Annotated in this window: 57 protein-coding genes (1 of these 57 cut by a window edge); 35 read left to right on the forward strand and 22 right to left on the reverse strand. The window is 63.6% G+C overall.

Annotated features, from left to right (window positions below):
* The 7 genes in view from RS897_RS26525 to RS897_RS26555 are tightly spaced (at most 43 nt apart) and all read left to right on the forward strand, a layout consistent with a single transcriptional unit that may run on beyond the window.
* Positions 1 to 819: the 3' portion of an ABC transporter substrate-binding protein gene (locus RS897_RS26525; RefSeq protein ID WP_407654569.1), read on the forward strand. 705 nt of this gene lie to the left of the window's left edge; only the last 819 of its 1,524 coding nucleotides appear in the window; its start codon lies beyond the left edge, outside the window; its stop codon occupies positions 817 to 819.
* 42 nt (positions 820 to 861) lie between these two features.
* Positions 862 to 1,809, forward strand: a complete 948-nt coding sequence (locus RS897_RS26530) for an ABC transporter permease (RefSeq protein ID WP_315831683.1) — start codon at positions 862 to 864, stop codon at positions 1,807 to 1,809.
* Complete coding sequence (locus RS897_RS26535) at positions 1,802 to 2,689, forward strand: ABC transporter permease (protein ID WP_315831684.1); 888 nt, start codon at positions 1,802 to 1,804, stop codon at positions 2,687 to 2,689. The genes RS897_RS26530 and RS897_RS26535 overlap by 8 nt, the downstream gene beginning before the upstream one ends.
* Before the next feature lies 1 nt (position 2,690).
* Entirely contained in the window at positions 2,691 to 3,680 is a 990-nt protein-coding gene (locus tag RS897_RS26540) for an ABC transporter ATP-binding protein (protein WP_315831685.1), read from the forward strand.
* Positions 3,677 to 4,636, forward strand: coding sequence for an ABC transporter ATP-binding protein (locus tag RS897_RS26545; protein ID WP_315831686.1), 960 nt, complete (start codon positions 3,677 to 3,679; stop codon positions 4,634 to 4,636). Before RS897_RS26540 ends, RS897_RS26545 begins: the two co-directional genes overlap by 4 nt.
* Before the next feature lie 33 nt (positions 4,637 to 4,669).
* Positions 4,670 to 6,064, forward strand: coding sequence for an amidase (locus tag RS897_RS26550; RefSeq protein ID WP_315831687.1), 1,395 nt, complete (start codon positions 4,670 to 4,672; stop codon positions 6,062 to 6,064).
* Positions 6,065 to 6,107: 43 nt separating this feature from the next.
* On the forward strand, positions 6,108 to 8,396 hold the full coding sequence (locus RS897_RS26555) for a penicillin acylase family protein (RefSeq protein ID WP_315831688.1): 2,289 nt from the start codon (positions 6,108 to 6,110) through the stop codon (positions 8,394 to 8,396).
* 211 nt (positions 8,397 to 8,607) lie between these two features.
* Here the strand turns inward: RS897_RS26555 and RS897_RS26560 are convergent, their stop codons facing one another.
* From RS897_RS26560 to RS897_RS26570, 3 genes are read right to left on the reverse strand one after another with little or no spacing between them, the layout of a single operon-like run.
* Positions 8,608 to 8,994 carry a carboxymuconolactone decarboxylase family protein gene (locus tag RS897_RS26560; RefSeq protein ID WP_315831689.1) on the reverse strand — a complete coding sequence of 129 codons (387 nt, stop codon included), beginning with the start codon at positions 8,992 to 8,994 and terminating at the stop codon, positions 8,608 to 8,610.
* A gap of 17 nt (positions 8,995 to 9,011) precedes the next feature.
* On the reverse strand, positions 9,012 to 9,794 hold the full coding sequence (gene pcaD / locus RS897_RS26565; protein WP_315831690.1) for a 3-oxoadipate enol-lactonase: 783 nt from the start codon (positions 9,792 to 9,794) through the stop codon (positions 9,012 to 9,014).
* 25 nt (positions 9,795 to 9,819) lie between these two features.
* Positions 9,820 to 11,172 (reverse strand): 3-carboxy-cis,cis-muconate cycloisomerase, encoded by a 1,353-nt coding sequence (locus RS897_RS26570; RefSeq protein ID WP_315831691.1) that lies wholly within the window; start codon positions 11,170 to 11,172, stop codon positions 9,820 to 9,822.
* A gap of 176 nt (positions 11,173 to 11,348) precedes the next feature.
* On the opposite strand from RS897_RS26570, the gene RS897_RS26575 reads away from it, so the two are divergent.
* The 10 genes from RS897_RS26575 to RS897_RS26620 all read left to right on the forward strand — a co-directional run bounded on the left by RS897_RS26575 (position 11,349) and on the right by RS897_RS26620 (position 19,400).
* Positions 11,349 to 11,801, forward strand: a complete 453-nt coding sequence (locus tag RS897_RS26575; RefSeq protein ID WP_315831692.1) for an SRPBCC family protein — start codon at positions 11,349 to 11,351, stop codon at positions 11,799 to 11,801.
* 246 nt (positions 11,802 to 12,047) lie between these two features.
* The gene (locus RS897_RS26580) at positions 12,048 to 12,521 is read left to right on the forward strand and encodes a (2Fe-2S)-binding protein (protein WP_315831693.1); all 474 of its coding nucleotides are present in this window, start codon (positions 12,048 to 12,050) and stop codon (positions 12,519 to 12,521) included.
* Positions 12,522 to 12,593: 72 nt separating this feature from the next.
* The gene (locus RS897_RS26585) at positions 12,594 to 13,397 is read left to right on the forward strand and encodes an FAD binding domain-containing protein (RefSeq protein ID WP_315831694.1); all 804 of its coding nucleotides are present in this window, start codon (positions 12,594 to 12,596) and stop codon (positions 13,395 to 13,397) included.
* Between the two features lie 53 nt (positions 13,398 to 13,450).
* Complete coding sequence (locus tag RS897_RS26590; RefSeq protein WP_315831695.1) at positions 13,451 to 14,368, forward strand: AAA family ATPase; 918 nt, start codon at positions 13,451 to 13,453, stop codon at positions 14,366 to 14,368.
* Between the two features lie 33 nt (positions 14,369 to 14,401).
* Complete coding sequence (locus RS897_RS26595; RefSeq protein WP_315831696.1) at positions 14,402 to 15,595, forward strand: vWA domain-containing protein; 1,194 nt, start codon at positions 14,402 to 14,404, stop codon at positions 15,593 to 15,595.
* Between the two features lie 11 nt (positions 15,596 to 15,606).
* Positions 15,607 to 15,930 carry an XdhC family protein gene (locus RS897_RS26600; protein WP_315831697.1) on the forward strand — a complete coding sequence of 108 codons (324 nt, stop codon included), beginning with the start codon at positions 15,607 to 15,609 and terminating at the stop codon, positions 15,928 to 15,930.
* A 2-nt stretch (positions 15,931 to 15,932) separates the two neighbouring features.
* Positions 15,933 to 16,640: an XdhC family protein gene (locus RS897_RS26605; RefSeq protein WP_315831698.1), complete on the forward strand. Its 708-nt coding sequence runs from the start codon at positions 15,933 to 15,935 to the stop codon at positions 16,638 to 16,640.
* On the forward strand, positions 16,637 to 18,241 hold the full coding sequence (locus RS897_RS26610; RefSeq protein ID WP_315831699.1) for an NTP transferase domain-containing protein: 1,605 nt from the start codon (positions 16,637 to 16,639) through the stop codon (positions 18,239 to 18,241). The genes RS897_RS26605 and RS897_RS26610 overlap by 4 nt, the downstream gene beginning before the upstream one ends.
* Positions 18,242 to 18,404: 163 nt before the next feature.
* Positions 18,405 to 18,740, forward strand: a complete 336-nt coding sequence (locus tag RS897_RS26615) for a DUF4189 domain-containing protein (protein ID WP_407654570.1) — start codon at positions 18,405 to 18,407, stop codon at positions 18,738 to 18,740.
* A gap of 252 nt (positions 18,741 to 18,992) precedes the next feature.
* Positions 18,993 to 19,400, forward strand: a complete 408-nt coding sequence (locus RS897_RS26620; RefSeq protein ID WP_315831701.1) for a hypothetical protein — start codon at positions 18,993 to 18,995, stop codon at positions 19,398 to 19,400.
* Positions 19,401 to 19,823: 423 nt separating this feature from the next.
* On the opposite strand, the gene RS897_RS26625 is transcribed toward RS897_RS26620, so the two are convergent.
* A complete protein-coding gene (locus RS897_RS26625; protein WP_315831702.1) occupies positions 19,824 to 20,087 on the reverse strand; it encodes a Sec-independent protein translocase family protein in 264 nt (87 codons plus the stop codon).
* Positions 20,088 to 20,279: 192 nt separating this feature from the next.
* Between RS897_RS26625 and RS897_RS26630 the strand changes: the two genes are divergently transcribed.
* From RS897_RS26630 to RS897_RS26655, 6 genes are all read left to right on the forward strand, one after another.
* On the forward strand, positions 20,280 to 20,948 hold the full coding sequence (locus tag RS897_RS26630; RefSeq protein ID WP_315831703.1) for a TetR/AcrR family transcriptional regulator: 669 nt from the start codon (positions 20,280 to 20,282) through the stop codon (positions 20,946 to 20,948).
* Complete coding sequence (locus tag RS897_RS26635) at positions 20,945 to 21,730, forward strand: HlyD family secretion protein (protein ID WP_407654306.1); 786 nt, start codon at positions 20,945 to 20,947, stop codon at positions 21,728 to 21,730. The genes RS897_RS26630 and RS897_RS26635 overlap by 4 nt, the downstream gene beginning before the upstream one ends.
* Positions 21,727 to 22,680: an ABC transporter ATP-binding protein gene (locus RS897_RS26640; RefSeq protein WP_315831704.1), complete on the forward strand. Its 954-nt coding sequence runs from the start codon at positions 21,727 to 21,729 to the stop codon at positions 22,678 to 22,680. Before RS897_RS26635 ends, RS897_RS26640 begins: the two co-directional genes overlap by 4 nt.
* Before the next feature lie 19 nt (positions 22,681 to 22,699).
* Positions 22,700 to 23,860 (forward strand): ABC transporter permease, encoded by a 1,161-nt coding sequence (locus RS897_RS26645; protein ID WP_315831705.1) that lies wholly within the window; start codon positions 22,700 to 22,702, stop codon positions 23,858 to 23,860.
* A gap of 116 nt (positions 23,861 to 23,976) precedes the next feature.
* The gene (locus RS897_RS26650; RefSeq protein ID WP_315831706.1) at positions 23,977 to 24,636 is read left to right on the forward strand and encodes an RraA family protein; all 660 of its coding nucleotides are present in this window, start codon (positions 23,977 to 23,979) and stop codon (positions 24,634 to 24,636) included.
* 50 nt (positions 24,637 to 24,686) lie between these two features.
* Positions 24,687 to 25,985, forward strand: coding sequence for an adenylate/guanylate cyclase domain-containing protein (locus RS897_RS26655; RefSeq protein ID WP_315831707.1), 1,299 nt, complete (start codon positions 24,687 to 24,689; stop codon positions 25,983 to 25,985).
* Positions 25,986 to 26,029: 44 nt separating this feature from the next.
* On the opposite strand, the gene RS897_RS26660 is transcribed toward RS897_RS26655, so the two are convergent.
* Positions 26,030 to 26,506 carry a DUF488 domain-containing protein gene (locus tag RS897_RS26660; RefSeq protein WP_315831708.1) on the reverse strand — a complete coding sequence of 159 codons (477 nt, stop codon included), beginning with the start codon at positions 26,504 to 26,506 and terminating at the stop codon, positions 26,030 to 26,032.
* A 27-nt stretch (positions 26,507 to 26,533) separates the two neighbouring features.
* Positions 26,534 to 27,358, reverse strand: coding sequence for a DUF72 domain-containing protein (locus tag RS897_RS26665; RefSeq protein WP_315831709.1), 825 nt, complete (start codon positions 27,356 to 27,358; stop codon positions 26,534 to 26,536).
* Positions 27,359 to 27,737: 379 nt separating this feature from the next.
* On the opposite strand from RS897_RS26665, the gene RS897_RS26670 reads away from it, so the two are divergent.
* Both RS897_RS26670 and RS897_RS26675 read left to right on the forward strand, forming a co-directional pair.
* A complete protein-coding gene (locus RS897_RS26670) occupies positions 27,738 to 28,931 on the forward strand; it encodes a glycosyltransferase family 2 protein (RefSeq protein ID WP_315831710.1) in 1,194 nt (397 codons plus the stop codon).
* Positions 28,928 to 30,439 (forward strand): glycosyltransferase family 39 protein, encoded by a 1,512-nt coding sequence (locus RS897_RS26675; protein ID WP_315831711.1) that lies wholly within the window; start codon positions 28,928 to 28,930, stop codon positions 30,437 to 30,439. The genes RS897_RS26670 and RS897_RS26675 overlap by 4 nt, the downstream gene beginning before the upstream one ends.
* A 21-nt stretch (positions 30,440 to 30,460) precedes the next feature.
* Here RS897_RS26675 and RS897_RS26680 read toward each other — a convergent pair whose 3' ends face one another.
* The 3 genes from RS897_RS26680 to RS897_RS26690 form a co-directional block, all read right to left on the reverse strand.
* Positions 30,461 to 30,772, reverse strand: a complete 312-nt coding sequence (locus RS897_RS26680) for a hypothetical protein (protein WP_315831712.1) — start codon at positions 30,770 to 30,772, stop codon at positions 30,461 to 30,463.
* Between the two features lie 465 nt (positions 30,773 to 31,237).
* Positions 31,238 to 32,881 carry a chaperonin GroEL gene (groL, locus tag RS897_RS26685; RefSeq protein ID WP_315831713.1) on the reverse strand — a complete coding sequence of 548 codons (1,644 nt, stop codon included), beginning with the start codon at positions 32,879 to 32,881 and terminating at the stop codon, positions 31,238 to 31,240.
* Between the two features lie 42 nt (positions 32,882 to 32,923).
* On the reverse strand, positions 32,924 to 33,241 hold the full coding sequence (locus RS897_RS26690; RefSeq protein ID WP_315831714.1) for a co-chaperone GroES: 318 nt from the start codon (positions 33,239 to 33,241) through the stop codon (positions 32,924 to 32,926).
* Between the two features lie 338 nt (positions 33,242 to 33,579).
* Here RS897_RS26690 and RS897_RS26695 point away from each other — a divergent pair, with 338 nt between their 5' ends.
* Both RS897_RS26695 and RS897_RS26700 read left to right on the forward strand, forming a co-directional pair.
* Positions 33,580 to 33,891, forward strand: a complete 312-nt coding sequence (locus RS897_RS26695; RefSeq protein WP_315831715.1) for an usg protein — start codon at positions 33,580 to 33,582, stop codon at positions 33,889 to 33,891.
* Between the two features lie 85 nt (positions 33,892 to 33,976).
* Positions 33,977 to 34,588: a cupin domain-containing protein gene (locus RS897_RS26700; RefSeq protein ID WP_315831716.1), complete on the forward strand. Its 612-nt coding sequence runs from the start codon at positions 33,977 to 33,979 to the stop codon at positions 34,586 to 34,588.
* 151 nt (positions 34,589 to 34,739) lie between these two features.
* Here RS897_RS26700 and RS897_RS26705 read toward each other — a convergent pair whose 3' ends face one another.
* From RS897_RS26705 to RS897_RS26740, 8 genes are all read right to left on the reverse strand, one after another.
* Complete coding sequence (locus RS897_RS26705) at positions 34,740 to 36,215, reverse strand: NCS1 family nucleobase:cation symporter-1 (RefSeq protein ID WP_315831717.1); 1,476 nt, start codon at positions 36,213 to 36,215, stop codon at positions 34,740 to 34,742.
* Positions 36,216 to 36,315: 100 nt separating this feature from the next.
* Positions 36,316 to 37,566, reverse strand: a complete 1,251-nt coding sequence (locus tag RS897_RS26710; RefSeq protein ID WP_315831718.1) for a NupC/NupG family nucleoside CNT transporter — start codon at positions 37,564 to 37,566, stop codon at positions 36,316 to 36,318.
* Between the two features lie 63 nt (positions 37,567 to 37,629).
* Positions 37,630 to 38,493, reverse strand: coding sequence for a hypothetical protein (locus tag RS897_RS26715; RefSeq protein ID WP_315831719.1), 864 nt, complete (start codon positions 38,491 to 38,493; stop codon positions 37,630 to 37,632).
* 204 nt (positions 38,494 to 38,697) lie between these two features.
* Positions 38,698 to 39,453, reverse strand: a complete 756-nt coding sequence (locus RS897_RS26720; RefSeq protein WP_315831720.1) for an SDR family oxidoreductase — start codon at positions 39,451 to 39,453, stop codon at positions 38,698 to 38,700.
* 4 nt (positions 39,454 to 39,457) lie between these two features.
* Positions 39,458 to 40,237, reverse strand: a complete 780-nt coding sequence (locus RS897_RS26725) for a proteasome-type protease (protein ID WP_315831721.1) — start codon at positions 40,235 to 40,237, stop codon at positions 39,458 to 39,460.
* Positions 40,238 to 40,351: 114 nt separating this feature from the next.
* Positions 40,352 to 41,176, reverse strand: coding sequence for a transglutaminase family protein (locus RS897_RS26730; RefSeq protein ID WP_315831722.1), 825 nt, complete (start codon positions 41,174 to 41,176; stop codon positions 40,352 to 40,354).
* Positions 41,177 to 41,223: 47 nt separating this feature from the next.
* Complete coding sequence (locus RS897_RS26735; protein ID WP_315831723.1) at positions 41,224 to 42,168, reverse strand: alpha-E domain-containing protein; 945 nt, start codon at positions 42,166 to 42,168, stop codon at positions 41,224 to 41,226.
* 107 nt (positions 42,169 to 42,275) lie between these two features.
* Positions 42,276 to 43,694: a circularly permuted type 2 ATP-grasp protein gene (locus RS897_RS26740; protein ID WP_315831724.1), complete on the reverse strand. Its 1,419-nt coding sequence runs from the start codon at positions 43,692 to 43,694 to the stop codon at positions 42,276 to 42,278.
* 235 nt (positions 43,695 to 43,929) lie between these two features.
* Between RS897_RS26740 and RS897_RS26745 the strand changes: the two genes are divergently transcribed.
* The 3 genes from RS897_RS26745 to RS897_RS26755 all read left to right on the forward strand — a co-directional run bounded on the left by RS897_RS26745 (position 43,930) and on the right by RS897_RS26755 (position 45,908).
* Positions 43,930 to 44,667, forward strand: coding sequence for a competence/damage-inducible protein A (locus RS897_RS26745; RefSeq protein ID WP_315831725.1), 738 nt, complete (start codon positions 43,930 to 43,932; stop codon positions 44,665 to 44,667).
* 10 nt (positions 44,668 to 44,677) lie between these two features.
* Positions 44,678 to 45,199, forward strand: coding sequence for a xanthine phosphoribosyltransferase (gene gpt, locus RS897_RS26750; RefSeq protein WP_315831726.1), 522 nt, complete (start codon positions 44,678 to 44,680; stop codon positions 45,197 to 45,199).
* A gap of 91 nt (positions 45,200 to 45,290) precedes the next feature.
* Positions 45,291 to 45,908, forward strand: coding sequence for a hypothetical protein (locus tag RS897_RS26755; RefSeq protein ID WP_315831727.1), 618 nt, complete (start codon positions 45,291 to 45,293; stop codon positions 45,906 to 45,908).
* 326 nt (positions 45,909 to 46,234) lie between these two features.
* On the opposite strand, the gene RS897_RS26760 is transcribed toward RS897_RS26755, so the two are convergent.
* On the reverse strand, positions 46,235 to 47,275 hold the full coding sequence (locus RS897_RS26760) for an IS110 family RNA-guided transposase (RefSeq protein ID WP_315831728.1): 1,041 nt from the start codon (positions 47,273 to 47,275) through the stop codon (positions 46,235 to 46,237).
* A gap of 248 nt (positions 47,276 to 47,523) precedes the next feature.
* On the reverse strand, positions 47,524 to 48,546 hold the full coding sequence (locus RS897_RS26765; RefSeq protein ID WP_315831729.1) for a methionine synthase: 1,023 nt from the start codon (positions 48,544 to 48,546) through the stop codon (positions 47,524 to 47,526).
* Between the two features lie 261 nt (positions 48,547 to 48,807).
* Here RS897_RS26765 and RS897_RS26770 point away from each other — a divergent pair, with 261 nt between their 5' ends.
* The 3 genes from RS897_RS26770 (at position 48,808) to RS897_RS26780 (ending at position 52,209) form a co-directional block, all read left to right on the forward strand.
* Positions 48,808 to 49,785 carry an NADPH:quinone oxidoreductase family protein gene (locus RS897_RS26770; RefSeq protein WP_315831730.1) on the forward strand — a complete coding sequence of 326 codons (978 nt, stop codon included), beginning with the start codon at positions 48,808 to 48,810 and terminating at the stop codon, positions 49,783 to 49,785.
* A 160-nt stretch (positions 49,786 to 49,945) separates the two neighbouring features.
* On the forward strand, positions 49,946 to 51,079 hold the full coding sequence (locus RS897_RS26775; protein WP_315831731.1) for a DUF898 family protein: 1,134 nt from the start codon (positions 49,946 to 49,948) through the stop codon (positions 51,077 to 51,079).
* 2 nt (positions 51,080 to 51,081) lie between these two features.
* Complete coding sequence (locus RS897_RS26780) at positions 51,082 to 52,209, forward strand: M48 family metallopeptidase (RefSeq protein ID WP_407654307.1); 1,128 nt, start codon at positions 51,082 to 51,084, stop codon at positions 52,207 to 52,209.
* 183 nt (positions 52,210 to 52,392) lie between these two features.
* Here the strand turns inward: RS897_RS26780 and RS897_RS26785 are convergent, their stop codons facing one another.
* The 3 genes from RS897_RS26785 to RS897_RS26795 form a co-directional block, all read right to left on the reverse strand.
* Positions 52,393 to 53,289 (reverse strand): crotonase/enoyl-CoA hydratase family protein, encoded by an 897-nt coding sequence (locus RS897_RS26785; RefSeq protein ID WP_315831732.1) that lies wholly within the window; start codon positions 53,287 to 53,289, stop codon positions 52,393 to 52,395.
* A 203-nt stretch (positions 53,290 to 53,492) separates the two neighbouring features.
* Positions 53,493 to 53,786, reverse strand: a complete 294-nt coding sequence (locus RS897_RS26790; protein WP_315831733.1) for a BrnA antitoxin family protein — start codon at positions 53,784 to 53,786, stop codon at positions 53,493 to 53,495.
* Positions 53,767 to 54,036 carry a BrnT family toxin gene (locus RS897_RS26795; RefSeq protein WP_315831734.1) on the reverse strand — a complete coding sequence of 90 codons (270 nt, stop codon included), beginning with the start codon at positions 54,034 to 54,036 and terminating at the stop codon, positions 53,767 to 53,769. The genes RS897_RS26790 and RS897_RS26795 overlap by 20 nt, the downstream gene beginning before the upstream one ends.
* 632 nt (positions 54,037 to 54,668) lie before the next feature.
* On the opposite strand from RS897_RS26795, the gene RS897_RS26800 reads away from it, so the two are divergent.
* Both RS897_RS26800 and RS897_RS26805 read left to right on the forward strand, forming a co-directional pair.
* Positions 54,669 to 54,869, forward strand: coding sequence for a hypothetical protein (locus RS897_RS26800; RefSeq protein WP_315831735.1), 201 nt, complete (start codon positions 54,669 to 54,671; stop codon positions 54,867 to 54,869).
* 5 nt (positions 54,870 to 54,874) lie between these two features.
* Positions 54,875 to 55,450 carry a Fic/DOC family protein gene (locus RS897_RS26805; RefSeq protein WP_315831736.1) on the forward strand — a complete coding sequence of 192 codons (576 nt, stop codon included), beginning with the start codon at positions 54,875 to 54,877 and terminating at the stop codon, positions 55,448 to 55,450.
* The last annotated feature ends 97 nt before the right edge of the window (positions 55,451 to 55,547 follow it).

Below are 55,547 nucleotides of genomic sequence, written 5' to 3' on the forward strand. Positions count from 1 at the left end.
GCCGCGCTGCAGACCGGCAATGCTGATGTGGTCGGTGATGTGCCCCGCGATCTCGCCAAGCGGTTCGACGGCCAGCCGAACATCACCACGCAAAAGATCTTTCCTTACTGCATGCAGGTGTTCGTGGTGAACAGCCAGGCGCCGCTGACCAACAATCCGCTGATCCGCCAGGCCATCGAAGCGGTGGTCAATGTCGAGGACATCCGCGGCGCCATGGGGCAGATCTCGCAGCCCGGCCACTCGCTGGTCTATGCGTCGAGCCCCTATTACCAAGGCGACGCCATGAAGCCGTATTACGACCAGCGCAATCCGGCCAAGGCCAAGGCCCTGCTGAAGCAGGCCGGCTACAATGGCGAGAAGATCGTGCTGCAGACCAACTCCAACTATCCGAACTTCCGCGACGCCATCCTGGTGCTGTCCGAACAGATGAAAGAAGCCGGCATGAACGTGGCCGTCGACATTGTCGACTGGACCACCAATGCCAGCAACATGCAGCGCGGCACCGGCGTCTGGAACGTCTCCACCACCGGCTACTGCTCCAATCCGCTGCTGGGGCCGCAGCAATGGAAGGTGATGTTCTACACGTTTCCGCAGGTGAAGAACGACCATGTGCTCGATGCGGCCTATGACGCGTTCTACACCTCGCTCGATCCCAAAAAGCGCGTTGCGGCCTGGGCTGACATCGAGAAGCGCGTGCTGGAGCAGGCCTACATGATCAAGATCGCCGACATGGGTACCATGCGCAGCTTCAATGCCGCCAAGGTGGAGAACTTTGAGCCCTATTATCTGGTCCATTTCTGGAATGTCTGGATGAAATAACGCCGCCGCCGGGATCTTTCCAAGCTTCGTATCAGGTCGCTCATGCTTCGCACGATCTCCGTCCGTCTTGTCCAGTCCATACCGGTGTTGCTGCTGGTCGCGGTGCTGTCCTTCATCCTGATGCATCTCTTGCCGGGCGATCCGGCGGTGGTGATCGCCGGCGCCGAGGCCACGCCCGCGGCGGTGGAGCGGATCCGCCACGAGCTCGGTCTCGATCTGCCGATCTGGCGGCAGTTGCTGTCGTGGTTCTTCAACCTTGCGCAGGGCAAGTTCGGCAGCTCGCTGGTGCTGAACCAGACCGTGCTGTCCGCGGTCGGGGAACGACTGCCGGTGACGCTGTCGCTGGCCGCGCTGTCGCTCGCTATCACCTTGCCGATTGGTGTCGCGCTCGGTGTGGTGGCGGCGTATTTCCGCGGCAGCTGGATCGATGCCGCCGTCATGATGGTCGCCCTGGTCGGGGTCTCGGTGCCGAGCTTCTGGATTGCCATCCTGTCGGTCATCCTGTTCAGCGTCACGCTGGGATGGGTGCCTTCCGCAGGTTATGCGCCATTGCTGGCCGCGGGGCCCGGCCCGTGGTTCGGTTCGCTGATCCAGCCGGCGATGGTGCTGAGCCTGTTCCAGATCGGCTTCCTGGCGCGGATGACGCGCTCGGCGATGCTCGACGTGCTGGACCAGGATTTCATCCGTACCGCGCGGGCCAAGGGCGTCAGCGAATGGCGCACGGTCGGCAAGCACGGCTTCCGCAATGCGCTGGTCGCGGTGGTGACCGTGAGCGGCATCATCCTGAGCCTGCTGATCGGTGGCTCGGTGATTGTCGAGCAGGTGTTTGCGCTGCCCGGTATCGGGCGGCTGGTGGTGCAGGGGATTCTCGCCCGCGACTATCCGCTGATCCAGGGCACCATGCTGCTGTTCGGCTTCGCCTTCGTGCTGATCAATGTCGGCGTCGATATCATCTACACCCTGGTCGATCCGCGGGTGCGTTATGACTGACGCGGCGCTCGCAGCACCCGCAGTTCAGGTCCTGGCGGAGCGCCGCCGTTTTCGCGTGCTGCGCAAACTCGCGGCGCATCGCTCCTTCAAGATCGGGCTGGTGCTCGTCACGGTCCTGGTGCTGTGCGCCATCATCGGCCCCTGGCTCACCGGCATCGATCCCACGGCGATGAGCATTCGTTTCCGCTTCAAGCCGCCGTCGATGCGGTTTCCGTTCGGCACCGATCAGTATGGGCGTGACATCCTCACCCGTGTGCTCCATGGCGGGCGGCTGTCGCTGTCGATCGGGTTTTCGGTGGCGCTGATCTCCGGCGTGTTCGGCGCCCTGATCGGTGTCACGGCCGGATATTTCCGCGCACTCGATTCCTACGTGATGCGCCTGATGGATGCGCTGATGGCGTTCCCGGCGATCCTGCTCGCCATCGGCATTGGGGCCGCGCTGGGCGCCCAGGCCAGCAGCATCGTGGTGGCGCTGGCGGTGGCCTATGTGCCGCGCACCGCGCGCATCGTGCGCGCTTCGGTGCTGGTCATTCGCGAGATGGAATACCTGCAGGCGGCGCGGGTCAGCGGCGCCGGCGACCTGCACATCATCGTCAAGCACGTGCTGCCCAATTGCCTGGGTCCGCTGATCGTGCAGCTCACCTTCATTTTCGCCTACGCCATTCTTGCGGAGGCGGCGCTGAGTTTCCTCGGCATCGGTCCGCCGCCGCCGGCGCCGAGCTGGGGCAATATCATCGCGGAGGGGCGTGACTATTCGGTCGAGGCCTGGTGGGTGATGCTGTTTCCGGGGCTCGCGGTCAGCATTGCCGCGCTCGGCATGAACCTGCTCGGCGACGGCCTGCGCGACGTGCTCGACCCGCGCCTGAAGATCGAGAGCTGACATGACGCAGCAACCCCTTCTCAGTGTCGAGAACCTCACGGTCCAGTTCCGCGGCGACGCCGGCTGGGTGACCGCGATCGAAGGCGTGGACTTTGCGATCGGCGCGGGTGAATGCCTCGGCGTCGTCGGCGAATCCGGCAGCGGCAAGAGCGTCAGTGCGCTATCGATCCTGAAGCTGCATGGCCGTGCTAACACCCGTTACGCTTCTGGAGCGGTGCGTTTTGGCGGGCGCGATCTGCTGCGGCTGCCGAACCGCGATCTGCGCCGGGTGCGGGGCGGGGAGATCGCCATGATTTTCCAGGACCCGATGTCCTCGCTCAATCCGGTCTTGACCATCGCCGACCAGATCATGGAACCGCTGCGCCAGCACCAGGGGCTCTCGGCGCGTGACGCCCGCCGCAAGGCGATTGAGCTACTGGACATGGTGCGGATCTCCGATGCCGCCCGCCGTGTCGACGATTATCCGCATCGTCTGTCCGGCGGCATGCGCCAGCGGGTCATGATCGCCATTGCGGTGGCGTGCCGGCCCAAGCTGTTGATCGCCGACGAGCCGACCACCGCACTCGACGTCACCATCCAGTCCCAGATCCTCCAGCTGTTGCGCGAGCTGCAGCGCGAGATCGGCATGTCGGTGATCCTGATCACCCACGATCTCGGCGTGGTCGCCGAATTTGCCCAGCGGGTGGTCGTGATGTATGCGGGCCGCGTGGTCGAAACCGCGCCGGTCGGCGCGCTGTTCGAGCGCCCGATGCATCCCTACACCGATGGCCTGATCAAGGCCGTGCCCAGCCTCGATGAAGACGTGCACCGGCTGGCCACCATTCCCGGCAATATTCCCGATCCGTCGGCGGAGATCGCCGGATGCCGGTTCAACCCGCGTTGCAGCGAAGCGCAGATGTCCTGTCGCGTCGAGGCGCCGGCGCTGATCGATGCCGGTGCCGGGCATTTCGCCCGCTGTCCGCCACGCATAACCGCCGGAGGGATCGCATGAGTCGGCCTCCGATTGTCGCGGTGCGTGACCTGGTGAAGACCTTCAGCAGCCGCGGTGCCCAGTTGCGTGCGGTCGACGGCGTCAGCTTCGATGTGCGGGCGGGCGAGACGCTTGGCCTTGTCGGCGAATCCGGGTCAGGAAAATCCACCACCGGGCGGATCCTGGTGGGGCTGGAAACGGCGACCAGCGGGTCGATCAATCTGTTCGGCCAGGACGTCGTGGCAACCGGTGCCAAGGCCGCGCTCGGCGCGGTACGCCGGCGTCTGCAGTTCGTGTTCCAGGACCCGCAGAATTCGCTCAATCCGCGCATGCGCGCGCAGGATGCGATCGCCGAACCGCTTGACGTCGCCGGCGGATTCTCGCGCACCGCGCGCAACGATCGGGTGCGTGAACTCCTGGAGATGGTCGGCCTGCCGCGCTCCTGCGGCGATCGTTTTCCCCACGAGTTTTCAGGCGGCCAGCGCCAGCGCATCGGCATCGCGCGTGCGCTGGCGATGCGGCCGGAGTTCGTGATCTGCGACGAACCGGTGTCCTCCCTCGACGTGTCGATGCAGGCGCAGATCGTCAACCTCTTGCTCGACCTGCAGGAGCGGCTTGGGCTGAGTTACCTGTTCATCGCCCATGATCTCGCCGTGGTGCGCAGCATCTCAGCACGGGTAGCGGTGATGTATGCGGGCGGCCTGGTCGAGATCGCGCCCAAGCGTGAGCTCTATACCGCGCCCAGACATCCTTATACCCAGGCGCTGCTCGCGGCGGTGCCGCGCGTGGTCCCGAATAAAGCCCGCGCGGCCGTCGTCAGCGGCGAGTTGCCGAGCCTGATCGACACCGTGCCGGGCTGTGTGTTTCATCCGCGCTGTCCGCTGGCGTTCGATCGTTGCCGCATCGAGAAGCCGAAGTTGCGCGAGATCGCGCCCGGGCATCGCGCCGCCTGCCATCTTCACGATACCCCCGCCTGACCCCCGCTTTGCTCATTTGATGGAGTTTCTGAGATGACCGATCGCGACCTTCTGTTCATGCCGGCCACCACAGCCGCCGACCTCATCCGCAAGCGCGCGCTGTCGCCGGTCGAATATGTCGACGCGGTGCTCGGCGCCATCGAACGGACCCAGCCGACGCTGAATGCGTTTTCGGTGGTGACGGCGGAGGATGCACGCAACAAGGCGCGCGCCGCCGAGCAGGCGGTGATGGCGGGCAAGGAGTTGGGACCGCTGCACGGCATTCCCATGAACATCAAGGACCTGTTCGTCACCAAGGGCGTTCGCACCTCCTTTGGATCGGCTGTCTACGCCGACAATATTCCCACCACCGATGACGATGTGCTGGTGACGCGGCTCAACGCGGCCGGCGGCATCATGGTGGGCAAGTCCACCACGCCGGAGTTTGGTCACAAGGGCCACACTGATGGTCCGAGTTTCGGCATCACTCGCAACCCGTGGAACACGGAACGCACCGCGGGCGGATCGAGTGGCGGGGCCGCGGCCGCGGCCGCCGCCGGGCTCGGGCCGCTGGGCCTCGGCACCGACGGCGCCGGATCGATCCGCATTCCCGCCAGCGCCTGCGGCGTGGTCGGTCTGAAGCCGACCACAGGCTTGGTGCCCTACGAGCAGGCGCCGGACATTTTCTACAATTACGCCGCCGCCGGTCCGCTGACCCGCACTGTCGCCGATTGCGCGCTGATGATGGACGCACTGGTGGGGCCGTCGGTGCTCGATCCATGGTCGCTCAAGGCGCCGGCGGTGTTGCCGCCGAGCACGATCACCGAAAATTTGTCGGGGATACGGATCGGATATCTGCCTGCGCTCACCGCCTGCAGCCCGGATGTCACCGCCAACACCCAGGCGTCGCTCGCCGTGCTGGCATCGCTTGGCGCCGAGGTCGACGAGGTGGGGGCCGGTATGGAGTGGAATGCGCAGTCCGCCCGGCTGATTTACCTGACCAACCTCCACGTCAACTTCAGCGGCTATGTCGAAAAATGGCGCAGCCGCATGGATCCGGTGCTGCTGCAGTGGATGGAGGCCGGCAGCCGCACCACGGTCGACGATTATCGCAAGGCGCAGATCGCCCGTACGCAGTTGTATCGCGGGGTGCAGAAGCTTTTGGAGCGCTATGACTTCCTGGTGTCGCCCACCTTGCCCACCACCGCGATCCCGGCGGAGGCCGGCCGCACCGTCGATGCGCTGTTCAATCGGGGATGGAATGCGTTCGTCTATCCCTTCAACCACACCGGCAATCCCGCGCTCTCGGTGCCGTCCGGTTTCGGCGCCGACGGTTTGCCGACCGGCCTGCAGATCGTCGGCCGCTGGTGGGGGGACAATGACGTGATGGGCCTCGGTGCCGTGTTCGAGCAGGCGCGGCCCTGGGCCGATCGACATCCGCCGGTGTGAGATAGTGTGAGCGTTCAAAGATAACAACAACGGGAGACCAACCGTGGCCACAGAAGCTCGATCCTGCCTGCCTCAAACAAGCGGCACCGTGACGCTGCGCGGTCTTGTAGACCGCGTCGACGTTCATCGCGACGCCTGGGGCATTCCGCATGTCCGCGCGAAGGGAACTGCTGACGTCTTCTTCGCCCAGGGCTTTGTCCATGCCCAGGATCGTCTCTGGCAGATGGATGCCGCGCGCCGGCGCATGCTCGGTCGCTGGGCGGAGTGGGAAGGGCCCGCGGGCGTGGGGGCAGACAAGCTTGCACGGCAGCTCGATGTCGCCGGCGCTTCACGGCGTGACTTTGCAGGTCTCGGCGCTGAGGCGCGCGCGATGCTTGAAGCCTATGCCGCGGGCGTCAACGCCTATCTCGCGCAGGGTACGCCGCTGCCGGTCGAGTACGGCCTGGTCGGCGGGGCGCCCGAGCTCTGGGAGCCCTGGCACTGCATCGCGGTGATGCGTCAGCGCGGTTATCTGATGGGTTCGGTCTGGTTCAAGCTGTGGCGTGCGGCGGCGCTGCGCACCATTGGTCCCGAGCAGGTCGCGAAGCTGCGCTACGACGACGGCGGCGAGGATCTGCTCGGTGCGTCTCCCAGCGCCGAGGCCAAACGATGGATCGCCACGCTGCAAGACCTTGCGCCTGCGATTGATGCGCTGACGGCGCTGGCCGGGCCTGAGGCGACCGACGGCGGAAGCAACAACTGGGCGGTGGCGCCGTCGCGCACCGCGACCGGGCGTCCCTTGCTTGCGGGTGACCCGCATCGCGCCTTCGAACTGCCGAGCATGTATTCGCAGTGCCACCTGGCCTGTGACGCGTTCGATGCCATCGGTTTCTCTGTGCCGGGCGTGCCGGCATTTCCGCACTTCGCCCACAACGGCCATGTGGCGTTCTGTGTCACCCATGCCTTCGTCGACATCCATGATGTGTTTGTCGACAAGTTCAGCCCGGATGCGTCGCAATACCTGTTCAAGGGAAAATGGCAGGACACCGCCATCCGGCGCGAGCGGATCAAGGTGCGCGATGCAGCGGACGTCGATCTCGACGTCGTCACCACCCACCATGGCCCGGTGATCACAGGCGATCCGCGCAAGGGCGCAGCGCTGACCCTGCGCTCGGTACAGTTCGCCGAGCTCGATCGCTCCTTCGATTGCCTGCAGCCGATGCTGCGCGCCAAAGGCGTCGATGCGCTCTATGAAGCCACGCGGGGCTGGGGCTTGATCGATCACAATCTGGTTTCCGCCGACACCAGCGGACGCATCGGCAATCTGGTGCGCGCCATCGTGCCGCGGCGTCCGCGTCTCAATGGCTGGCTGCCGGTGCCGGGCTGGACCGGCGACTATGAGTGGCAGGGCGACATTCCCTGGGAGGACATGCCGCGTGCGTTCGATCCGCCCAGCGGTTTCCTGGTCACCGCCAACAACCGCGTGGCCGCCGACGATCCGGAAAACTATCTCTGCACCGACTGCCATCCGCCTTATCGCGCGCGGCGCATCGCCGAGCGGTTGGCCGGGCTTCCGGCCGCGACCGTGGAGGACATGGCCGGCATCCATGCCGACACCGTCAGCCTGACGGCGCGCGAATTCATCGCGCGGCTGGGGCGGCTGTTAACGGTCGAGGGACCCGCTGCGGCGTTGCGCGACCTCATCATCGGCTGGGACGCGCAGATGTCGGCGGATTCAAAGCCGGCCGCGGCGTACGCCCGCACGCGGCTGGAACTCGCCCGCATCGTGCTCAAGCGCTCCGGCCTTGGCGATGTCAGCCGCGATCCTGTCGCGCAGGTCGCGCCCGGCATCGTGCCGCTCAATCAGGTCTGGTGGGCGCTGCCGTCGCTGCTGCGCAACGACGATACCTCCTTGCTCGGCGGCTGGGACTGGGACCGCGCCCTGGCGACCGCGCTGGAGCGTGCCGCCAAGCTCGATCACGGCGAGACGTGGTCGCAACTGCATCATGCGCGGATGGTGCATCCGCTGGCGGCGTCGTTTCCGCAGGCGGCCGCTCAACTGGAGCCCGCGGGCCTTGCTGTCGGCGGCGACAACGACACCGTGATGGCCAATGGCTGTTATTGGACCACGGGACTGTCAGCGACCTACGGCGCGGTCGGTCGTTATGTGTTCGATGTCGGCCGCTGGGAGAATTCAAGGTGGGCGGTGTTCCACGGCGCATCGGGACATCCCGCAAGCCCGCATTATGCGGATCAGCATCCGCTGTGGGCATCGGCGAAGATGGTGCCGATGCTCTATGACTGGAGTGTGATTGCCAAAGAGGGCGACAGGTTGGTGCTGCAGCCTGCGTGATTTGAGAGCTGAGTTTCGGAAGGAGCGAGAGGCTAACTCAGACTGTCATCGCCCGGCCGGGCGATCCAGTACGCCGCAGCATAAATGATCCGGATGACGCTCATTCATTGCACCATGCCCACCCCGGATACTGGATCGTCCGGTCAAGCCGGACGATGACACTGTGGGTGTGTCTGAGGCCGAGCATCGCATATGCTCCGACACGGCCCGGTCAGAGCAGCCCCAGTTCCTTCATCACCCCTGCGGCTTCCTTGGTCGCGTGATTGACCGCGGGGACGCCGCAATAGATCGCCTGCTGCAGCAGGATTTCCTTGATGTCATCAGGCGTAAAGCCGCCCTCGGTCAGCGCCGCGCGCACGTGCAGGCGGAATTCGTCCCACTGGGCGAGTGCGATCATGGTGCCGATCACCAGCACGCGGCGGGTGCGTTCGTCGAATTGCGGTCGGGTCCAGATCTCGCCCCAGGCATAGCGGGTGATCAGGTCGAGGAAGTCGGCGTTGAACGCATTGCGTCCGGCGGCCGATTTGTCGACCCAGGCATTGCCCAGCACCTTGCGGCGCTGCGCGTCGCCATCGGCTCGGCGTTGATTGTCATCCATACAAATTCTCCGAAAGCTCAGCGTTGAGTGAGAAAGCCGACCACCGCTTCAGTGAAGGCATGCTGCTGCTCCACACTCGAGATGTGGGCGGCGTCGAGAATGGTGAGGCTCGCGCCCGGAATCTGGCTGCGGATGAATTCACCGGCGGCGAGCGGCGTGGCCGGATCATGACGGCCGGCGATCACCAGAGTCGGGTTGGAAATCGTCGGCAGCATCGCGCGCAGGTCGAGGGTGCGCAGGGCCTGGCAGCAGGCGAGATAACCCTCTCGCGGCGTTGCTGACAGCATGGCCTTCATGGCCTCGACCGTCTGCGGCTCGCGTTCGCGGAAGTCGGCGGTGAACCACGCGTTCATCACGCCATCGGCGATGGCGGGGAACCCGCCTTCGGTGAGCGACTTGATGCGGGTGTCCCAGTTGGTCGGGTCCGGATAATAACTCGCGGTGTTGGCGAGGATCAGCTTCTCGAAGCGATCCGGCGCATTGGCGCCCAGCCATTGCCCGACCATGCCGCCCATCGACAGGCCGCACCAGTGCGTCTTCTGGATGTTGAGGTCGTCCAGGATCGCCAGCACGTCGTGCCCGAACCGCTCCATGGAATAGGGTGTGGTGCCGATATCGGACTTGCCATGGCCGCGGCGGTCGTAGCGCACCACGCGGAACAGCTTTGTCAGCGCCGGCATTTGCGCGTCCCACATGTGCAGCGTGGTGCCCAGCGAGTTCGACAGCATCAAGGTGGGGCCGCTGTCGCGCCCTTCGACCGTGACATTGAGCCGGCAACCGTCGGCATCGACCATGGGCATGGGAGTCTCCGTTTATTGTTGTTGGTCAGTTGTCGAGTGCGGCGAGCAGCCGATCGATCAGGGTTTGCGATGCGCCCTGGTAGGCGAGGGGATCGAACAGTTGCGCCAGCCGTGCCGCATCCAGATGTGCGGTGACACGGGCATCCGCGGCCAGCACGTCGCGCAGGTGCGTGTTGCCGGCGATCGACGCGCGGCTTGCCGCCTCGATGATGTGATGCGCCTCGCTCTTGCCGATACTGTCGGCCAGCGCCATCGACACGGCTTCCGCCATGATCAGGCCATGGGTGGTGTCGAGGTTGCTGCGCATCCGCGCCACATCCACATCGAGCCCTTCGGCGATGTCAACAATCGCGGCGAGCGCGCCCGATGTCACCAGCTCCAGGGTCGGCAATGTCGGCCATTCCGCATGCCAGGGGCCGGCGCTGCGTTCATGGTCTTGAACCTGGGCCGCGAAAATCGTGGCGGCGAGATTGGGCGCCATGGTGGCGGCGCCCAGTGCCGCGGCCGCGGCCACCGGATTGCGTTTGTGCGGCAGGGTCGAGGAGCCGCCGCGCCCTTCGCCGGCGGGCTCGAAAGCTTCCGCCACATCGGTCTGCATCATCAGCGACACGTCGCGCGCGATCTTGCCGCAGCTTCCGCTCAGGATCGCCAGCACCGAGGCGGCCTCGGCAATGCGGTCGCGATGGGTGTGCCAGGGAGCTTCCGGCAGCGGTAACCCGAGCTCGTGGCTGAGCTGTTCGCTCACCGCAAGGCCTTTGTCGCCGAGGGCGGCGAGTGTGCCGGCGGCGCCGCCGAATTGCAGCACCAGCGCCTCGGCCCGCAGCCGCTTGAGCCGTTGCCGCGAGCGGTGCAGGGCGGCGGCGTATTCGGCGAGCTTGAGCCCGAACGGCATCGGCAGCGCGTGCTGCAGCCAGGTCCGCGCCACCATGGCGGTGTTGCGGTGCTGCCGGGCAAGTCCTGCGAAGCCCGCGATCGCGCGGTCTAGGTCCGGCAGCAGCGCATCGATGGCGGCGCGCAGTTGCAGCATGGTCGCGGTGTCGATCACGTCCTGGCTGGTGGCGCCCCAATGCACATAACGCGCGGCCTCGGCATCGGCTTTGCCGACCGCCGCGGTCAGCGCCTTGACCAGCGGGATGGCGAGATTGCCGGCGCGGTTTGCCGCCTGAGCCAGCGCTGCGATATCGAATCGCTCGGCCTTGCAGGCGTCAGAGATCGGCGCCACGGCGGCTGCGGGAACGACTCCGACGGCGGCCTCCGCGCGCGCCAGCGCGCTCTCGAAGTCGAGCATGTGCTGCAGATAGGCTGCGTCGTCGCAGGCTGCCCGCATGGCGGAGCTCGACAGCAGTGGCGCGAGCAGAGGAGACAGGGAGGTGCTCATGATGCGGGCGACCCTAAGCATTTCCCGATGCCGTGAAAAGCGGCTTGCCGCCCATTATCATGCGGTCTTGATCATGGGGGGCTGGCCAGTGGTGGGTGCTGACTTTTTCCCTGAGCGGTGTTTCATTTGCGGGCGAAGGTCGTTATTGAGGACAGTTCGGAACGGGAGTCGGTACAATGGCAATGACAATGAATGGGGAGGTCCAACTCCCTGCGTCGCGGGAAGTCGTCTGGGCCAAGCTCAACGACCCCGAGGTTCTGAAGGCCTGCATTCCCGGCTGTGAAGAGCTGGAAAGGTCTGCGGAGAACGAGTTTCGTGCCACTGCCAAAATGAAGGTCGGCCCGGTGTCGGCCCGCTTCAAGGGGCGTGTGACGCTCAGCGATTTCGATCCGCCCACCAGCTACAAGATCTCGGGCGAGGGCGAGGGCGGCGTGGCCGGTTTCGCCAAGGGCGGCGCCACCGTCAATCTGCAGGACAAGGATGGTGGCACCCTGCTGGTTTACAATGTGGATGCCCAGATCGGCGGCAAGCTGGCCCAGCTCGGGCAGCGCCTGATCAACGGATCGGCCAAGAAGCTAGCGGACGAATTTTTCACCAAATTCGCCGATGCGGTGAAGGCATCAGCCTAAAGGCGGTTGTACTTTGAGTCGGCTGCATCCGGCGTCCAGGCTCCAATTCTTGGGGGCGAGTCGTCGTCGAGTTGACACATCCGGTGCCTGAGAAATTCAAAAACAGCATGGCTCTCAGGCCCTTGAGCCGGTTGCCGATCCGGCTTCGGCGACCTATGATATTAGAACGATTTTAGAAGACGCCTGCTTGGGGGACGCCCTTGCGGGCCGTGACGCCGTGCAATGCGGTGTTGAGGAGAACTGCTGGTGGCCAAGATTTCCCTTATTGTGAACGGCAATCCTGTGACGGGCAACATCGACCCGCGCACGCTGCTGGTTCAGTTCCTGCGCGAGAACCTGCGCCTGACCGGCACCCATGTCGGCTGCGACACCTCCCAGTGTGGCGCCTGTGTGGTCCATGTCGACGGCAAGGCCGTGAAGTCCTGCACCACGCTGGCGGTGATGGTTGACGGCCAGAACATCACCACGATCGAGGGGCTGGCCGCCGATGGCGCGCCGCTGCATCCGATGCAGGAAGCCTTCCGCGAGCACCATGGCCTGCAGTGCGGCTTCTGCACCCCGGGCATGATCATGACCGCGGTCGACATGGTCCGCCGCAAGGGCCACGACCTCGACGATCACACCATTCGCGAAGAGCTCGAAGGCAATCTGTGCCGCTGCACCGGTTACCACAATATCGTGGAGTCGATCGCCGCCGGCGCCAAGGCCATGTCTAAGTAAGCAATGGCGAAGTAAACCCGATTTTTCCGACACCATCTGACGACGCGACATCGCGATCTCGAAGGATTGTTCATGTACGAATTCAAATTCCACCGCCCGGCGACTGTGCGCCAAGCTGCGAACATTCTCGCCAAGAACGAGGACTCCAAGCTGGTGGCGGGCGGTCACACCCTGATCCCGGTGATGAAGCAGCGGCTCGCAAGCCCGCCGCATCTGGTCGACCTGTCGAAGGTGGACAATCTTGTCGGCATCGAAATGAAGGGCCGCTCGCTCTCGATCGGCGCCATGACCACCCACGCCGAAGTCGCCAACTCCCCTGTTGTCGGCGAAGCCATCCCGGCACTCGCTGAACTCGCCGGCTTGATCGGCGACCCGGCGGTGCGCCATCGCGGCACCATCGGCGGCTCGCTCGCCAACAACGATCCGACCGCGGATTATCCGGCGGCGTGTCTGGCGCTCGGTGCCACCATCGTCACCAACAAGCGCCGCCTCAAGGCGGAAGAGTTCTTCCAGGGCTTGTTCACGACGTCGCTGGAAGGCGACGAGATCATCACCCGCGTGCTGTTCCCACTGGCGAAGAAGGCCGCTTATATCAAGTTTCGCAACCAGGCGTCGCGTTATGCCCTGGTCGGCGTGTTTGTCGCACGGCGTCCCTCGGAAGTGCGGGTCGCCGTCACCGGCGCCGGCGGCGATGGTGTGTTCCGCGTCACCGCCTTCGAAGAGGCGCTGCAGAAGCGCTTTGCCGCGAAGGCGCTGGACGGGCTGACGGTGCCGGCCGACGGCCTCAACAGCGACATCCACGGCAGTGCGGAGTATCGTGCGCACCTGATCGGCGTGCTCGCGCGCCGCGCCGTCGATGCGGCGAACGCCAAATAAACTGCCAAGTAATTGAGCAAAGCGCCAGGCAAGATGGCGGATCTGGAGTTGCGATGAATGCGCCGTCGGCACTGCCCGGTTCAGTCGATGCCACGCTTGCGCTGCTGACCAAGCAGGGCTATCTCGCCGAACGTGCGCTCGCGACGGTGACCTTTCTGTCGCTGCGCATGGGCCGGCCGCTGTTCCTCGAAGGTGAGGCCGGCGTCGGCAAGACCGAGATCGCCAAGGCGTTGTCCGCGGCGCTGGGGCGGTCGTTGATCCGGCTGCAGTGTTACGAGGGCCTCGACGTCGCGTCTGCCGTCTATGAGTGGAACAGCGCCGCGCAGATGATCGCGATCCGGCTGGCGGAAGCCACCGGCGACACCGATCGCGAGCGGCTGTCGCACGACATCTTCGCCGAACAATACATGATCAAGCGCCCGCTGCTGCGTGCGCTGGAGCCCGATGCCGCCGGGCCGCCGGTGCTCTTGATCGACGAGCTCGATCGCGCCGACGAAGCCTTCGAAGCCTATCTGCTGGAAATCCTCAGCGACTTCCAGGTCACGATCCCGGAGTTCGGCACCGTGCGCGCGGCGCAGCCGCCGATCGTGATCCTGACCTCGAACCGCACCCGTGAAATCCACGACGCGCTGAAGCGCCGCTGCCTCTATCACTGGGTCGACTATCCCTCGGCCGAGCGCGAACTGGCGATCGTCAAGTCGCGCGTGCCCGGCATATCCGCAAAACTGTCCGAACAGGTGGTGGGCTTCGTGCAGGCGCTGCGCGACCAGGATTTGTTCAAGGTGCCCGGCGTGGCCGAAACCATCGACTGGGCGACCGCACTGACGCAGCTCGATGCGCGCACGCTGACGCCGCAAGTGGTCGGCGACACGCTGGGCGCGCTGCTGAAGTACCAGGACGACATCGCGCGCATGCAGGGCGACACCCTGCAGAAGACCATCAAGGAAGCCGTCGGCGATCAGGCCTCCTGACCGCGGCGGATTGTACGGCAGACCGGGATCACCATGCCCGACAGCACCACAGCGAAGGGACAGATTGCCGACAACATCGTCGGCTTCGCGCGTGCGTTGCGCGCCGCCGGCCTTCCGGTCGGGCCGGGCGCGGTGATCGATGCGGTCAGTGCGCTGCGCCTGATCGACATCGGCAACCGCAGGGATGTCTTCGCCACCCTGCAGTCGGTGTTTGTGACCCGGCACGAGCACATGCTGATCTTCGCCCAGGCATTCGATCTGTTTTTTCGGATCGACGACGACTGGCAGCACATGCTGGATTCGGTGCCGCTGCCGGACCAGGCCAGGAAGCCGCCACCGCCGGCCGCGCGCCGGGTGCAGGAAGCGCTGTCGCAGCGCGAGACCATGCAGTCGAAGGACAGCGTCGAGCAGGACGTGCAGCTCTCGGTGTCCGACCAGGAGGTGCTGCAGAAAAAGGATTTTGCGCAGATGAGCGCGGCGGAGATCGCCGAGGTGAGCCGCGCCATCGCCAGGATGCAGCTGCCGCAGGCCGAGCTGCGCACCCGCCGTTTCCTGCCGGACGCCAAGGGGCAGCGTCTCGATCTGCGCCGCACCCTGCGCGGCAGCCTGCGCACCGGCGGCGACATCGTGAAGCTGCATAGATTAGGCCGCATCGACAAGCCCGCGCCGATCGTGGCGCTGCTCGATATCTCGGGCTCGATGAGCGACTACACGCGGCTGTTCCTGCAGTTCCTGCATGCGGTCACCGACGCGCGCAAACGCGTCTCGGTGTTCCTGTTCGGCACCCGGCTGACCAATGTGACCCGCAGCCTGCGGGCGCGCGATCCGGACGAGGCGCTGGCCGCCTGTACGGCCGCGGTCGAAGACTGGTCCGGCGGCACCCGCATCGCCACTTCGCTGCACAGCTTCAACAAGCTGTGGGGCAGGCGTGTGCTGTCCCAGGGCGCGATCGTGCTGTTGATTTCCGACGGCCTGGAGCGCGAGGTCGATGAGCGCCTGACCTTCGAAATGGACCGGCTGCATCGGTCCTGCCGGCGGCTGATCTGGCTCAATCCGCTGCTGCGTTATGAGGGTTTCCAGGCCAAGGCGCAGGGCATCAAATTGATGTTGCCCCATGTTGACGAATTCCGTCCGGTGCACAATCTAAAGTCGATCGAAGGGCTGATATCGGCGCTCTCCGCGCCCACCGAAAAGGGCCACCGGTTCTCGCCGAAATCCGCAGCTTGAGGGATCCCACCATGCTCAATCGCGATGACGACATCCTGAAGACCGCCGAGGCCTGGAAGAAGGCCGGCCATGGCGTGGCGCTGGCCACCGTGATGGAGACCTGGGGCTCGGCGCCGCGGCCGACCGGATCGCATCTGGTGATCAATGACGAGGGCACCTTCCAGGGCTCGGTGTCGGGCGGCTGTGTCGAGGGCGCCGTGGTCACCGAGGCACTGGATGTGATTTCCAGCGGCGAGCCGAAAATGCTGGAATTCGGTGTGGCCGACGAGACCGCCTGGAATGTCGGCCTGTCCTGCGGCGGCACCATCCGCGTGTTCGTTGAAAAGGTCGGTTAGCCGTGAAACAGGAAACGCTCACCGAGTTGAACTCCGAGCGTGCCGCGCGCCGGCCGGTCATCGTGGTCACCGACATTGCCGGCGGTGCGCAACGGCTGGTGAAAGCCGCCGACTTCGCCGCCGACCCCCTGCATGCCGAACTCGACAAGCATCTGCGCATGAACAAGAGCGCGATGATCGAGGTCGACGGCAAGAAGTTCTTTCTCACCGTCCACGCCCCGGTGGCACGGCTTTTGATCACCGGCGCGGTACATATCAGCCAGGCCTTAGCGCCGCTGGCGACGTCGCTCGACTACGACGTGACCGTGGTTGATCCGCGCACGGCGTTCGCCTCGCCGGAGCGCTTTCCCAACATTCCGCTGATCGCGGAATGGCCCGATACCGCGCTGCCGCCGCTCAATGTCGACCGCTACACGGCCTTTGTCGCGCTGACCCACGACCCCAAGATCGACGATCCGGCGCTGCTCCATGCGTTGTCGCGTGAGTGCTTCTATATCGGCGCGCTCGGGTCGCGAAAGACCCACGCCAAGCGGCTGGAACGGCTGAAGGCGCAGGGGGCGAAGGAAGCCGACCTCGCGCGCATCCATGCGCCGATCGGGCTGAACATCGGTGCGATCTCGCCGGCTGAAATCGCGGTTGCGATCATGGCCGAAATTACCGCGGAATTGCGTCTGCCGAAGGTGCAGGCTGTCAAAGAGAACGCGGCATGAAATTCGGTCCCGTCGCGCCGGCTGATGCAATTGGCGGCGTGACCGTTCATACCATTCGCAAGGGTCCGTTGGTGCTGAAAAAAGGCACCACGGTCGGCACGGACGAAGTGGACGCATTGATCCGCGCCGGTGTCTCCGAGATCGTGGTGGCGCGGCTCGAGCCCGGCGACGTGTCCGAAGATGTTGCCGCCGCCAGCATTGCCAGCGCTGTCGCCGGCAGCGGCGTGACGGTGGAGCGCGCCGTCACCGGCCGCGCCAATCTCTTCGCCGCCGAGGCCGGTGTGCTGGTGGTGAACCGCGAGGCGGTCAACCGCATCAACCTGGTCGACGAAGCCATTACGCTCGCGACGCTGCCGGCGTTCAAGGCGGTGGTTGCCGGTGAGATGATCGGCACGGTGAAGCTGATTCCGTTCGGCGTCGCCGGGGAGTTGCGCGATGCCGCTGTTACCGCCGTCGCACCGGATACGCTGAGGGTCGTGCCCTATACGGTCAAACGCGTCGGCGTGGTCTCGACGATGCTGCCGGGCCTCGCGCCGAAGGTCATTGAAAAAACCCTGCGGGTCACGGCCGAGCGGCTCGCGCCTGCCGGTGCCGCAATCATCGCCGAACGTCGTGTCGCGCATGACGAGGACAAGCTCGCGGCCGCGATCCGCGAACTGCTCGGTCTCGGTGCCGAGCTCGTCATCGTGTTCGGGGCGTCGGCGATCGCCGATCGCCGCGACGTGATCCCGGCGGCGATCGAGCACATCGGTGGCAAGATCGAGCATTTCGGCATGCCGGTCGATCCCGGCAACCTGATGCTGATCGGAAGCGCCGGCAATGTACCTGTGCTGGGTGCGCCGGGTTGCGCGCGCTCGCCGACCGAAAACGGCTTTGACTGGATCCTGATGCGGCTGCTGGCCGGCCTGAAGGTGTCGCGCGCCGACATCACCGCGCTCGGGGTCGGGGGTCTGTTGATGGAAATCGTCACCCGCCCGCAGCCGCGCGTGCCGGCCGGCACCGACGGCAACCGCAATGTCGCTGGCATCGTGCTTGCCGCGGGGCGCTCCACCCGGATGGGCGGGCCGAACAAGCTGCTCGCCGATCTCAACGGCAAAAAGCTGGTGCGCATCGTGGCTGAGCAGGCGCTGGCCTCGAAAGCCACCTCGGTGGTGGTCGTCACCGGCCATCAGGCCGAGCAGGTCCGCCACGCGCTGGACGGGCTCAAGGTCAGCTTCGTGCACAATCCCCAGTTCGCCGAGGGCCTGGCGACATCGGTGAAAACCGGAATCGGTGCGGTGCCTGCCGAGGCCGACGGGGCCGTGGTCTGCCTCGGCGACATGCCGCTGATCGACGCCGCCCTGATCGACCGCCTGATCGAGGCCTTCGCGCCCGACCGCGGCGCGCTGATTGCCATGCCGGTTTGCGATGGCCGCCGCGGCAATCCGGTGCTGTGGTCGCGCCGCTTCTTCGGCGAACTGATGACGCTGGATGGCGATATCGGCGCGCGCCACCTGATCGCCAAGCACGGCGAGGCCGTCGCCGAGGTCCCGGTCGAGGGTAAAAGCGCCTTCCTCGATATCGATACGCCGGATGCCCTCGAGGACGCGCGCCGCGGTTAACCGCGTTCGTTGGCGCTTTATTCACCAAGTTGAAACGACCCTGGAGCTAGAGTCCCCCCGTATTGGTGCCTCGGGGAGGGGATATCCCGTGTTGTCGTTGGGTCGGCTTTCGGCGGCTTTGCGTAGCCGCGCGCTTTTTGCATGTGTTTTGACCGTCGTTGCGATGGTCTCGGTGATTGGCCTGTCCATGTCATCGGCTTCGGCGGCCGGCGCCTTGGCGATCGGCAAATGCGGCGCCTATGGCCAGGCTTTCGATTATGCGAAGCCCGAAGCCGCGGTCGCCGCCGCCCGCAAGCAGTGCAAGGGCGAGTGCTCGACCGTCACCATGCGCCGCTCCTGCGTGGCGCTGTCCATCGACATGAAGAATCCCTGCGGCGCTTACGGCCAGGCCGTCGCCCCGCGGATCTCCAGCGCGCTGAATGCCGCGACCAAGTTCTGCTACCAGTATGGTGGCAAGGAATGCGTGATCCGGGCCTGGGCCTGCGACGCGCGGGGCTGAGTTGCCGGGCTGTTCAGGCCTGACCCGATCAGAATCCGATCGCATCAAGTTGCTCATTGCGGGGTATGTTGTCTCTGACGCCAGCTCAACGATCGGGAAGAGGCGCCTTAGAGTGATGCCTCGCGAGCATCGGACATTGCTCGGTTGCCGTTGTTGATTTCGACGCGAGCGGCTGTTCCGTCGGCTTGACATCGATATCGAGATATCTGTCAATTTACCGACGGACTTCGATCAGGGATTGAGTGATCGCGGATGACCATGAAACGCCTTTCGGCTTGTGTCCTGCTGCTCCAGATCCTCTTGTTCGTTCTGGGAACGATCTATGTTCTAAAGAAATTGGGTGATGTTATTGGAGCCGGCGCCTGGTTTTTCGATTTAGGAAGGCCTGTTGCGGCTTTGGCGCCCTATTTAATTCTACCAGCCGGCATTATCATTTCATCTTTGCTCCACAGAAATGGAAAGTACCGCGCTTCAACTTTCTTTCCATTTGTTCTGCTGATCGTTGCCACTGCGGTAGGCCAGCTCTATCTCAGAATCGTGCCGGACCCGATTTTAGATAACTTTGGATCGCGGCCTCTTCCATACTCGGGCTTTCTATTTCTGCCTTCGGAGGCGGTGCCGGCAGGTTTTCAAGAAGTTTCGCATAATTATACGAAATAAGAATACAGTATCAGATTCAGGAAAATGCTGAATGATGACCGAGTCGACTTGGACATCTTCGAAAGCCCAATAACACAATTCAGCTACGATCAATCCAAAGTGGTTCGAGAATTCGATTATCGAGGAATAACCGGTCGCGTGCATTCCTCGCCCAATGGCAAATGGGCAAAAAGCCAGCTGACTCTCGTTTGGCTCAATCCCCCCAGGCAGAGACTAACGATTAATCTCACGCAGCGTCTTGGCGATAGTTATTCGCCGGAAGATCTTATCGGGATACTTCAAAGCATGAAGGTCGCCCCATAACGCTGGGCGGTGTGGACATCTGCGAATTCGACGCCATGTGGCTCAGGATGCGAGATGAGTTTCCGGCAACCGTTCGATACTGATGCAACGCCCGGGCGCCGAGTGTCATCAGCGGGATTGTCAGCTGTCCGAATTCACATACGCCCAGACCCAGAGCCCGATGATGTTGGCGATGGGCACGAAGTAGAGCAGGGCCCAAAACGGGCTGCGGCCATCCCGCTTCAGGATCGCGGCGATGGGGAATGGGACCGTCAGAAAAACAAGAACGACGATCCAGTGAAAAATTGAAAAAGCACCCATGTCATCCTCATTGGCGGGCAAATAGTCAGCTGATGTCGATTGTCCCCGTTTCGTCCCGTACGAGACGGCGAGTTCTGTGGGCAACTCGCAGCAATCATTCTTATGGCGTTCCCATCCGCTGACAATGTCCCGCCAACGCCGCGGCTCAAATATTTCAAAGACAAATCAATGTTTTGGTGAGGCCCTGCGGCGGCTTGTCTCAGGTTCGGGTTTGCTCCTTGATTATGACTGACCAGTCAGTCATAATAAGAGCCTGACAATTCCGGATCGAATGCAATGCCGAAGCCCAAAACCACATCCGATCAGCCGAAACCATCGCCGCGCGACGCTGCGTCGAAACGCTCCGCACGGGCACTCGAGCGGCGCGAGGCGATTCTCGCGGCGGCCCTGGATGAATTCGCTGCGAAGGGATTCGCGGCGGCGCGGCTCGACGATGTCGCGGCGCGTGCCGACGTCGCCAAGGGCACGATCTATCTGCACTTCGCCGACAAGGAGGCCTTGTTTCAGGAACTGGTGCGCACGTCGCTGGTGCCGCTGATCGGACGGCTGGCCAGTCCGCCTCAGGCGGGCGGTGGTCCGGTTTCGGCCCGTGCGATGGTTGAGACTTTCGCGGAGACCTTTGCGCGCGAGATCGCTGGCACCAAGCGCGGCGACATCGTCCGCTTGATCATCTCCGAAGGCGCGCGTTTTCCCTCGCTGTCGGAGTTCTACTACCGCGAGGTGATTCAGCGTGGCATCGCCGCCATGACCAAGATGATCGAATACGGCATCGCGCGCGGCGAAATCCAAAATCCGGAGCTGGTGCGGTTTCCGCAGATCGTGGTGGCGCCGGCGATGGTGGCGATCGTCTGGCAGGGCCTGTTCGGTGCCTACGCGCCGCTCGACGCGCTGGCGATGCTGCGCGTTCACATTGATCTGATTTTCGGACCACGGAGGGCGGAATGATGCCGTCACGACACGCCGCGCACGTTGCTTGCGCGTTCCTGTTCAGCCTGGCGCTGGCCGGCTGCAACGAGGCAAAGCTGGTCAATTATCAGGGCTGGGTCGAGGCCGACATGATCTTCGTCAGCCCCGACGAAGCCGGCCGGGTGACGAAGCAGAATGTCCGCGAGGGCGACGAGGTCAAGGTCGGCACGCCGCTGTTCTCTCTCGACGACGATCTGCAGCAGGCCGATCTCAATCAGTCCAACGCGACGCTCGCGAATGCCCAGCAGACCTTCGATCGCGCCCAGTCGCTGAGCCGAACCGGATCGGGCACCCAGGCCAGCCTCGATTCCGCGGTGTCGTCGTTGCGGGTGGCGGAGGCGAAGGTCAACAGCTCGCAGACGCGGCTGGCACGACGCAACGGCTTCGCGCCGATCGCGGGTTCGATCCAGCAGATCTACTTCCGCGAAGGCGAGATGGTCGGCGCGCAGCGGCCGGTGCTGTCGATCATGCCGCCGGGCAACATGAAGATCCGCTTCTTCGTGCCGGAAACCATCCTGCCGACGTTCGCCCTCGGTGATGACGTGCGGGTGAGCTGCGACGGCTGCGCCGCTGATCTCACCGCAAAAATCTATTTCATCGCCACCACGGCGGAATACACCCCGCCGGTGATTTACAGCCTGGAGGAGCGCTCCAAGCTGGTCTACCTGATCCAGGCGCGGCCCAACAAGCCGGACAGCCTGCGCGTCGGCCAGCCGGTCAGCGTTTATCCGATCGGCAAAGCGCGGGTCGTGAGCCGATGACCGCGTCCGCTCTCACCACGCAGGCTAGCGATATCGCCATCGAAGTGTCGGGGCTGTCGAAATCATTCAACGGGCGTGCCGTGGTGCAGGATCTGTCGATGCAGGTGCGTCGCGGGGCGATCTATGGCTTCCTCGGACCGAACGGCTCCGGCAAAACCACCACCATTCGCATGCTGTGCGGTTTGCTCACTCCGGACAGCGGCGAGGGCACCTGCCTCGGCTATGACATCCGCCGCGACGCCGACAAGATCAAGCGGCGGGTCGGCTACATGACGCAGCGCTTCAGCCTGTATCAGGACCTGTCGGTGCGCGAGAACCTGGAATTTGTGGCCCGGCTGTACGGCATGGATAATCCACGTGCGGCGGCGCGCGACATGATCAAGCGCCTTGGCTTGAGCGGGCGCGAGGAGCAACTCGCAGGCGAGCTGTCCGGCGGCTGGAAGCAGCGTCTGGCGCTTGGCGCCTGCACGCTGCCGGGTCCGCAATTGCTGTTGCTCGACGAGCCCACCGCCGGCGTCGATCCCAAGGCGCGGCGCGAGTTCTGGAACGAGATCCATGCCCTCGCCGCCGAAGGGCTCACCGTGCTGGTGTCGACGCACTACATGGACGAAGCCGAGCGTTGCCACGAGATTGCTTACATCGCTTACGGCAAGCTATTGGCCCACGGCACCGTCGAACAGGTGATCGCGCAATCGGCGCTGACCACCTATACCGTCACCGGCGCTGAGCTGAACGGCCTGGCCCACGACATCACCGGCAAGCCCGGTGTCGACATGGTGGCGCCGTTCGGCACCAGCCTGCACGTCTCGGGACGTGATGCCAAGGCTCTGGAAGATTCAATTGCGCCTTATCGGTCGCGCGACGGTGTGACCTGGCAGAAGACCGAGCCGTCGCTGGAAGACGTGTTCATCGAATTGATGGGCCGCTCCAAGGACAATTTTTCAGGATAATTTTCGGAGGCAATGTCCAATGACCAGCTCCGACAGCAACGACAAGGGCCGCAATCCCGACTCCGGCAACTGGATGCTCCGGACCTGGGCGATGCTGATCAAGGAACTGATCCAGCTCAAGCGCGACCGGGTGTCGTTCGCAATGATCGTGATGCTGCCGGTGATGCAACTGTTGCTGTTCGGTTATGCCATCAACACCCAGCCGCGCAACCTGCCGACCGCGGTGCTGCTGCAGGAGGACAGCGATCTCGCGCGCTCGTTCCTGAAGGCGATGGAAAACACCGCGTATTTCAAATTCACCCGCACCGTGAGCACGGTGGCGGAATTCGACGATCTCTTCCAGTCCGGAAAGGTGCTGTTCGGTGTCGAAATCCCCCGTGGCTTCGAGCGCGCGGTGCGGCGTGGCGACCGGCCCGCGCTGCTGGTGGCCGCCGACGCCACCGATCCGGTGGCGACCGGCACCGCGCTCGGCGCGCTGGGGCAATTGGCGCAGACCGCGCTGGCGCATGATCGTGTTGCCGGCGACCCACCGGTCCAGCCGTTCGAGATCAGGACCCATGCGCGCTACAATCCCGCGGCGGCGTCGCGGCTGAACATCGTGCCGGGCCTGGTCGGCACCATTCTCACCATGACCATGCTGATTTTTACGGCGCTGTCGGTGACCCGCGAGATCGAGCGGGGCACCATGGAAAGCCTGTTGTCGATGCCGATTACGCCGGTCGAGGTCATGCTCGGCAAGATCATCCCCTATGTGCTGGTCGGCTTCCTGCAGGCGACGCTGATTGTCGGCATTGGCCTGTTGCTGTTCGGCGTGCCGATCTACGGCAGCCTCGCGCTGCTGGCGCTGTTGAGCACGCTGTTCATCGCGGCCAACCTGGCGATCGGCTACACGTTCTCGACCATTGCGCAGAACCAGCTGCAGGCCATGCAGATGTCGATGATGTTTTTCCTGCCCAACATCCTGCTGTCGGGCTTCATGTTTCCGTTTGCCGGGATGCCGGTGTGGGCGCAGTGGATCGGCGAGGCGCTGCCGCTGACGCATTTCATCCGGATCGTGCGCGCCATCATGCTGAAGGGCTCGACCCTGGAAAACCTGCAGTATGACGGCCTGGCGCTGTTCGGCCTGGTGCTGGTGGCGATGACCATCGCGGTGACCCGCTTCCGGCGGACGCTGGACTGAACCGGGCCGACCGGACTTACATGCTGGGTTTGATGGCTGGAGCTGCCCCGCCGGACACTGCTGGACCTCGTCGGCTCCCGACGGCATCATGGGCAAAAAAGGGAGACCAACGCCTCATGACTTCGAATACCATCTCGATCACCGACCGGCTGCAGCAGTGTTACACGGGCGTCGTCCACGACGTGATGCGCGCCATGGGTCTGCGCGATTTCACGCTGCCTGCCGAGCTGCGCCCGATTTTGCCTGATAAGGCGATGGCCGGGCCGGCCTTCACGATTCTCGGCAAGGTCGATCCCAATGCCGATCCGCACGAGACCTTGCTGGCCTGGACCGGGCTGCTGTCGAAGGCGCCGGCCGGGTCGATCTGGGTGTCGCAGCCGAACGACCGGGTGGTGGCGCACATGGGCGAATTGTCGGCGGAGACCCTGAAGAACAAGGGCGTGCGCGGTTGCGTGGCCGACGGCTTCGTCCGCGACGTCAATTTCCTGCTGGCGCTCGGTTTCCAGACCTGGTGCCGCGGCTACACGCCGCGCGACATTGTCGGCTACTGGCTGCCGGCGGCCAGCAATGTCGACGTGAAAATCGGTGACGTCGTGATCGCGCCCGGGGATTATCTGGTCGGCGACCGCGACGGACTGGTTCGCGTACCGGCTGCGCGGGTCGAGGACGTGGTCGTGGCCTCCGAGCAGGCGATCGGGACCGAGAGCCTGATCCGCAAGGCGATCCTGGAGGGTATGGATCCGCAGCAGGCTTATCTGCAATACGGAAAGTTTTAGCGGGCGATCGCCGCGCCAAGAAACGTCGCACCAAGAGAGGAGGGGAGAGCATGCGGTGGCCGTGGTACCAGATAATCAAGGGCCAGCCGGCCGTCTCGCAGGAGTTCAATCATGAACTGACGCGGGCGATCCTGAAGACCGAGTTGCTGCGGATCAAGGCGCTGATCGTCACCACGGCAGTCCTCGGCACTTTCCTCTGGTCGCTGTATTTCATCGCGCCCGAGCAGATCGAGAAGCTGTGGCATGGCAATCTGCGGACCAGCGATCTGGTCATCATTCTCGTTCCTTTCCTGATTTTCGAGCTTATCGTGCATGCCCTCGTCAAGCGGCATATCGCGCAGGATCACGACGTGCCGGTATTTCGGCGCTATGGCAGCGCGGTGATCGAAACCAGCATGCCGACGGCGGCGCTGGCGCTCCATATCAACAGCATGGGATCGGTGGAGGCGCTCGGCTTCGTGGTGCCGCTGACCTATTTCATCTTCATCATTCTTTCGACGCTGCGGCTGGATTTCTGGCTGTCGGCCTTCACCGGCCTGGTCGCGGCGGTCGAGCTGTTCGCCATGGCGATGTGGTATTACCCCGACGGCCCGCCCGACGTTACCTACCATCTGCTGCGCAGCATGATCATTTTTGTCGGCGGCCTGCTTGCGGGCGCGGTCGGCCTGCTGGTTCGCCGCCAGTTCGAAACCAGCATCGCCGCCGTCACCGCGCGCGATCGGGTGACCAACCTGTTCGGACAGCACGTCTCGCCGCAGGTGGTCGAGCGCCTGCTGGCCGAGGGAACGCTGGCGCACAGCGACATCCGCCGCGTTGCCGTGATGTTCGTGGATTTTCGAAGCTTCACCGCGGGCGCGCGCTCGCGCAGCCCGCAGGAAGTGGTCGATCGCCTCGACGGTGCGTTCGCGATACTGGTCGAGATTCTCGATCGCCATGGCGGCATCGTGAACAAGTTTCTCGGCGACGGTTTCCTGGCGCTGTTCGGCGCTCCGTTCGAAACCGAAAACGCCACCCGCCATGCGGTCGATGCGGCGCATGAAATGCTGGCGGCGATGACGCGGATCAATGAAGCGAGCTCATGGCCGCTGCGGATCGGTATCGGCTTGCATTTCGGCGAAGTGGTCGCCGGAAATATCGGCTCGCCGCGCCGCAAGGAATACACCGTGATCGGCGACACCGTAAATCTTGCCGCGCGGATCGAAGGGCTCAACAAGCAGTTCGATTCGCAGTTCCTGGTCTCGGCGGTGGTGCACGAGACGCTCGGAAACTCAGTCGAGGATGCCCGCCCGCTCGGCGAGGTTGCGATCCGCGGCTACGACCGCCCGCTGGCGATCTGGCAACTGGGGTGACGTTGCCGTCGGTAGCCGGGAATCGGCGGCGCCGTTTCCAGACATCACATCACGGGAGCTGACAGGTTTTCGATGGCGACGCCCTCGCGCTCCCTGATGATCTCGGCAATGAACGTGCGGTGGCAGTGTCGGTGGTCGCGCTCGTAGCACAGGATACAGATCGGCCCGGTTGTCCTGATCAGGGTTGCAAGCTCGTCCATCTCCTCCCTGGCCTGCGGCGTTTTCAGATGGGCCTGGTAGATCCTGGTCAGCGTCTTGATGTCGCCGCTGCGGGCGGCCTCGCGGCCGTCCTTGGGTGTGCCGAGTCCGCGCAGATGCAGATAGGCGATGCCGCGGTCGTCGAGACCGGAGGCGAGCTGGTTTTTTGAAAAGCCCGGGCGGCGGGAGGAGGCGACGGCGCGCACGTCGACCAGCAGCTTCACGCCGGTCTGCTGCAACTCGTCGAGCACCGCTTTGGCCGGCGTTTGTTCATAACCGATGGTGAAGAGCTGTTTCGCTTTGAACGTCTTCGCCTTTGCCATCGTTGATGCAACGCTCCCTTGAGGTGGTTATTTCACCCGTTCGATCAGCTCCATCGCGCCGGCCGGCGCGCGGATCTTGCCTTCATGGATCACATAGGCAAACACATCGCGCGGCTGCTTCTTCGGCGCCGTGGTGTCGACCTTGGGCAGGTCGTCCGGCTCGCCGCCCTCGGCCCACAGTTGCAGCCGCGCGGCCCAGGCGTCGAGCGCCTTGGGCGGATAACAGGTCTTGATGTCGTCATTGCCCTTCTGCAGCCGCGCATAAACAAAATCTCCGACCACGTCGGCAATCGCCGGATAAGTCGTGTGTTCAGAGAACACCACCGGGATGCCGAACTGGCGCAACAGCGCGACGAAAGCGGGGGTCTTGAAACTGTCGTGGCGGACCTCGACCACATGGCGCAGCGTCAGGCCGTCGCGCTCGCGCGGCAGCAGCTCCAGGAACTTGCCGAAGTCGGCTTCGTCGAACTTCTTGGTCGGGGCGAACTGCCACAGCACCGGTCCCAGCCGGTCGCGGAGCTCGGTGATGCCCTGGTCGTAAAACCTCTTGATGGAGTCGCCGGCCTCCGCCAGCACCTTGCGATTGGTGGTGAAGCGCGAGGCCTTGAGCGAGAACACGAAACCATCGGGCACTTCGCTGGCCCATTTGCGAAAGGTCTCGGGTTTCTGCGAGCCGTAATAAGTGCCGTTGACCTCGATCGAGGTCAGCTTGCTCGCCGCATAGTTCAGCTCCTTCGCCTGCGGCAGCTTGTCCGGATAGAACACGCCGCGCCAGGGTTCGAAGGTCCAGCCGCCGATGCCGAGCAGGATTCGACCGGTTTTCTTTGCCGCGGTTTTGGGGGTCTTTGTCACGCGCGAACCTCTTTCCTTGCCGCTGTCTTGCCGCCTTGGGTGCGGCGAACAAACTAGGAACACTTTCGGGGCCGAGCAAGCGGAAAATCGCTGGGAAGCACGGGCGAGGCGGGTTGTGCCCATCCCCTTGCAAATCGGATTTCGATCCCCATATGGGTTGGAGCCGGCGGTGTCGATGCTTCCCCCCAAGCTCCATCGCCGAGACGACCACGAGATGATTTGGCTGCGCCGGATGTACGCGCGCCGTGTCGTTCGTGGTCGTTAGCATTTCTGGGCCTCTTTTGAGGCGAATCCCCCGATTTCCGCAAGATTACTTGCCAGATTCCTTGCTCGATTCCTTTCTTGGCACTGCTGGGCGGCGCGGATATAGCTGCCGCCCATGACCCAATCCGTGACCCCGGCCTCGACCCCGGCCAAGATCCACCCCCTGGTGGATGTGCGTTTTTCTGATCCGTCGTCGGACCGTTCCGCTGATTCATCTTGGGCGGTCGAACGCCAGCTGTCCGTGATCGTTCCGACCTTCAACGAACGCGACAACGTCACCAAGCTGTTCCAGAAGCTCGAGGCGACGCTGGCCGGCGTGGCCTGGGAAGTCATCTTTGTCGACGACAACTCGCCGGACGGAACCTGGGACGTGGTCCGCGGGCTGGCCGAACGCGATACCCGCGTCCGCTGCCTGCGCCGGATCGGGCGGAGAGGGCTGTCGGGTGCGTGCATCGAAGGCATCCTGGCCTCGAGCGCGCCCTACGTGGCCGTGATCGATGCCGATCTCCAGCATGATGAAACCCAGCTGCCGAAGATGCTGGCGCTGCTGCAAAGCGATGCCGCCGAGCTCGTCGTCGGCAGCCGGTATGTCGATGGCGGCAGCGCCGAGAGTTTCGGCAGCGGCCGGCTGCGCATCAGTGCGGCGGCGACGCTTTTGGCGAAACGTCTCCTGAACATCAAGATCGCCGATCCGATGAGCGGCTTCTTCATGATTCGGCGCGATCGGTTCGAACAGCTCGCGCCGTCGCTGTCGGTGCAGGGCTTCAAGATCCTGCTCGATATCGTCGCGACCGCGCGCGGGACCCTGCGCACCGTCGAAGTTCCGTTTGTGTTCGGGACGCGGCAGCACGGCGAGAGCAAGCTCGATTCCATGGTCGCGCTGGATTTCCTCGGCCTGGTGCTGGCGAAACTGACGCGTGACCTGGTGTCGCTGCGCTTCCTGCTGTTCGCGCTGGTCGGCTCGTTTGGCCTCGCGGTGCATCTCGTGACCCTCGATATCGCATTCTCGCTGCTGCCGACCTCGTTCGCCGAGGCGCAGACCATCGCCGCCTTTGTCGCCATGACCAGCAATTTCCTGCTGAACAATTTCCTGACCTACCGGGATCAGCGGCTGAAAGGCCTGGCGATCGTTCGCGGCCTGGTGGTGTTTTATCTGGTGTGCGGCGTGGGCCTGCTCGCCAATGTTGGCGTCGCCTTTTCGATCTACAACCAGCAACCGATCTGGTGGCTTGCTGGCGCCGCAGGCGCGCTGATGGGTGTGGTCTGGAACTACGCCGTGTCGAGCCTTTTCGTCTGGCGCAAGCGATGAACCTCGAGCGGCTGGGCAATGCGCGCAATGTGGTGCTGACGGTTCTGGCGCTGGTGCTTCTGCGCCTGATCGTCTCCGCCATCACGCCGCTGACCTTCGACGAGGCCTATTACTGGACCTGGTCGAAACATCTGGCGGGCGGCTACTACGATCATCCGCCGATGGTCGCCGTCGTCATCCGCCTCGGCACGCTGCTGGCCGGCGATACCGAACTGGGCGTGCGGCTGGTGTCGGTGCTGCTGGCGCTGCCGATGAGCTGGGCGGTCTATCGCACAGCGCAGATCCTGTTCGGCAGCGATCGCGTGGCGTCGACTGCGGCGATCTTCCTGAATGTCACGCTGATGGTGGCGGTCGGCACCGTGATCGTGACGCCGGATGCGCCGCTGATGGTCGCCTCCGCCTTTGTGCTCTACAGCCTCGCCAAGGTGCTGGAGACCGGGCGCGGCGTCTGGTGGATCGCCGTCGGTATCGCGGTCGGCATGGCTCTGCTGTCGAAATACACTGCGCTGCTGTTCGGCGTCGGAATCCTGGTGTGGCTGATTGCGGTGCCGCGGCTGCGGCGCTGGCTCATCTCGCCGTGGCCTTATCTCGGCGGCGTTGTCGCTTTCGCCGTGTTCGCGCCGGTGATCCTCTGGAACCAGCAGCACCACTGGGTCTCGTTCATCAAGCAGTTCGGGCGTGCAAGGGTCGACGGACTGACACTGCGGTTCATCGGCGAGGTGATCCCGACCCAGTTCGCGTTCGCGACGCCACTGATTTTTATCCTCGGTGCGATGGGGCTCTACGTGCTGTCGCGCCGCGACGCCGGCGCATGGTCGGCGCGGCTGCTGGTGAGCGTGATGTTCTGGCCGATCATGCTGTATTTCCTGTGGCACTCGCTGCACAGCCGTGTCGAGGGGAACTGGCTGGGACCGGTCTATCCGGCATTCGCGATCGCCGCCGCCGCCGCCGCGCACAGTCCCTCGTGGCGCGGACGTGCGCAGCAAACCGTGGCGTTCTGCCGGCGCTGGGCCAATCCGGTCGGCGTGGTGATGCTGCTGGCCCTGATCGTGCAGGCCAATACAGGTATCCTGACCGGCTACCGGCGCGATGCATCGGTGCGCAGCATCGGTGTCGGCTGGAACGAACTGGCGCGCGAAATTGATGCCGTGCGGGTGCGCACCGGCGCCACCTGCGTACTGGCGCCGGACTACGGCACCACCTCGTGGCTCATCTTCTATCTCGCCAAGTACGCAAAAAATGTCTGCGTGCTGCAGCCCCAGCAACGCATGCGCTGGGTCAACATGCCGGAGCCGGATCCGGCGCTGCTGCAGGGCAAGCTTCTGTTTGTTGATGAAGTCCGTCCCGACGGCCAGGCGAAACTCAAGGCGAATTATTCACGCTTTGAGAAAGTCGCAGAGCTGACGCGCAAACGCGGGCCGCTGACGATCGAAACCTATGAACTCGATCTGCTGGAAGGCGCCAAGGGCGAGGTCATCGACCGGTCGCCGCCTCCTGAACTGCAATAAAACCGAAAGCTGTGCCGGGGGTTAGATATTCGCCCCGGCATCGCCGGCCCGCGGCCCTTGTGCGGTCGCGATCACGCTCGCCATCTGTTCGGGGTTTGCAGCATACAGCCGGTTGCTGGCGTGCAGCAGCGCCATGTCGAGCAACGAGCAAAACACCTCGTCATCTGCCAGCTGGCGTGCTGCGATGCACAGATCGGTCAGGGCTTCCAGTCGCAGATCTACCATTTCTGGGGTATTGGGGCACCGCAGCGCCAGCCGGCTGACGAGTTCCACCGACTGCTTGAGCTCGTCCACGGCTTTGGTCATCTTGTCGGGTGAGACCACCGCGAACAACCGCGGATCGATGACCGGCCTGCCTTTTTCATCGCATCTTGGAGGTTTGCCATGTGAGGAAGTCACCGCATTTCTCCCTGTTTGTTGCTGGACTTTAAACAGGCTAAACCGATTCGGCGTCTGTTGGCCACGTGTCTAAAATAGTGCTGACTAACGGGCGTCACGGGGCAGCGTGACTCAGAACAATTGATCCGACGCCGCCTGGACGGCCTATGCCACAACGACGGCGGGTGGCTGTACCCGCGTACCGACACCGATCCGGTTCATGGCGTTCATCAGCGCGATGACGATGGTCAGGTCGGGCCACTTCCTTGTCCACTGAACAGTCGCGTGCTGCCGAAGGCGCCAGAGCGCGCTTGGACGGTTCTGCACTGAGCGGCATGCCAGGCGAGTATCTCGCGGATAGCAAAAAGCCCGGCATCGCTGCCGGGCTTTTCGTTTTGTCGTAGGGGTGACGGACTTCTTTTAGAAGTCCATGCCGCCCATGCCGCCGCCGCCCGGGGGCATGCCGCCGCCGCCGGCGTTCTTCTTCGGCAGTTCGGCAATCATGGCTTCGGTGGTGATCAGCAGGCCCGCAACCGAGGCTGCGTTCTGGATCGCCGCACGCACCACCTTGGTCGGGTCGATGATGCCCTTGGTGACCAGGTTGACGTATTCGCCGCTCTGGGAGTCGAAGCCGTACGCATACTGCTCCTTCTCGAGGATCTTGCCGACGATCACCGAGCCGTCTTCGCCAGCGTTGATGGCGATCTGGCGGGCCGGAGCGGAGAGTGCCTTGCGGACGATCTCGACGCCGGTCTTCTGGTCGTCGTTCTGGGTCTTGATGCGCTTGAGCTGCTCAGAGGCGCGCAGCAGGGCGACGCCGCCGCCCGGCAGGATGCCTTCCTCGACAGCCGCACGGGTCGCATGCATCGCGTCATCAACGCGATCCTTGCGCTCCTTGACTTCGACTTCGGTCGCGCCGCCGACGCGGATCACCGCGACGCCGCCTGCGAGCTTGGCCAGACGCTCCTGCAGCTTCTCACGGTCGTAGTCCGAGGTGGTTTCCTCGATCTGCGCCTTGATCTGCGACACGCGCGCCTCGATGTCGGCCTTCTTGCCGGCGCCGTTGACGATGGTGGTGTTTTCCTTGTCGATCATCACCTTCTTGGCTTTGCCGAGCATCTGCACGGTGACGTTCTCGAGCTTGATGCCGAGATCTTCCGAGATGGCGGTGCCGCCGGTCAGGATCGCGATGTCCTGCAGCATGGCCTTGCGGCGATCGCCGAAGCCCGGAGCCTTGACGGCAGCGACCTTCAGGCCGCCACGCAGGCGGTTGACGACGAGGGTGGCGAGGGCTTCGCCTTCGACGTCTTCAGCAACGATCACCAGCGGCTTGCCGGTCTGCACCACGGCTTCGAGCAGCGGCAGCAGTTCGTTCAGCGAGGAGAGCTTCTTCTCGTTGATCAGGATGTAGGCATCGTCGAACTCGACGCGCATCTTGTCGGCGTTGGTTACGAAGTAGGGGGAGATGTAGCCGCGGTCGAACTGCATGCCTTCGACGACATCGAGTTCGGTTTCCAGCGACTTGGCTTCCTCGACGGTGATGACACCCTCGTTGCCGACCTTCTTCATGGCGTCGGCGAGGAACTTGCCGATTTCCGCGTCGCCGTTGGCCGAAATGGTGCCGACCTGGGCGATTTCCTCGTTCGAGGTGACCTTCTTGGAGTTCTTGACGAGATCGGCAACGACGGCCTCGACCGCGAGGTCGATGCCGCGCTTCAGATCCATCGGGTTCATGCCGGCGGCGACCGACTTGGCGCCTTCCTTGACGATGGCTGCGGCCAGAACGGTCGCGGTGGTGGTGCCGTCACCGGCCGCGTCGGCCGACTTCGAGGCCACTTCGCGCACCATCTGGGCGCCCATGTTCTCGAACTTGTCGTCGAGCTCGATCTCCTTGGCGACGGTGACGCCGTCCTTGGTGATGCGGGGAGCGCCGAACGACTTGTCGAGCACGACGTTGCGGCCCTTCGGACCGAGCGTCACCCTGACGGCGTTGGCGAGAATCTCGACGCCGCGCAGCATCTTGTCGCGGGCATCGACGCCAAATTTCACTTCTTTAGCTGACATTGTTTGTTTCCCTGGATTTCGTTGACAGACGAGAGGTGGCGCTTACGCGGCCTTCTTGCCGGTGGCGGGCTGGCCTTCCAGCACGCCGAGGATGTCGCTTTCCTTCATGATCAGCACTTCGTTGCCGTCGATCTTGACCTCGGTGCCGGACCACTTGCCGAACAGCACGATATCGCCGACCTTGAGGTCGATCGGGATCAGCTTGCCGGCTTCATCGCGGCCACCCGGGCCCACGGCGACGATCTCGCCCTGAGACGGCTTTTCCTTCGCACTGTCGGGGATGATGATGCCGCCGGAGGTCTTGGTCTCGGCGTCGATGCGCTTGACCACGACACGATCGTGAAGCGGACGGAATTTCATCGCGTTTTCTCCTAAGCCTCTGAGAGGATTTAGTTTTGATGGGGTATTAGCAGTCGCGGTCAATGAGTGCTACCGCGGCTGGTCCGGACATAGTCGGGTCTGTGAGGATGATCAAGGGGATATCGGAAAAATCTGGCACTCGTAAGACACGACTGCCAGTCAACCGGCGGGGTCGTTAACGATCCGGTACCGCGCCCGCCCTGTTAGCAGTTTGCCGTTCCTGCTGCTAATGCATTGAATATCAACACTTTATTCATTTTTTGGGCTTGAGATGCGTTAATGTACTGCGTCAAATTTTCATGTGAGCGCGTCTCGCGCTTGCGGCATGGAGGGTTGGCATGGTTTCGAAACACGCGTCGAACGAATTGGCCGCGAAGGGCCCTGCGTCCGGTGACTTCAAGAAGCAGCTCGCCGGCTACGGGCTAACCACGGCCGAGATCCTGTACCGCCGTCCCGACCGCCGCTGGCTGCTGCAGAGCTACGTCTGGCAGAACTACGACATGTTCCCGAACTTTCCCGCCCTCAGGGACTTTCTGGCGTTCTGGCAGGCGAAGCTGGAGGGACCGCTGTTCTCGGTCACGGTGGCGCATTCGCGGCTGATCAAGCCGGCCGAGATCAGGATGGTCGACGGCATGTTCCGCCTGCACTGAGGGCAGAGCTCCCTCGCGCGAGGCCCGCGTTGTCGCTGCTGGCCGCAGGGACTAATCTCCCGTCATAAAAAACGGGAGAAGCGCCATGGCGAAAGCAAACAAGGCCGCGGGCAAAAAGCCGACAACCAGGAAGGCCGCGAAAAAACCAGTGGTTCGGCGCAAGTCGGCGGCGCGGTCGGCCGCGACCAAACGTTCGCCGCGTGCGGACAAATCCGCATCGCATAAGCCGGTGTCGCGCAAGGCCGCACCGCGCAGACCTGCCGCCAAGGCTGGCACACGCAAGGCCGGCCCACGAAAACCGCAAAGTGCGGTCCGCCCGCCGCAGCGCTTCGTCGTCAGCCATCATCGCGACGAAGATTTCGCCACGGGTTTGCGCGCCTATGCGCAGTACCGCGATCTCGGCATTGCGGCTGCAACTCAGGGCCTCGCGCAGGCGCATGTGATCCGGCTGATCGGTCCCTGCAATCCGGAAGAGGTCTCCAAGCTGCACTATCACGACGTCGAGTTCCAGATGGTCTATGTGCTGAAGGGCTGGGTGAAGGCGCAGTTCGACGGCGAGGGCGTGGTCGAGATGCGCGAGGGCAGCTGCTGGATCCAGCCGCCGCAGATCCGGCACATGATCCTCGACTACGCCGACAACAGTGAACTGCTGGAGATTATCCTGCCGGCGGAGTTCGAGACGGTTGAACTGGCCTAGAGCGTTTTCGAGCGAAGTGGATACCGGTTCGCGTGAAGAAAACGCGTCAAAACAAAAAGCTAGAGCCTCTGTTGTGATTCAACCAGAACGGAAAAGGCTCTAGTGGAGCAGATGAATTCATCGAGCCTGCGGTGGCAGACGCCGCCGGCTCTCATCGCGTGGCCGCAAGCACCGCGTCCTGCGCTGTGCGGGCCGCCAGCGCATAATACACGCCGCCGCCGAGCAGCGCGCCGATCAGCCAGCCCCAGTCGCCGACATTGAAAATCAGCCCGTAGGCGCCGCACAGCGCGAGCCCGATCGAGACTACGCCCGAGATCGCCAGCGCCAGCAGCGCGCGCAGATGCCAGCCGCTCTGGAAATAGAGGCTGCGCTCCGGCGCTATGCTGTAGAGATCCTCCAGCGCCACCGTCTGCCGCTTCACCAGGTAATAGTCGGCGATGATGATGCCGAACATCGGGCCAAGCACCGCGCCGAAGAGGCTGACGAAGATGGTGATCGCCTGCGGGCTGGAGACGAACAGCCACGGGCATACCACCACTGACAGGATCGAGGTGATCAGCCCGCCGAGCCGGAAGCTGATTTTGTCCGGCTTCAGGTTCGCGATGTCGTAGGCCGGCGACACGAAATTGGCGACGATGTTGATGCCCATGGTGGCGACGATGAAGGTGATGGAGCCCAGCGCGACCACCCAGGGATTGCCGATCCGCTCCACAATGTGCACCGGGTCCATGATGGCTTCGCCGAACACTTTGAGCGTGCCGGCGGTGACGATCACAGTGATGATCGCGAACACCAGGAAGTTCAGCGGCAGGCCGAGAAGGTTGCCGAGCTTCATGGAACGCTCGTCCTTGGCGAAGCGGGCGAAGTCGCCGAAGTTCAGCAATAGCGCCGCGAAGTAGGCGACGATCAGCATGGCGGCGTTGGCCATGTGCAGCAGGCTCGATCCTTCCGCCGGCTTGCCCAGTTGCAGCGACAGGCTGGAGAGCCCGCTCTGCGACAGGATCCAGATCGCCAGCGCGAACATCACGACATAAACGGCGGGCCCGCAGAAATCGATGAACTTGCGGATCGTCTCCATGCCGTTGAGGAAGATCACGAGCTGGAAGAACCACATGAACAGGAAACTGAACCAGCCGAGGGTGGAGAGGCCGACAATGCTGTTGTGGGTCAGCGCTTCGGCGCCAGGCGCAAACGTCAGCACCAGCACCTGCACGGCCTTGGAGGCGAAGTAGGTCTGCACGCCATACCAGACGATACCGACCACGCCACGGATGATGGCGGCGAGATTGGCGCCCATCACGCCGAACGACATCCGCGCCACCACCGGATAGGGAATGCCGTATTTCAGCGAGGGGCGGCCGATCAGGTTGATCAGGAAGTAGACGGCGGTAATGCCGACCACCATCGACAGCAGCACTTCCCATCCGGTCAGTCCGAGGAAAAACAGACTGGCCGCGAAGGTGTAGCCGCCGACCGAATGCACGTCCGACATCCACATCGAGAAGATGTCGAAGGTGCCCCAGGTGCGCCCGGCCGGCGCGGTGGGGGCGAGGTCGGTGTTGGTGAGTTCAGGAGCGGCACCGGGAATGTCGAGCACTTGCGGCGCGCCGTGATTGTGTCCGGTCATTGGTTCGCTCCCTGGCACCTTTGTCGGCAGGATGGTCGAGGACGATGACGAAGCCAGTCGTTTTTGTAGCACATCCTATGCCACTCAACCTGAGGTCACTCTACGTCAGCAGACCGACGATCGCTCCCATCACACAGGTGGCCAGGGTGCCGGAGAGGATGGACTTGAGGCCCAACGCGTGGATCTCGTCGCGCCGCTCCGGCGCCATGATGTTGAGCCCGCCGATCATGATGCCGAGGCTGCCGACATTGGCGAAGCCGCACATGGCATAGAGCATGATCAGCCGGGAACGTGGATCGAGCGCGTCGGGCGGCAGCTTCGCGAACTCCACATAGGCGATCAACTCGTTGAGCACGGTCTTGATCCCCATCAGCCGACCTGCGGTCAACGCCTGGTCCCAGGGCAGCCCCAGCAGCCAGCACACCGGCGCCATCACCAGGCCGAGCATGCGCTGCAGCGAGATCGGCGCGCCGCCGACCGCGGGCAGCAGCCCGAGGATGGCATTGGCGAGATAGACCAGCGCCACCAGCACCAGCAGCATGGCGATGATGTTGAGCAGCAGTTCAAGGCCCGATGCCGTGCCCTTGACGATGGCGTCCATGGTGCTGGTCGCCACCGCATCCGGATCATCGAGCTTGCCGCCGGTGCGGCGATGCTCGGTCTCCGGCACCATGATCAGGCTGATCAGAATGGCGGCGGGCGCGCCCAGCACCGAGGCGATCACAAAATGCGCGCCGGAATCCGGGATCAGCGGTGCGAGCAGGGTGGCATAGAGCACCAGCACCGTGCCGGCGATGCCGGCCATGCCGCCGGTCATCACCAGGAACAGTTCGCTGCGGGTGAGCTGGTTCAGATAGGGGCGGATGAACAGCGGCGCTTCGACCATGCCGAGAAAGATGTTGGCCGCCGTCGACAGCCCGACCGCGCCGCCGATGCCGAGCGTGCGTTCCAGCAGCCACGCCAGACCGCGCACGATCGGCGGCAGCACCCGCCAGTAGAACAGCAGCGTGGTCAGCACGCTCATCACCAGCACCACCGGCAGCGCCTGGAAGGCGAGAATGAAGTCGGCCCCGGGAGTCTTGACGTCGAACGGCGCCGGCCCGCCGCCGACATAACCGAACACGAACGACGTGCCGGCCCGCGCCGCTGCCGCAATGGTGCCGACGGCGTCATTGATGGCGGCGAAGACCGAGGCGATGTGCGGCAGCTTGAGCAGGGCGGCTGCGGTGAGCAACGTGACCACGAGCCCGATCGCGGCCTGTTTCCAGTTCACCGCGCGGCGGTTCTCCCCGAGCGCCCAGGCGATCGCCAGCAGCGCGGCGATTCCGAACGCAGATTGCAGCTGCAGCATCGAGTCCTCAGCCCCTCATCTTCGGCTCATGGATGAGAGCAGGAGATGTGAGCGATGGGAAGCCTAACCTTCAGGCCGCGCGGCGCGCGAAACGGGACCAACGAAGTGCCGGTAAGCAAAGGACAGAAAGCCAATGCCGATCGGCAGGACGAGAAGAGTGTAAAATGTGGACAGTGTGTCGATGACGACGGCTGATCCTGCCGTGAAGCTATTCGGGTTATAGGCTTCCACCAGAGCCAGCAAGATCGGCAGCACACAGAGTGGCAGGAATGCGCATGCGACCGTGCCCCAGAACAGGCGCCAGGTGTTTCCGCGTGTATCTGCCCACGCCTGCTTGAACGACAACGTCAGGTTTGTCACGGCGCGGGCCGGCAGCACCAGGCTCAGTCGCAATGCAATCCCATAGGTTACCATCCAGAGCAGGAATGGGACCAGCGACACGATCAGCGAGGCGCCGTCGCCTGCCCTGTGCGACGATGTCAGCAGGAAAACCGCCGCAATGGCGATGATGCTGGGAAGAATTGCGATCAGCGTGATCAGCACGCCGGCCCCCAGGTAGCGCCACAGGCTGTTGCTGATCAGGTTGCTGCCGCTGGCCCTTGGAGATTCGCCCAGGATCAGGCGGCGATGCCAGGCGACCGCGATACTGATGGCGGCAAGCGCGACAATCAGAGTCAGGATCAGCGAGACGGCCGTTGTTCCAGGGCTCGACTCCAGATGTGTTCCCGGGGTCAGTCGGTTCGTGACGCCGGCTATCCCGGAGACTTCCATCCAACTGCCGACGATGCTGAGCGGCACGATGATGGCAAGCCACAGCCAGGAGATCCGCAGCACGTCGCTGAAGTTCTCCACATAGCTGGAATACTCCATATAGCTGGAATAGGCGTGGGTGATTGTGTCCCGCAGCGGCAGTTTCGCCGTACCCATGTGTGCCCCCCATTGTCACCGCATGCCCATCACTGGTGGCATGACGATGTTTTCACACCAACGAAGTGTGAAGGGGAACTGGAGTCGAGTCAAACGGGACTGGTGCGTGGCCGGATCGCCGATGGTGTCGCGCGACATCGCTCATCCCGGCATGAAAATGGTCCCTGCATCGGCGGGGACCATGTCCACGTCTTCGCGTCGATGTCAGCCGCGGCCGACGAACGGCATCTTGGTCGCCATCACGGTCATGAACAGCACGTTGGCGTCGAGCGGCAGGCTGGCCATGTAGACCACCGCGTTGGCGACGGCGTCCACGTTCATGCGCGGCTCGGGGATCTTGCGGCCGTCGGGCTGCAGCACGCCGTCGACCATGCGGGTGGTCATGTCGGTGGCCGCATTGCCGATGTCGACTTGGCCGCAGGCGATGTCGTAGGCGCGGCCGTCGAGCGAGGTCGACTTGGTCAGGCCGGTGATGGCGTGCTTGGTCGAGGTGTAGGCGGCCGAGAACGGCCGCGGCGCGTGCGCCGAGATCGAGCCGTTGTTGATGATGCGGCCGCCGCGCGGGGTCTGGTCCTTCATGATGCGGAAGGCGTGCTGGGTGCACAGGAATGGCGCGGTGAGGTTGGTGTCGACCACGGCCTTCCACTGTTCCACGCTGACGTCCTCGAACGCCACCGGCGGCGCGCCGATGCCGGCATTGTTGAAGATCAAATCGAGCCGGCCGAAGGTGTTCGTCACCTTGGCGAACAGCGCGGCGATTGAGCCGGGATCCTTCATATCGGACGGCACGGGCAGGCTCTTGCCGCCCGCGGCCTCGCCGAGCTTGGCGGTTTCCTCGAGCATGTCGGCGCGGCGGCCGGTCAGCACCACGGTGTAGCCCGCCTTCATCAAGGCGAGCGACGTCGCCCGTCCGACGCCCGAGCCCGCGCCCGTGACCAATGCGATTTTCTGCTGGGACATTTCCTTATCCTGTTTTTGTTGTGGTGGGAGGAGTGGTGGAAGGCGTGTTGACGTAAGGCGGGCGCGGAATGTTCTGGTGCGCCGCGCGCAGCGCCGCCGACCAGCGCGCGCGCAGGTCGTGGAAATAAGGTTCGCCGGCCTCGATGCGGTAGTTCAGCTCCGCTTCGCAGACGTCCGGCCGCACCACCAGCACGTCGATCGGCATGCCGACCCCGAGGTTGGAGCGCATGGTCGAATCCATCGAGACCAGGCTGACCTTCAGCGCGTCATAGAGGTCGACGTCATAGGCGATGGCGCGGTCGAGCACCGGCTTGCCGTATTTGTGCTCGCCGATCTGCAGATAGGGCGTGTCGGTGGTGCATTCGATGAAATTGCCGGCGCTGTAGACCATGAACAGCCGCATCCGCGAGCCCTTGATCTGGCCGCCGAACAGAAAGGAGACGTCGAACGAGATATCCTCGGCGCGCAGCGCCGTGCCTTCCAGCGCATGCACCTGGCGAATGGCGTGGCCGATCCGCTGCGCCGCCTTGAACATGGTCGGCGCATTCATCAGGGTTTCGATCTCGCCGGTCTCCGGATTCTCAAGACCCTCGCTCAGCATCGAGAGCACCGACTGGCTGATGGCGAGATTGCCGGCCGATGCGATCGCCATGATGCGCTCACCGGGGCTGCTGTAGATGTGCAGCTTGCGGAAGGTCGAGATATTGTCGAGGCCGGCATTGGTGCGGGTGTCGGCGATCATCACCAGTCCGTCGCGCACCAGAATTCCGCAGCAATAGGTCATCGCCCAATCCCCGATTTGAGGTGGGAGTTTTACGCGCTGACCAGCCGCGCGGCAACCTTCTGAATCATCCCACTATTCAGGCCGCTCACACTTCAGGATTGTCAGGCAGGATTGTCAGGATTGGCTCTGCCGTCCGGCCTGGTTCACATTGACGGCCACCGCCAGGCTCTCGGTGCCGCCGCCGTAGCGGGTGCCGCGGACCGGGGCCGCACCGAGATAGTCGAGGCCGATGGCGACGCGGACATGGGAGTCTGTCGTGGACAGCGCGTTGGCGGGATCGAAGCCGACCCAGCCCAGTTTGGGTACGAAGGCTTCCGCCCAGGCGTGGCCGGCGTCCTGCTGCACCACGCCGTCGGAGCGCAGGAAATGCCCGGAGACGAAACGCGCCGGCACGCCACCGAGACGCGCGCAGGCGATGAAGATGTGGGCGTAGTCCTGGCAGACGCCGCGGCGCAGCGCAAAGGCGTCGGCGGCGGTGGTGCCGGCGTTGGTCGGATCGGTGTCGAACGTCATGTGATCGTTGATCTGCACCAGGAGCGCGTGCAGGAAACCGACGGTGTCGTCATCGGTGTCCGGCTGCAGCTCGCGCGCGAACGCTTGCATGTCGGCATTGGGTTCGGTCAGGGCGGTGGAGCGCAGGAAGAAATCCGGCGGGAAACGCTCGTCGGTGCCCTTCAGCACGCCGCTGGTATCATGGGTCTCGACCAGACCCTCCACATTGATGGTGAGCTCGGCGATCGCGCCGTGGGTCAGCACATGGGTGATGTTGCCGTAGGAATCGTGATGCATCTGCATCCGCGAGTCGGTGGAGACGAACACCTGCCAGTCGGCGACATACTGCCCGTCATAGCTGCGCGGCGTCATGCGGATGATCTGGATCACGCCGGTGGCGGGCGGCTCATAACGATAGGTGGTCGAATGGGCGATACGCAGGCGCATGACAGACGTTCAAGTTCCAGCTCGGGACATGATCTCTGGGATCGGGCCTATATCAGGTACTGCTTGGCGATGATTTCGCCAAGCCGGTTGTTGTCCGAAATGGCCTCTTGAATGAATTCATGCAGCCCATGCTGGAAGATGTCATCAATGTGACTATGCTCGAGCCGGTTGCGGATGCCGCGCGCATGGCGCTGCGCCGGTCCCTGGCGGCTGTAGGCGACGCCGATCTGGTCGAGGTTGCGCACCAGATTGCCGTAACAGCTCGACAGCGAGCGCGGCAGCGTCTCGTTCAGGATCAGGAGATCCGCGATCAGCCAGGGTTTCAGCGTTTCCCGGTAGACCCAGTGATAGGCGGTCAGCGCCGAGACCGAACGCAGGATCGAGGTCCACTGATAATAATCCAGCGGGCCGCCGACATGTTCCTTCTCCGGCAGCAGCATGTGATACTTCACATCCAGGATGCGCGCCGTGTTGTCGGCGCGTTCCAGGTGCAGCCCGAGCCGCGAGAACCAGTAGGCGTCGTTGCGCAGCATGGTGCGGTAGGCGGAGCCGTCGAACCGCAGCGAGGTCTCCTGCACGAAGCGCAGGAACTTGGTCAGGTCCTCGCGGGAACGGACGCCGCCTTGCCAGACCTGCTGCAATTCGATCCAGGCACCGTTGATGGTGTCCCACATCTCGCTGGTCAGCGCGGTGCGCACCGAGCGTGAATTCAGCCGCGCGGCCTCGATGCAGTTGCGGATCGAGGAGGGATTCTCGGGTGAGAAGGCGAGGTAGTCGACGACGCTGCGTTCATCCGCCTCCGGATGAATTTTGTAGAAACCGTCGCCGATACCGGCGGTGAGCAGCGCGGATTCCCACTCGTTGGTCTTGCCGACATACGTGGCGGGCAGCGCGGTGGCGCGTAGCGTCGCCTCGATCGTGCGCGCGAGATATTCGGCGCGCTCGACATAGCGGGCCAGCCAGAACAGGTTTTCAGCGGTGCGCGACAGCATGTGCGAAATTGACTCGTCGTTGAGCGGTGGAATGAAAAACAGGTGATTGGCGCAAAAATTCTGCCGGTCGCGAGGGGTTCCTTTGCTTGTTCATCCAAAATCCAAATCTATTCATCTAATATCCAAGTGTCCTTGGTGCCGCCGCCCTGGCTCGAATTGACTACCAGCGAGCCTTCTTTCAACGCCACGCGGGTCAACCCGCCGGGCACCACGGTGACATGATCGCGCCCCGTCAGCACGAATGGCCGCAGATCCACATGGCGCGGTGCGAGCCCCGATTGCGTCGCCGTCGGGCAGGTGGAGAGCGCCAGCGTCGGTTGGGCGATGAAGCCTTCCGGGTCCTGGATCAGCTTGGCGCGGAACGCCTCGATCTGGGCCTTGGTCGACGCGGGTCCGATCAGCATGCCGTAGCCGCCGGAGCCGTGCACCTCCTTCACCACCAGTTCGTCGAGATGGTCCAGCACATGGCCGAGATCGTCCTTCTCCCGGCAGCGCCAGGTCGGCACGTTCTTCAGGATCGGCTCCTCGCCGAGATAGAACTTCACGACGTCGGGCATGTAGCTATAGACCGCCTTGTCGTCGGCGATGCCGGTGCCGACCGCGTTGGCCAGCGTCACGGTGCCGGCCATGTAGGCCGACATCAGGCCGGGCACGCCCAGCACCGAATCCGGGCGGAAGGTGAGGGGATCGATGAAATCGTCGTCGAGCCGGCGATAAATTACGTCGACGCGTTTCAGCCCCTCGGTGGTCCGCATGAACACCTCATCGCTCTTGACGATGAGGTCGCGGCCTTCGACCAGCTCGACACCCAGCTTGTCGGCCAGGAACGAGTGTTCGTAATAGGCGGAGTTGTAGACTCCGGGGGTCAGCAGCGCGACGGTCGGCTCGGCGGCGGCGGTGTGCGGGGCGACCGAGCGCAGCGCCGACAGCAGCGCATCCGGATAATTCTCCACCGGCGCCACGCGGTGGCGGGCGAACAGGTCCGGAAACAGCCGCATCATGATTTCGCGGTTTTCCAGCATGTAGGAGACCCCGGACGGGGTGCGTGCGTTATCCTCCAGCACATAGAAGTCGTCGGGGCCGACACGCACGATGTCGATCCCGGCGATGTGCACATAGACGTCGTGCGGCACGTCCTGGCCGTTCATTTCCGGCCGGAACACCGGGTTCTGGAAGATCAGGTCGTCCGGGATGATCTTGGCCCGCAGGATGTCGCGCGAATGATAGATGTCGCGCAGGAACATGTTCAGCGCCTTGACCCGCTGCTTCAGTCCCTTTTCCAGATGGGTCCATTCCTTGCCGGACAGGATGCGCGGCACCACGTCGAACGGGATCAGCCGCTCCTGGGCGTCGGCCTCGCCATAAACCGCGAAGGTGATGCCGATCCGCCGGAACAGCAATTCCGCTTCCTGGCGGCGATATTCAAGGGCATCCGGCGGCATCTCCTTGAGCCAGTGGGAGAGCGCCTCATAAGCGGGGCGGAGCGAGCCGTCCGGCCCATTCATTTCGTCGAACGCAACTGCCATATAGTCTGACCGCCCTTCGAGCTCGTTGTCGGAGCATGCCCTGAGCATGCTGACTAAAATCGACGGTAGCAAGGGGCGGGCCAGCAGGTTATGCACTGCGATAGGGCACTTCGTTGGGGGCGGTTCGGCGAGCTGCCCCTAAAAGAGGCGGGGAAATGCCCATCCGTCGGGCAACCGGTGCTGGCCAGCTGGGCCGGGATCGGCAAGGATTTGGAATGACGAGGAGTAACGTGCGATGAGCGAGATCGTCACCGCCGGCATTTTGGTGATCGGCGACGAGATTCTGTCCGGCCGGACCAAGGACAAGAACATCGGCTATATCGCCGAATACCTGACCAATATCGGCATCGACCTCAAGGAAGTCCGGGTCGTCTCCGACGACGAGGATGCCATCATCGAGGCGCTGAACGCGCTGCGCTCGCGCTACACCTATTTGTTCACCACCGGCGGCATCGGGCCGACCCATGACGACATCACCGCCGACAGCGTGGCGAAAGCGTTCGGCGTCGGCATCGATCATCATCCCGAAGTGGTCGCGCGTTTCCGGACCCGGTTTTCCGAAGCCGAGCTCAACGAAGCGCGGCTGCGGATGGCCCGCATTCCCGACGGTGCCGAACTGATCCAGAGCGCGACCATCCTGGCCCCGGGATTCAAGATCGACAATGTCATCGTCATGGCGGGCGTGCCCTCGATCATGCAGGCGATGATGGACATCATTTCGCCGAAGCTGAAATCGGGCGTGCGCATGCTGTCGGATTCGGTGCGCGCCAATGCGCGGGAAGGCGATATCGGCAGCCCGCTGCGGGCGATCGCCGCCGAACACCCCGACACCAGCATTGGCAGTTATCCGTTCCTGGATGAAAACAGCAAACCCAACACCAACATCGTGGTGCGCTCGCGTGATCCCGACAAGCTCAAGGCGGCGATGGCCGCCGTGCAGGTGATGCTCGCCGGGCTGAACGTGGCGCGGTAGGGAAGAAACCATGACCCCTGTCTCCGACGACACCTCGCCCCGCCCGGAAAAGATGTTTCCGGTGTCGTGGGATCAATTCCATCGCGACAGCCGCGCGCTGGCCTGGCGGCTGAACGACGCAGGCCCGTTCGAGGCCATCGTCGCCATCACCCGCGGCGGCCTGGTCGCGGCCGCCGTCGTCGCGCGTGAGCTCGGCGTGCGTGTGATCGATACGGTCGGCGTGGCCAGCTACAACCACCAGGACCAGGGCACGATCAAGATCCTGAAAACGGTGTCGCCGGACATCCTCAAGATCGGTGGCGGCACCGGCAAGGGCATCCTGATCGTCGACGACCTCGTCGACACCGGTAAGACTGCCCGCGTGGTGCGCGATCTGATGCCGCAGGCGCATTTCGCCACCGTCTACGCCAAGCCGATGGGTCGCCCGCTGGTCGACAGCTATATCACCGAGGTGTCGCAGGACACCTGGATCTTCTTTCCCTGGGACACCGGCCTGTCGTTCCAGCCGCCGATCCGCGACGGGGCGGCGTAACGCCGTCTCCGCCACAATTGCTGCTGCCGGTTTCTGTCGCTGGGGCCTGATCTGATCCAAAGCCAGTCGTCGTTCTGGGAGGATCATGCCCATGCCGCTGCAGAACCGTGTGACGCCGCTTGGCGACATCGTATCAACGCCGCATCGCGGCCTGTTCACCGGCAACTGCGGCATCATCCATGATCCGGCGACCCGAACCCTGCTGGGCCGGCGCTGGACCACAAGGGCCTGGCTCATCTGTGTCTGCGAATTCCGCGGCCGCCGCCGCAAGGTGATGGCCACGCAAAGCTGGACCGAGCTGTTTTTCCTGGACGAGGCCACCGCATTGGCCGCCGGCCATCGCCCCTGCTTCTTCTGTCGCCGCGATGACGCCAATGCATTTCGTGCGGCGTGGGCGCGGGGGCAGGGTGTGGACATTCCACGCGCCGGTGAGATGGATCTGGTGCTGCACGACGAACGGCTGCAGGGACGAACGCGGCGCCTGCACGCGCTGCCCTCGGCGCCGTCAGCCTTGCCTGATGGCGCGATGGTGCAGGCCGGTGGCGAGAGTTTTGTGATCGTTGGCGGCCGCCCGCTCAAATGGTCGTTCGCTGGCTATAGGGCGGTGGCGAACATTCCCGGCGATGCCCTGCTGCTGACGCCGCCCTCGACCGTCCGCGCACTCAGCGCGGGCTATCCGCCGGTGCTGCATCCGAGTGCGAAGGCTTAGCTCGTAGCCCGGATGAGCGAAGCGACATCCGGGTCGGAGACGACGTGGGCGGTCCCCGGATATCGCTCCGCTCATCCGGGCTTCTGTAACGGGCGCTGGTTAGTCAATCCCTTTTTGCGCCATCCGTTCGCCGAGGACTTGCTTCTGTACGGGGTCGGCGCTGAGGCCGCCACCTGATGGGGTGCATGAGGAGCAGGTCGGCCAATCTACGGATGCGCGGTCGTGCGCCGCTTCCCGGATGTCGGCCTGGCCTGATCCATCGTCCCGGCGAGGGACTCCGCATCGGAAAGACCTGGTGTCGTGGCCCGTCCGAAACTTTGATCTCCTTAAGCTGCCGCAGTCACTGATTTGGCTGTTGGATTGAAGACCCGGCCATCAGCCAGCATGCGATGCAGGATCACTGCAAGCTTGCGCGCAAGTGCAACCTTGGCCTTGCGCATGCCGGCGCGTCTGGCGATCCGCATCGCCCAGCTTTTGAGGTCCGAGCAGCCCCTGATCGGTTTGGTCAACATGACGTGAGCCGCCTGATAGAGCGCCTCGCGAACCGAAGCGTCGCCGATCTTGCTGATCCGGCCGCTGTAGTCCGTCTCGCCGGACTGGTACTTCTTCGGTGTCAGCCCAAAGTGAGGCCCCACCGCCTTGGAGGATTTGAACCGGCCGGGATCGTCGATTGCCGAAGCGTAGGTGAGTGCGACGATCGGGCCGACCGACGGCGTCGTCATCAGCAGCTTGGCTGATGCATGCGAGCGGGCCATGGTCCGTACGCGCTTCTCAAAGCCGGCGAACTCGCCTTTGAGCACGGCATGCACTGCGAGCAAAGCTTCCGCAATCGTCTCCAGGGCCGGATGGCCGGCCACCAGGTCCCGGATCCGCCCTGCAAAGCCATTCTCCGTCGTCTTGCCAACCTTCAGCCCGAAGCCGCGCAATATCCCACGCAAGCTGTTCTCGATATCGCGCTGCTTGGATTGCACAAGCTTGCGGGCGGCCAGCATGGCGCGGACTTCCTGAGACGCGATCGACTTGCAATGAACCGGGCGGAACCAGCCCAGCCGCATCAACTGGGCAATGCCGCGCGCATCGTTGCGATCCGACTTTACCGGGTTCGCTTGAAAGGCGGCATGGACATGCCGTGTCTCCAGAAGCTCGATTGAAAGCCCCGCTTCCTGCATCGCAGCGTAAAGCCACTGTGACAATGGGCCTGCCTCCAGCCCGATCCGTGAAGCCTCAAATCCCAGCGCACCAAACCACTTAATCAGCGCTGCCGGTTCACTCGCAACCTTCCCCTCTCGAACGATCTTGCCCTGCGCATCCACAACGCAAACGCTCGAGTATTCCAATGACACGTCGATTCCTGCATAATGGTCCATGGTCGTTCCTTTAATGATGTTTGGAGCGGGCTTGCCCGACTCCGTTTGACACCATCAATTTGAGGGACGACCACCCAGCCCGCTAGCCCCGCGAAAGCCCGTTACCCCATCTTCTGACGAGGCGAGGCGTATCATCCTTTCTGCGTCACCCGCGGGCTTGACCCGCGGGTCCAGCTTTTCTGCGTTGTCGCCGCAATCAAGCTGGATGGCCGGGTCAAGCCCGGCCATGACGGAGAGAGAGGAGACGTTTACCCAAACCTTTCCCTCGCCAGCTTCGCACCGGCCCCCAGCGCCCGCAGCTTCGCTTCCGCGATATCCCGCCGCATCGGCGCCATGCCGCAATTGGTGGTGGCCACGATCTTGTCCTTCGGCACCACCTTCATGACCGCGGCGATGGTCTCGGCGACATCCTCTGCTGTCTCCACGGTATCGCTGGCGACGTCGATGACGCCGGCCTGCACCACCTTGCCGGGCAAGAGCTTCAGCAGATCGAGCGGCACCCGCGAGTTGCGGCACTCGATCGCCACCTGCTGGATGCTGCTCTTGGCGATGGTGGGGAAGAAGTCTTCGTATTGCCGCCACTCGCTGCCCAGCGTCGCCTTCCAGTCTGTGTTGGCCTTGATGCCGTAGCCGTAGCAGATGTGCACGGCGGTGGCGCAGGTCAGGCCCTTGGCGGCGCGCTCCAACGCCTCGATGCCCCAGGTGTTGACCTCGCCCATATAGACATTGAAGGCGGGCTCGTCGAACTGGATCACGTCGACGCCGTCGGCCTCGAGCGCAAGCGCTTCCTGGTTCAACAGATCGGCGAACGCGAACGCCATCTTGATCCGGTCGCCATAATGGCGGTCGGCGATGGTGTCGATGATGGTCATCGGGCCGGGCAAGGTGAATTTCAGCTTGTGCGTGCTGTGGGCGCGCGCCGCCTGCGCTTCAAACGCATGCACGCGGCCTCGCAAGTGCAGCGGCGCCACCACCTGCGGCACCATCGCTTTGTAGCGGTCGCCGCGGATGCCCATTTCCACCTTATGGGCGAAATCGATGCCCTCGATGTTTTCCAAAAAGCCGTGCACGAAATGCTGCCGCGCCTGCTCGCCCTCGGTGACGATGTCCACACCCGCATCTTCCTGCAGCTTGACGGCCAAGAGCGTGGCATCGCGTTTGGCGGTGGCCAAATTCTCGGCCGGCGGTTTCCATGGCGCCCACAGGCGATTCGGCTCCGCGAGCCATTCGGGTTTGGGCAGCGAACCGGCGATGGTGGTGGGAAAAAGCATAACTAGTGCCCCGCATCCGAAGTTCGTGATACATCGCAGCACTCTCTGACACGAACTTCGGATGCATCAGGGGCACTAGCAAATCCATGATTCGAGTACCGCTTTTCGATCTGAAGTTCCTGTGATGAGTTTGCGGCAAGTGGTGCAGGAACTTCAGATCGGCGGTACTAGTCGTCCCGTTGGCTTTTATTGTATGAGCGATTAACGCGGAGGGAGCTTAACCCATTCCGCGGTTGGGAAGCGACAAGGATAACAAATACAATGCCCAGGGCGATTGTCTGCAGGGAGTTGGGGCCGCCGGAGACGCTGCGCCTGGAAACCTTCGCTTCAGTGCCGTTGCAACAGGGACAGTTGCGTGTCGCGGTGCGCGCCGCCGGTCTCAATTTCCCAGACGTGCTGATGATCGAGGGCAAGTACCAGCTCAAGCCCGATTTGCCGTTCACCCCGGGCATGGAAGCCGCCGGCGATGTGAGCGAGGTCGCACCCGATGTCACCGATATCAGCGTCGGCGACAAGGTGATCGTCAAGCTGCGGCACGGTTGTCTCGCCGACGAAGTGGTCGTCACCCCGCAGCAGGTCGTGTCGCTGCCGAAATTGTTCGACTACGCCGATGGCGCGACGTTCCTCGCCGCGCACGGCACCGCCTATCACGCCCTGGTCGACCGCGCGCAATTGCGCGGCGGCGAGGTGCTGCTGGTGCATGGCGCCGGCGGCGGCGTGGGGCTCGCCGCGGTCGAACTCGGCAAGGTGCTGGGCGCCATCGTGATTGCTGCCGCGTCCAGCGAGGAGAAACTGGCGGTCGCGACCAGCCGCGGCGCCGATCATGCCATTCGTTATGGTCATGAACCTTTTCGCGATGCAGTGAAACAAATCACCGGTGGCCGAGGCGCGGACGTGGTGTTCGATCCGGTTGGCGGGCCGATTTTCGAGGAGAGCCTGCGGTGCATCGCCTGGGGCGCGCGGCTGCTGGTGATCGGCTTTACCGGCGGCGTCGGCATGGCCGCGACCAATCTGGTGCTGATCAAGGGCGCGAGTGTGCTGGGCGTGCGCGCCGGCGAGGCGGTCCGGCGCGATCCCGCGCTTGGCGTCGCACGTCAGGCCGCGTTGTGGCGGCTCGCCGATGCAGGGAAAATCCGTCCGAATATTTCTCATCGGCTGCCGCTGGCGCAAGCCGCGCAGGCGATGCGGCTGCTGCTGGAGCGGCGCGCCATCGGCCGTGTCGTTCTTCTGATGGATTGATTGCGCGGGAAACTCTGCCCGGACGCGTTGACATGCCCTGCGAAGCAACTTTTAGTTGCGGCAGCGGTGTCGTAAAAGCATATGGGGTGACCACATACCGGTTGCGGGTTCGCCGACGTCTGACGGTTCTGTTGTTCATTTTGGACTGCGAGGTTGTTTCATGAATCAGATGAGCCAGGTGCCGCCCGTGCCGCGCCCGACCGGGGTGGCGTTTTCCGGCGACCGCGGCGAGTTCCGCCGGCTTGTGACGCGCGGAGCGCTGCTTGAGCTCATTACCGTCGGCTTTTACCGGTTCTGGCTCGCCACCGACATGCGCCGCCATCTGTGGTCACGTACCAGCGTGGATGGGGATTCCGCCGAATACACCGGCACCGGCAAGGAGCTGCTGATCGGTTTCCTGGTCGCGCTGGCGATCATCGTGCCGATCTACGTCCTCTACTTCGTGCTCAGCTTGGAGGCCGAGCGTCTCAGGGCCTTCGCCAGCTTTCCGCTGCTGGCGTTCTTCTACGTGTTCGGCCAGTTCGCCATCTTTCGTGCCCGGCGCTATCGCCTGACGCGCACGGTGTGGCGCGGGGTGCGGTTCTGGATGGATGGTTCGGGCTGGGCTTATGCCGCGCGTGCGACGCTCTGGGCGCTGCTGGTGGGGGTGACCTTTGGGCTGGTGCTGCCATGGCGGGAAGCGGCGCTCGAGCGTTACAAGATGGGACACTCCTATTACGGCAATCTCCAAGGACGCTTCGAGGGTCGCGGCGGAGAGTTCTTCAAGCGCGGCTGGGGGCTGTGGCTGCTGGCCCCGATCGCGCTGGTCATCTTTCCGCTGTTTCCGTTCGTCTATGCCATGTTCAAGGCGATCGAGATGCGCTGGTGGCTGTCGGGCATCCGGTTCGGCGGTGTGCGTTTCGAATCATCCCTGCCGCGCGGGGCGTACACCGGCCTGTACTGGAAAGTCATCGGCTGGGCTGCGCTGCTGAGCCTGGGCATGGTGATCTATCTGTCGCTGTGTGCGTTCGCCATGAGAAGTCTCGGTGGAGCGTCACCCGACGAGATGTTCGCGGGCGCCAATCTTGCCGCAAGCATTCCGCTGCTCGTGCTGGCTGTCCTGGGATATCTTGGCTTCGTACTGGCCAACGGTGTGGTGTTCCGGGTGTATTTGATGCGTGATCTCTGGGCGAGGGTCGCGACCTCGATCACCGTGCACAACATCGCGGCCGCGGCCAACGTGAAAGCCGAGGGACAGCTCGCCAGTGCGCTGGGCGAGGGACTTGCCGACGGGCTTGATGTCGGGGGCTTCTGATCGTGAGTGACGACAGTGCTCATGCGATAGATCCGGTCGCGGATCCGGCGGCAGCAGTCGGCAGCACAGCTGTCTACTTTGACGGGACCTCGAACCGCCGGCGTGTCGTTACGCTGGTGTTCAAGGATGGTCTCGAAATCTACGAGCAGGGAGTGCCCCTCGCCATCTGGCCGTATGACACAGTTCGCCGCGTCGATGCGCCGCTTGAGCTGTTGCGATTGAGCAGTCAGAGCGCGCCCTCGCTGGCGCGGCTGGAAGTCCGCGAGCCGGCGACGAAGACACAAGTGATCGCGCGCTGCCGGCGGATGGACGACACCGCGCCGGGGCGCGGCATTGGGGCCATCATCGGCTGGTCGCTGGCGGCGGCGCTGTCCATCGTGTTGATGGTGCTGTTCGGCGTGCCGCTCGCCGCCGACCGGCTGGCGCCGCTGATCCCGGCGTCGTTCGAGCGGCGTCTCGGCGATGTCGCGGAGAGCCAGGTCAAGGTGGTGTTCGACGGGAAGGTCTGCGACAGCCCGCAGGGGCAGGCTGCCTTCGTCAAGCTGATGAACACCCTGCGCGGTGCCGCCGGCCTCGATCTCTCGGATGCGTCTGCCGTGCTGTCGAGCAGCACCGCCAACGCCTTCGCGCTGCCCGGCGGCAAGGCGTTCCTGCTGAAGGGCTTGCTCGAGAAAGCCAACGACGCCGACGAGATCGCCGGCGTGATGGCCCATGAACTCGGCCACCTGGCGCACCGCGACACCACCCGCCAGATGATCAGCACCAGCGGCACCTCGTTCCTGATCGGTCTGTTGTTCGGCGACATCACCGGCTCCAGCGTGCTGATTTTCGCCGGCCGCACCGTCGTCAACGCTTCCTATTCCCGCGAGGCGGAGTATGACGCCGACACCTTCTCGATCGACGTGATGCACCGCCTGGGACGCTCGCCCAAGAAAATGGGCGAATTGCTGTTCCGCATCACCGGCAAGGAGGGCGGCACCGGCATTTCGTTTCTGGCCAACCATCCTTTCACCGAAGACCGCCTGGCCCGCATGACCAAGGAAGACCGCCCGGTCAGCGGCCCGCCTTTGCTGTCGCCGCAGGAATGGACGGCGCTGAAGGCGATCTGCGCGTCGACGGTGAAGAACTGATTGCTCGCTTGAGTGAAGATGCGAGGTTCGCCTGATGTAATCCGTCACCCTGAGGTGGCCGCGCAGCGGCCCTCGAAGGGCGACGGCCGAGACCGCAGCCACGCCGTGGCCGTTCATCCTTCGAGGCTCGCTTACGCTCGCACCTCAGGATGACGGAAAAACCGCAACGTCAATGAGAACCCGCTACTTGTACTCCCGGTCCTGCCACCACGGAAAATACGACGGCATGTCGCTGGAGACCTTGTCGGTGAATTTCGCCGGCCGCTTTTCCAGGAACGACGTCACGCCCTCGCGCACGTCGGCGGAGGCGCCGCGTGAATAGATGCCGCGGCTGTCGATCTTGTGGGCTTCCATCGGGTCGTCGGCGCCCATCATCCGCCACATCATCTGCCGGATCAGCGCCACCGAGACCGGCGCGGTGTTGTCGGCGATCTCGCGGGCAAGATCGCGCGCGGTCTCCAGCAACTCTTCCGGCGGCACGACCTTGCTGACCAGCCGCCCGGCCAGCGCTTCGCGCGCCTGGAACACCCGGCCCGAATAGGTCCATTCCAGCGCCTGCGAAATGCCGACAAGGCGCGGCAGGAACCAACTCGAGCAGGCCTCCGGCACGATGCCGCGCCGCGCGAACACAAAGCCGAAGCGGGCAGTGTCGGCGGCGATGCGGATGTCCATGGCGAGCTGCATGGTGACGCCGATGCCCACCGCCGGGCCGTTCACCGCGGCGATCACCGGTTTGAGGCTTTTGAAGATGCGCAGCGTCAGCCGTCCCCCGCCGTCGCGCACCGCGTCGTCGCTCCAGTCCACTTCGCCATTGGGCTGCAGCGGCGCGGTCTTGCGGTCGGCCCGCGCGGCGCGGTCAAACGTCTGTCCGCCGGCCGAGAGATCCGCGCCGGCGCAGAACGCCCGCCCGGCGCCGGTGACGATGATGGCGCGGATATTATCGTCGGCGTCCGCCCGATCGAACGCGTCGATCATCTCGGACTGCATGGTGTGGGTGTAGGCGTTGAGCTTGTCCGGCCGGTTCAGCGTGATGGTCAGGATCTGGTCTTCGACGTCGTACTTGATCTGCTCATAGGCCATCCGGGTTGTTCCTCGTCTCACGCTCTGTTGTGGCTGCCGTCATGGTGTCATGGCCCAGCCTTAAGGACAACGCGACAAAGCCGTCCGGGCCATGTGCCCGTGGCATGGAAGCTATTTTGGAAGCTATTTTCCATTTTGCGGAAAAGCAGCGAGGAGATAAGCGATGGCATTAGCCTCGCTGAGCATCCCGCCCCCGCAACCAGCTACACCTTTGCGCGCTCCAGTGTCTTCGCCATCTTGGCACGCCAGTCATCACCGGCGGCCTTGAACTTCTCGATCGTGTCGGGAGACAGGCGAAGGGTCACCGCCTCCTTGGGGTTATCGACCTTTGGTCTGCCACGCGATGGCTTGATGCTGGCGTCGAGTTCGGGAAAAACCTCGCTGAACGACCTCGCCCGAGCGAACTCTTTCTCCGTCCACTCGGGGTTGTCGGAGACGGCCTTGAGATCCGCTTTGCTATAGCCCCGTTTCGCTCTGCTACTTTTTGTTTTGGCCATCGTAGAGCTTCCTTTCCTTCGGTGAGGCGGCGCGCATCGAGATCACCGATATTCCCTCCAATCCGAGGGTTGCGAACACGACCGAGATCACACCATTCACGTCCTTGCCGATGGCCTGATAGCGGCCATTCCTGGCCGAGATGACCAGAGCCTCAGCGAAGAAATCTTCCGTCAACGTCGCGAAGTCCAGGCCATGCTTGGCAAGGTTCGCGAGGCGTTTCGGATGATCCCAGACGATCTTTACGGACATTATTTGTACACGAAAAATAGATGGCTAGCAATAATAAAAGTGTACGGAAAAAGGGGGGATGGGCAATGGGCCAGATCGGCGAGGATGTGCATCGAGCGCTGGTTTGGAACGGAAAAAGGGCGGCCGGTTATGCGCTGTGGAAAACTTGCTTGGCCGGTTCAGCCTGATAGTCAGGCACTGCTTGGCGGGTGAGCCCGGCCGGGCTATGAGGATGGCTACGCGGGCGTGGCGAAATGGTAGACGCAAGGGACTTAGACGATTGAGTGCCCCCGGGGAAACCCGGGGAGTAGAACCGCCCAAATTCGGGGAAACCTTTCAACTGGCAATCCCGAGCCAAGCGCGCAGGCCCTTGTCGTCTGCGTGAAGGTGTAGAGACTAGACGGGTGGCACCTAACGCGCGCGAGCGCCACGGTGAAGGTATAGTCCAGACCACAAACGCGCCGGATGCATACGTCCGGACGAGGCGGCGAAAGCCGTAGCTGGTAAGAAAATCCCTCGGCTCGAGAGAGCTGTGCCGGTTCGAGTCCGGCCGCCCGCACCACTTTCCTGCATCCTGCCCGACTGATCGCGGCTCCAAGGCTGATTAGCCCGGCCTATATGCGAGTCAGCACGCTCTATGCTAAGATTTTACCATGGCTCCAAAGAAGACATCGTCAAAGAAAGGCAGCGCGTCTGGCTTCGTGATCGGCAGCGGGCGCTTTCGCAAAATAAGCGCGGTTGAGGGTATTCAGTATTCCGCCAAGATGAAGGGCAGCACCGCGATCGCCGAGAGCAAGGCTCGCACTCCTGAGGAGCGCCGGAAAGCCATCATCAAGGCCTACCGCAAGGCCTAAACGGCATGTACGACGCCGTTGCCGATGACTATTGCTACCCCGGTACGACCGTGCTGAAGAACAAGCTTGATCTTAAGGAAGCTGAAGAGCTTGACGCATTCGAAGCTGAAGTGAGCGACGCCAGAGCCGACGAGGAACTCCCGGCGGGCGATCTGGACTTCAAGCACTTCAAGTCGATTCATCACCATCTGTTCCAAGACGTCTACGATTGGGCCGGAAAAATCCGCTCGGTCCGCATGTCGAAGGGCGGCAACATGTTCTGCTTCCCGGAGAGGATTGAGAGCGAGGCAAGCAAGCTGTTCACGCAGCTTAAGAAGGATAAATTCCTGGCCGGGCTTGAGCCGGAACTGTTCGCTCAAAAAGCCGCACATTTCCTCTCCGAGCTGAACGTCATTCACGCTTTCCGTGAGGGTAACGGTCGCACGCAGTTGTCTTTCTTTCTGCTGCTGGCGGAAAACGCAGGATATCCAATCGACCTTGAAAACCTTGACCCGGATGTCTTGCTAGATGCGATGATTGCGAGCTTTGACGGCGACGAAGAGCCGCTTGCTGCAGTGATTTTGGATCTAGTGGCACCCTAGCACGCTTCGCGTCGCCTAAGACGGTTTCATTTCGGTTGTCTGGTTATCTAACTAGAGAACGCTAACCTTGCGCGCTCCTGCAGTGCGAGCGCCTCCG

It is taken from the genome of Bradyrhizobium prioriisuperbiae, from assembly GCF_032397745.1.
In the GTDB taxonomy this organism is placed as follows: Bacteria; Pseudomonadota; Alphaproteobacteria; order Rhizobiales; family Xanthobacteraceae; genus Bradyrhizobium_A; species Bradyrhizobium_A prioriisuperbiae.

Bases quoted from the DNA above. Each gene is read 5' to 3' on its own strand.
- RS897_RS26600 (WP_315831697.1), top strand. From the start codon at position 15,607: ATGCTCAATCGCGATGACGACATCCTGAAGACCGCCGAGGCCTGGAAG.
- RS897_RS26585 (WP_315831694.1), top strand. From the start codon at position 12,594: ATGTACGAATTCAAATTCCACCGCCCGGCGACTGTGCGCCAAGCTGCG.
- RS897_RS26650 (WP_315831706.1), top strand. From the start codon at position 23,977: ATGACTTCGAATACCATCTCGATCACCGACCGGCTGCAGCAGTGTTAC.
- groL (WP_315831713.1), bottom strand. From the start codon at position 32,881: ATGTCAGCTAAAGAAGTGAAATTTGGCGTCGATGCCCGCGACAAGATG.
- RS897_RS26630 (WP_315831703.1), top strand. From the start codon at position 20,280: ATGCCGAAGCCCAAAACCACATCCGATCAGCCGAAACCATCGCCGCGC.
- RS897_RS26710 (WP_315831718.1), bottom strand. From the start codon at position 37,566: ATGCTGCAGCTGCAATCTGCGTTCGGAATCGCCGCGCTGCTGGCGATC.
- RS897_RS26790 (WP_315831733.1), bottom strand. From the start codon at position 53,786: ATGGCCAAAACAAAAAGTAGCAGAGCGAAACGGGGCTATAGCAAAGCG.
- RS897_RS26615 (WP_407654570.1), top strand. From the start codon at position 18,405: ATGGTCTCGGTGATTGGCCTGTCCATGTCATCGGCTTCGGCGGCCGGC.
- RS897_RS26655 (WP_315831707.1), top strand. From the start codon at position 24,687: ATGCGGTGGCCGTGGTACCAGATAATCAAGGGCCAGCCGGCCGTCTCG.
- RS897_RS26660 (WP_315831708.1), bottom strand. From the start codon at position 26,506: ATGGCAAAGGCGAAGACGTTCAAAGCGAAACAGCTCTTCACCATCGGT.
- RS897_RS26675 (WP_315831711.1), top strand. From the start codon at position 28,928: ATGAACCTCGAGCGGCTGGGCAATGCGCGCAATGTGGTGCTGACGGTT.
- RS897_RS26560 (WP_315831689.1), bottom strand. From the start codon at position 8,994: ATGGATGACAATCAACGCCGAGCCGATGGCGACGCGCAGCGCCGCAAG.
- RS897_RS26725 (WP_315831721.1), bottom strand. From the start codon at position 40,237: ATGACCTATTGCTGCGGAATTCTGGTGCGCGACGGACTGGTGATGATC.
- RS897_RS26745 (WP_315831725.1), top strand. From the start codon at position 43,930: ATGAGCGAGATCGTCACCGCCGGCATTTTGGTGATCGGCGACGAGATT.
- RS897_RS26700 (WP_315831716.1), top strand. From the start codon at position 33,977: ATGGCGAAAGCAAACAAGGCCGCGGGCAAAAAGCCGACAACCAGGAAG.
- RS897_RS26610 (WP_315831699.1), top strand. From the start codon at position 16,637: ATGAAATTCGGTCCCGTCGCGCCGGCTGATGCAATTGGCGGCGTGACC.
- RS897_RS26805 (WP_315831736.1), top strand. From the start codon at position 54,875: ATGTACGACGCCGTTGCCGATGACTATTGCTACCCCGGTACGACCGTG.
- RS897_RS26570 (WP_315831691.1), bottom strand. From the start codon at position 11,172: ATGAGCACCTCCCTGTCTCCTCTGCTCGCGCCACTGCTGTCGAGCTCC.
- RS897_RS26590 (WP_315831695.1), top strand. From the start codon at position 13,451: ATGAATGCGCCGTCGGCACTGCCCGGTTCAGTCGATGCCACGCTTGCG.
- RS897_RS26620 (WP_315831701.1), top strand. From the start codon at position 18,993: ATGACCATGAAACGCCTTTCGGCTTGTGTCCTGCTGCTCCAGATCCTC.
- RS897_RS26785 (WP_315831732.1), bottom strand. From the start codon at position 53,289: ATGGCCTATGAGCAGATCAAGTACGACGTCGAAGACCAGATCCTGACC.
- RS897_RS26755 (WP_315831727.1), top strand. From the start codon at position 45,291: ATGCCGCTGCAGAACCGTGTGACGCCGCTTGGCGACATCGTATCAACG.
- RS897_RS26550 (WP_315831687.1), top strand. From the start codon at position 4,670: ATGACCGATCGCGACCTTCTGTTCATGCCGGCCACCACAGCCGCCGAC.
- RS897_RS26775 (WP_315831731.1), top strand. From the start codon at position 49,946: ATGAATCAGATGAGCCAGGTGCCGCCCGTGCCGCGCCCGACCGGGGTG.
- RS897_RS26730 (WP_315831722.1), bottom strand. From the start codon at position 41,176: ATGCGCCTGCGTATCGCCCATTCGACCACCTATCGTTATGAGCCGCCC.
- RS897_RS26545 (WP_315831686.1), top strand. From the start codon at position 3,677: ATGAGTCGGCCTCCGATTGTCGCGGTGCGTGACCTGGTGAAGACCTTC.
- RS897_RS26635 (WP_407654306.1), top strand. From the start codon at position 20,945: ATGATGCCGTCACGACACGCCGCGCACGTTGCTTGCGCGTTCCTGTTC.
- RS897_RS26575 (WP_315831692.1), top strand. From the start codon at position 11,349: ATGGCAATGACAATGAATGGGGAGGTCCAACTCCCTGCGTCGCGGGAA.
- gpt (WP_315831726.1), top strand. From the start codon at position 44,678: ATGACCCCTGTCTCCGACGACACCTCGCCCCGCCCGGAAAAGATGTTT.
- RS897_RS26715 (WP_315831719.1), bottom strand. From the start codon at position 38,493: ATGGGTACGGCGAAACTGCCGCTGCGGGACACAATCACCCACGCCTAT.
- RS897_RS26645 (WP_315831705.1), top strand. From the start codon at position 22,700: ATGACCAGCTCCGACAGCAACGACAAGGGCCGCAATCCCGACTCCGGC.
- RS897_RS26705 (WP_315831717.1), bottom strand. From the start codon at position 36,215: ATGACCGGACACAATCACGGCGCGCCGCAAGTGCTCGACATTCCCGGT.
- RS897_RS26760 (WP_315831728.1), bottom strand. From the start codon at position 47,275: ATGGACCATTATGCAGGAATCGACGTGTCATTGGAATACTCGAGCGTT.
- RS897_RS26540 (WP_315831685.1), top strand. From the start codon at position 2,691: ATGACGCAGCAACCCCTTCTCAGTGTCGAGAACCTCACGGTCCAGTTC.
- RS897_RS26765 (WP_315831729.1), bottom strand. From the start codon at position 48,546: ATGCTTTTTCCCACCACCATCGCCGGTTCGCTGCCCAAACCCGAATGG.
- RS897_RS26535 (WP_315831684.1), top strand. From the start codon at position 1,802: ATGACTGACGCGGCGCTCGCAGCACCCGCAGTTCAGGTCCTGGCGGAG.
- RS897_RS26740 (WP_315831724.1), bottom strand. From the start codon at position 43,694: ATGGCAGTTGCGTTCGACGAAATGAATGGGCCGGACGGCTCGCTCCGC.
- RS897_RS26595 (WP_315831696.1), top strand. From the start codon at position 14,402: ATGCCCGACAGCACCACAGCGAAGGGACAGATTGCCGACAACATCGTC.
- RS897_RS26670 (WP_315831710.1), top strand. From the start codon at position 27,738: ATGACCCAATCCGTGACCCCGGCCTCGACCCCGGCCAAGATCCACCCC.
- RS897_RS26690 (WP_315831714.1), bottom strand. From the start codon at position 33,241: ATGAAATTCCGTCCGCTTCACGATCGTGTCGTGGTCAAGCGCATCGAC.
- pcaD (WP_315831690.1), bottom strand. From the start codon at position 9,794: ATGCCCATGGTCGATGCCGACGGTTGCCGGCTCAATGTCACGGTCGAA.
- RS897_RS26530 (WP_315831683.1), top strand. From the start codon at position 862: ATGCTTCGCACGATCTCCGTCCGTCTTGTCCAGTCCATACCGGTGTTG.
- RS897_RS26770 (WP_315831730.1), top strand. From the start codon at position 48,808: ATGCCCAGGGCGATTGTCTGCAGGGAGTTGGGGCCGCCGGAGACGCTG.
- RS897_RS26735 (WP_315831723.1), bottom strand. From the start codon at position 42,168: ATGCTGTCGCGCACCGCTGAAAACCTGTTCTGGCTGGCCCGCTATGTC.
- RS897_RS26720 (WP_315831720.1), bottom strand. From the start codon at position 39,453: ATGTCCCAGCAGAAAATCGCATTGGTCACGGGCGCGGGCTCGGGCGTC.
- RS897_RS26695 (WP_315831715.1), top strand. From the start codon at position 33,580: ATGGTTTCGAAACACGCGTCGAACGAATTGGCCGCGAAGGGCCCTGCG.
- RS897_RS26640 (WP_315831704.1), top strand. From the start codon at position 21,727: ATGACCGCGTCCGCTCTCACCACGCAGGCTAGCGATATCGCCATCGAA.
- RS897_RS26795 (WP_315831734.1), bottom strand. From the start codon at position 54,036: ATGTCCGTAAAGATCGTCTGGGATCATCCGAAACGCCTCGCGAACCTT.
- RS897_RS26800 (WP_315831735.1), top strand. From the start codon at position 54,669: ATGGCTCCAAAGAAGACATCGTCAAAGAAAGGCAGCGCGTCTGGCTTC.